Here is a 55,829-nt window from a genome sequence, read left to right as displayed (position 1 = left end):
CGGCGAGTTCGGCGGGCGTGCATGCGGTGCCGGGATTTGCCTGAACCCACGCCCAGCGACGGTCGAGCTCGGCCTTGAGTTCTTCGCTCATCGGCGGCATGAGGTCCTGGTCGATGCTGTCCCACAGATCCTCGACGAGTTGCAGCTTCTCGTGCACACCGAGTTGGGCGATTTCTTTCGGGAGTGCGCTCATGTCAGCCTCCTGAGGCAAGACGGGGTTTGTCCATCAGATACAGCAGCTGCGCCTTCACCTCTGCCCACTCGCCGGCGCGCAGGCTGTACATCACGGTGTCGCGGATGGTGCCGTCGCGGCGCAGGGCGTGGCCGCGGATCACACCGTCCTTCTTGGCGCCCAGGCGCTCGATGGCGCGCTGGCTGGCGAAGTTGAAGTTGTCGGTGCGCCAGCCCACCACGTGGCACTGCAGCGTCTCGAAGGCGTGACGCAGCAGCATCAGCTTGCAGGTGGTGTTGACATGCGTGCGCTGCACGCGCTGCGCGTACCAGGTATAGCCGATCTCCACCCGGCGGATGGCGGGCACGATGTCGTGGTAGCTGGTAGTGCCCAGCACCGTGCCGCTGGCCTCGTCGAGCACCGCGAAGGCCAGGCGGTTGCCGTCCTCGCGCATCTTCAGCGCCTGGGCGATGTAGGTGGCGGTGTTCTCCGGCTCCGGCACCGAGGTCACGCGGATGTTCCACAGCGCGCCGTCGGCGGCGGCGGCCGCCAGGCCGGCCTCGTGCTGCGAGGTGAGCGGCACCAGGCGCACGCCACGTTCGCTCAGTTCAACGGGTTCGACGAAGGCCATGGCAGCTCGGCGCGATCAGGAGGGTCGTGGACGTGCGGCGACGGTCAGCGGTTGTTGCGCTGCATGAAGACCAGCTTCTCGAACAGGGTCACGTCCTGCTCGTTCTTGAGCAGCGCGCCCACCAGCGGCGGCACGGCGACCTTCTCGTCCTTGCTCTGCAGGGCCTGCAGCGGGATGTCCTCGGCCACCAGGAGCTTGAGCCAGTCCAGCAGCTCCGAGGTCGACGGCTTCTTCTTGAGGCCGGGCAGGCCGCGCACGTCGTAGAAGGTCTTCATCGCCGCGGCCAGCAGTTCCTGCTTGAGGTCGGGGAAGTGCACTTCGACGATGCGGCGCATGGTCTCGGCGTCGGGGAACTTGATGTAGTGGAAGAAGCAGCGGCGCAGGAAGGCGTCGGGCAGTTCCTTCTCGTTGTTGGAGGTGATGAACACCACCGGCCGGTGCTTGGCCTTGATCAGCTGGCGCGTCTCGTAGCAGTAGAACTCCATCCGGTCCAGCTCGCGCAGCAGGTCGTTGGGGAATTCGATGTCGGCCTTGTCGATCTCGTCGATCAGCAGCGCCACCGGCTCGTCGGCCGTGAAGGCCTGCCACAGCACGCCCTTGACGATGTAGTTGTGGATGTCCTTGACGCGCTCGTCGCCCAGCTGCGAATCGCGCAGGCGGCTGACGGCGTCGTACTCGTACAGGCCCTGCTGCGCCTTGGTGGTGGACTTGATGTGCCACTGCAACAGCGGCAGGCCCAGTGCGCTGGCGACCTCTTCGGCCAGCATGGTCTTGCCGGTGCCCGGCTCGCCCTTGACCAGCAGCGGGCGCTTGAGGGTGATGGAGGCATTGACCGCCAGCATCAGGTCCTGCGTGGCGACGTAGTTGTCGGAACCCTTGAATTTCATGGATGGCTTGCAGTGGGGAAAAGCGGGAGAAAGGTGCGCCCGATGCACATGCGATCAGGGCTTTCCAGCGGGTCGGCGCAAGGGTCGGCTTCCTATAATCGCCCGCCGATCCCCCAAGTCCTCACGAGATTTTGCGCGCAAAATGAACAAGCTGTTGACCACGATGTTTGCCCTCGCTGTCGCTTGCGTGACCAGCGTGGCCTCCGCGCAGAAGGTGACGGGCAATGCCGACAACGGCGCGAAGAAGGTGGCCATGTGCGTGGGTTGCCACGGCATCGTGGGCTACCAGGCCAGCTTCCCCGAAGTGCACAAGGTGCCCAAGATCGCGGGCCAGAGCGCCGGCTACATCACGGCGGCGCTCACCGCCTACAAGGGTGGAGACCGCAAGCACCCCACCATGCGGGCCATCGCCGACACCCTCACCGAGCAGGACATCGCCGACCTTGCCGCCTACTACTCGGCCCTTGGCATGAACGACGGCGCCGCCCCGCCGGCCACCGCCAAGGCGCCCAGCGACAAGGTCCAGGCCCTGATCGCCCGCAACGCCGACAACAGCTGCACCAAGTGCCACGGCGCCAACTTCAACACCCCCAACGACGCCACGGTGCCCAAGCTGGCCGGCCAGTACGGCGACTACCTCTTCGTGGCGCTCAAGGCCTACAAGACCAGCCATCCGATGGTCGGCCGCTCCAATGCGGTGATGAGTACCCAGGTCAAGCCCTACAGCAACGCCGAGCTCAAGCAGCTGGCCCAGTACATCGCCTCGTTGCCGGGCGAGCTCAAGACGGTGCCGGAGTCCGAGCTGCACCGCACGGCCAGCAAGTAAGCGCTGTCGGCCCAAAGACGAAAAGGCCTGCGAGGCGACTGCCCGCAGGCCTTTGTTCATTCATGGGGCTCGCGGTTTGGCAGCCGCCCCGATCGCGGGGCCGCGCGCTTCAGGCCGTCTCCAGCGCCAGCAGCGCCGTCGCGGTGTTCGAGATCGGCAGGTGGTAGTTGCTGTGCACCTTGCGCACCGATGGCCCCGCCGCCGTCAGCGCCGCGCGCATGGCCAGCCACATGAGCAGTTCCACGCCCTGGGTGCCGGCCTTCTCGACGATCTCGTGCACCGAGAACTGCGTGGCCCATTCCGGGTTGGTGAGCAGGCTGTCCATGAACTGCAGGTCGAAGCGCTTGTTGATGTGGCCGGCGCGCGTGCCGTCCAGCTGGTGCGACAGCCCGCCCGAGGCGACGAAGAGCACGCGCTGGTCCTCGCCCCAGGCCGCCACGGCCTCGCCGACGGCCTTGCCCAGCGCATAGACGCGGCTGGCCTTGGGCAGCGGGAACTGCACCGTGTTGATGCACACCGGCACGATCGTCACCGGCCAGTCGCCCTGCGGCCACAGCAGCTTGAGCGGCAGCGTGCAGGCATGGTCCACCAGCATTTCCTGGCAGCTGACGATGTCGAACTCGAGATCGACCAGCGTGTTGATCAGCTGCCACGACAGCGCCGGCTCGCCGCCCACGGGTGGCTGTGCCGGAATGCCCCAGCCCTCGTCGGCCGAGGCGTACTGCGCCGCCGCGCCCACGGCGAAGGTCGGCATCTTGTCGAGGAAGAAGTTGAGCCCGTGGTCGTTGTAGAACATGACCACCACGTCGGGTCGGGCTGTCGCCAGCCAGTCGTGCACGGGCGGATAGCCGTCGAAGAAGGGCTTCCAGTAGGGCTCGGCCTGCAGGCCCTTGTGGATCGCGTTGCCGATGGCGGGAATGTGCGAGGTGCCGATGCCGCCGATGATCTTGGCCATGGGGTGTCTCCGGGTCCGGGTTACTGGAAGTTGGCCGCGACGAGCCTGGCCTTGAATTCGTCCTTGGACAGGCCGGTCTGCTGGGCCCCGATGTCCTGCATGTCCAGCTTGAAGATGCCCGCGAACTTGGCCAGGTAGTAGGCATTGCCGCCTGCAGCGATCAGCTGCAGCACGTTGCGCGCGCGGATGGCCGCGGCCTGCTCGGCATTGAGGCCGTAGCGGCGCATGTAGCCCTCCTCGTCGGCCAGGAAGGCCTGCCGGTTGGCTTCTTCGTTGAAGGAGAAGCACATCTTGTTGAGCGCATAGCCCTTGCGGGCCTGATCGCCGTCGAACAGGGTGGTGCCCTCGATGGGCGTTGCTGGCGCGGGGGTGGTCATGCGGTCTCCTCGTCGATCCCGTGGTGAAGGAAGGCCACCAGTATTCGCCCGCCGTTGCCAAAGATAAACCGATGGATCATCATGGATTGCATGAGCGATTTCGATTGGTCGGATCTGGATGCGCGGCTGCTGCGCCTGCTGGTGGCGGTGGTGGAGACGGGCTCCATCACCGGCGCGGCGCAGCGTCTGGGTGTCACGCAGTCGGCCGTGAGCCACCTGCTGGACAAGCTGCGCGCCATCACGGGCGACCCGCTGTTCGTGAAGTCGGGCCGCGGGATCGTGCCGACGGCCCATGCCCAGGCGCTGGCGCCGCAGGCGCGCGAGCTGCTGGCGCAGCTGCAGGCCTTTGCGCGGCATGCCCGCTTCGATCCGGCCGCCTGGCGCGGCGTGCTCACCATCGCCGCGAACGACTTCCAGCGCGAGGTGCTGCTGGTGCCCCTGGCCGCGCGTCTGCGGGCACAGGCGCCGGGACTGGTGCTGCGGGTGCTGCCCTCGGACGTGCCCACGGCCGAGATGCTGCGCAGCGGCCAGTGCCAGCTGGTGGTCAGCCCCCGCCCGCCCGAGGGCAGCGACATCGTGCAGAAGCGCCTGTTCGAGGACCGCTGGCGCGTCTTCTACGACCCGGCCGTGCGCGCGGCGCCGGCCACGCGCCGCGAATGGTTGGCCGCGGACCATGCCACCGTGGTCTATCCGCCGCAGCGCCGCATGGCGCTGGACGAGACGCTGGCGGCGCGAGGCATCGAGCGGCATTTCGTGGTCACGGTGCCGGGCTTCGCCGGCCTGCCGGCCTTCCTGCGTGGCACGCCGTTGCTGGCGACGGTGCCGGGGTTGTTAGGCGAAGGCCTGATGCGCGAGTTCGCCAGCGTGGCGGTTCCGGTCGCCTGTCCGCCGTTGCCGATGTACATGGTGTGGCATCTGCGGCACCAGCAGGATGCGGCGCACCGGTGGTTGCGCGAGGAGTTGGCGGCCGTGGTACCGGTGCGGAGCTGAGTGCTGCGTCGGGCGGTCAGGTGCCTAGGTCCGGGAGGCAGGCCGTGTGGTTCCTTGCTATGAGCCACGGCTGCGCCCCGGCCGCGAAGGTCGTACTGCTTGCCCAGCGCGTGCAGCTCGCATAGGCCGCACGGCTAGCAGGGCTAGCACGGGTAGCACGAGTCGAACGGGTCGAACGGGTCGAACGGGTCGAACGGGTCGAACAGGTCGAACAGGTCGAACAGGTCGCCGGGACGGTAACCCGGCAGAGGACGTCGGCATGCGCGCTCCCGGTGCACGCTCGCGCCGACCGGCTTGCCTCACCGGACGGGTGCTCGCTCTCCACCGACGTGCTTGCCGCACTGCACGGCGCCGCGAATGGCACCTCCGCACGCACACCGCCATCCTCCGCCTCGACATTGCGCCTGAACCGCCGGAATTCGGTACCGACGCCAACGGAGGGACAGCGCAATAACTGCCGAGGTGCCGATGCCGTTGCGATCATCGGATGCCGGTGATGTGACCCGTGACGCGCAAGAAGCGACGCACGTGTACCGCGACGCGAAGCGGCGCTAGGGGCGGTGCAATACGGGGCACGGCACAGAGGGAGTTGCCGGCGGACCTGCTGGGGGCGGCAGTTCACCAGCGGCGTCAGCCGCGTGACCCCGAGCGCAGAGGGGATGGGCTCGCGCGCGCAGCGTCGAGGCGGAGGATGGCGGTGTGCGTGCGGAGGTGCCATTCGCGGCGCCGTGCAGTGCGGCAAGCACGTCGGTGGAGAGCGAGCACCCGTGTAGTGGGGCAAGCCGGTCGGCGCGAGCGTGCACCGGGAGCGCGCATGCCGACGTCCTCTGCCGGGTTACCGTTCCGGCACTGATGCGACCGACGCGACCGATGCGACCGATGCGACCGATGCGACCGATGCGACCGATGCGACCGATGCGACCGATGCGACCGATGCGACCAATGCAACCGATCCAACCGGAACGACCCGCCTGACCAACCCCCTCAGTTCGTCTGCGCCAGCTGCTCCAGGATCGCCGGGTTCTCCAGCGTCGACGTGTCCTGCGTGATCGCCTCACCCTTCGCGATGCTGCGCAACAGCCGGCGCATGATCTTGCCGCTGCGCGTCTTCGGCAGGTTGTCGCCGAAGCGGATGTCCTTCGGCTTGGCGATGGGTCCGATCTCCTTGGCCACCCAGTTGCGCAGCTCGTTCGCAAGGGCCTTCGCCTCCTCGCCCGTCGGGCGCGGCCGCTTGAGCACCACGAAGGCACAGATCGCCTCGCCCGTGGTGTCGTCCGGACGGCCCACCACCGCCGCCTCGGCCACCAGGTCGGTCTTGGCCACCAGGGCCGACTCGATCTCCATCGTGCCCATGCGGTGGCCCGACACGTTCAGCACGTCGTCGATGCGGCCCGTGATCGTGAAGTAGCCCGTCTTCGCATCGCGGATCGCACCGTCGCCCGCCAGGTAGTAGCGGCCCTGGAATTCTTCCGGAAAGTAGCCCTTGCGGAAGCGCTCCGGATTGCCCCAGATCGTGCGGATCATCGATGGCCAGGGTCGCTTGACCACCAGGATGCCGCCCTGCCCCCAGGGCAGCTCGTTGCCCGTCTCGTCCACCACCGCCGCCGCGATGCCCGGGAAGGGCAGGGTGCAGGAGCCCGGCACCAGGTCCGTCGCGCCGGGCAGCGGCGTGATCATGTGCCCGCCCGTCTCCGTCTGCCAGAAGGTGTCGACGATGGGGCAGCGCCCGCCGCCCACATGCTGGTGGTACCAGGTCCAGGCGGCCGGGTTGATCGGCTCGCCCACCGAGCCCAGGATGCGCAGACTCGCCAGGTCGTAGCGGGCCGGGTGCACCGCCTCGTTGGCCTCGGCGGCCTTGATCAGCGAGCGGATGGCCGTCGGCGCCGTGTAGAAGATCGTCGCGCGGTGCGCCTCGATCATCTTCCAGAAGCGGCCGGCATCGGGGTACGTGGGCACCCCCTCGAACACGATCTGCGTCGCACCCAGCATCAGCGGCCCGTAGGCGATGTAGGTGTGGCCCGTCACCCAGCCGATGTCGGCCGTGCACCAGAAGATGTCGTCGGCCTTCATGTCGAAGGTCCAGTGGCAGGTCAGGGCCGCATGCAGCAGGTAGCCGCCGGTGGCGTGCTGCACGCCCTTGGGCGTGCCGGTGGAGCCCGAGGTGTAGAGCAGGAAGAGCGGATGCTCCGCCTCCACCCATTCGGGCTCGCAATGCTCGCTCTGGCCGTCGACCAGCTCGTTCAGCCACAGGTCGCGCGGCGCCTGGAAGGGCACGGCCGCACCGGTGCGCCGCGCCACCACCACATGCCGCACGCTGGCGCAACCGCCCTGGGCCAGCGCCTCGTCCACGATGGCCTTGAGCGGCAGCTGCTTGCCGCCGCGCACCTGCTGGTCGGCCGTGATGACCAGACAGGCGCCGGTGTCGGCGATGCGGTCGCGCAGGGCGTGGGCGGAGAAGCCGCCGAACACCACCGAGTGGATGGCGCCGATGCGCGCACAGGCCTGCATGGCGGCCACGCCGTCGATGGACATGGCCATGTAGATGACGACGCGGTCGCCCTTCTTCACGCCCAGGGCGCGCAGCGCGTTGGCGATGCGGTTGGCCCGCACCAGCAGCTGGCGGTAGCTGACATGCGTGACGGCACCGTCGTCGGCCTCGAAGATCAGCGCCGTCTTGGCGCCCAGGCCGCGTTCGATGTTGCGTTCCAGGCAGTTCCAGCTGGCGTTGAGCGTGCCGTCGTTGAACCACTCGAAGAAGGGTGCGCGGCTGTCGTCCAGCACGCGGGTGAAAGGCGTCTTCCAGCCCACGTACTCGCGGGCCAGGCGGCCCCAGTAGCCCTCGGGGTCGGCGTCCGCTTCGGCGACCAGGCGGTCGTAGGCGGCGCGGCCGGAGACATGGGCCTTCGCGGCCAGGGCGGTGGGCGGGGGATAAAGGGCGGCGGTGTCGCTCATGGTCGTCTCCGTCAAGGGAAAAAGGGTCATTCGATGGCGCGTGCGGAATGCACCCGCTCGCGCAGCACGAACTTCTGGGTCTTGCCGGTGGAGGTCTTGGGCAGCTCGCCGAAGACGATCCGCTTGGGCATCTTGAAGCGGGCCAGCAGCGGCCGGCAGAAGTCCAGCAGCGCGGCCTCGTCCACCGCCATGCCGGGCTTGAGCTCGACGAAGGCGCAGGGCACCTCGCCCCACTTGGCGTCGGGCATGGCCACCACGGCGGCAGTCAGCACGGCGGGGTGGTGGTGCAGCGCGTCCTCCACCTCGATGGACGAGATGTTCTCGCCGCCCGAGATGATCACGTCCTTGCTGCGGTCGGTGATCTTCACGTAGCCGTCGGGATGCAGCACGCCCAGGTCGCCGGTGTGGAACCAGCCGCCGGCAAAGGCCTCCTCGGTGGCGCGCGGGTTCTTGAGGTAGCCCTTCATCACCGCATTGCCGCGGAAGAAGATCTCGCCCACCGTCTCGCCGTCGGCCGGCACGGGCTGCAGCGTGGCGGGGTCCAGGACCGTCACCGCCTCCTGCAGCGGATAGGGCACGCCCTGGCGGCCGTTCATGCGGGCGCGCTCGACCGGCGGCAGCTGCGCCCACTCGGGCTTCTGCGCGCACACGGCGGAGGGGCCGTACACCTCGGTCAAGCCGTAGACATGGGTGATGGCGATGCCCGCGGCCTCGCAGCCCTCGATCACCGCGGCCGGCGGCGCGGCGCCGGCCACCAGGCCCTTCACGGGATGGGCGATGCCCTCGCGCAGCGCAGCGGGAGCGGCGATGAGCAGGCTGTAGACGATGGGCGCGCCGCACAGGTGCGTGATGCGGTGCTCGCGGATCAGCCCGTAGATCGCGGCTGGATCGACCCGCCGCAGGCACACGCTGGTGCAGGCCATCAGCGCGGTGGTCCACGGAAAGCACCAGCCGTTGCAGTGGAACATCGGCAGCGTCCACAGGTAGACCGCACCCTCGGGCAGGTTCCAGGCCAGGGCATTGCTCGCGGCATTGAGGTAGGCGCCGCGGTGGTGCGTGACCACGCCCTTGGGGTTGCCGGTGGTGCCGCTCGTGTAGTTGAGCGCGATGGCATTCCATTCGTCGGAGGGCGGCTGCCAGTCGAAGGCCGGATCGCCCGCAGCGAGGAAGTCCTCGTAGCCGATCTCGCCGAGCCGCGCGCCGGGCGGCGCCGTGTCGTCGTCCACTTCGATCACCAGCGGCCGGTGCGGGCCCAGCGCGCTCAGGGCCTGGGCCACCACGCCAGCGTACTCGCGGTCGGTGAGCAGCACCTTGGCCTCGCCATGCTGGAGCATGAAGGCGATGGCCTGCGCATCGAGCCGGGTGTTGAGCGTGTTGAGCACGGCGCCCGTCATCGGCACGCCGAAATGGGCCTCGTACATGGCGGGCACGTTGGGCAGCATGCAGGCGACCGTGTCGCCAGGACCCACGCCGCGCTGCGCGAGGGCACTGGCCAGGCGGCGGCAGCGTTCATAGGTCGTGGCCCAGCTCTGGCGGCGCCCGCCGTAGATGAGCGCGGTGCGCTGCGGGAACACATGCGCGGCCCGCGCCAGGAAGGACAGCGGCGTCAGCGCCACGAAATTGGCCGCATTGCGGTCCAGGCCCAGGTCGTAGGGATTGATGTGCGTCAAGCTTGTCTCCTGCGCAGTCGTGCCATCGTTCGACGGCGGTCATTTGTTGGCTTGGGGTCAGCCACATGCCGCAGACTCCGCCGCCGCAAGGATGAACCCCGAAGATTGCAGGAGACGCCGCCGAATATGACGAATGTTTGCAGCCCCGATGCGGCCGCCGCAGAGGGCGCCTCTGCGCCCCTGCAGCGCTACGTCACGCTGCAGACCGGCCTGGACATGCTGGACGACGGCATCTCCATCTTCGATGCCGAACTGCGCCTGGTGGCCTGGAACAAGGCCTACCTGCGGCTGCTGGACTTTCCGCCCGAGCTGGTGTGGCTGGGTGCCCCGTTCCGCGACTTCATGGAATTCAACGCCCGCCGCGGCGACTACGGTCCGGGCGATCCCGAGCAGCTGGTGGAGGCGCGCATGGCACTGGCGCGGCGCTTCGAGCCGCACGACGTCGAGCGTGTCCGGCCCGATGGTCGCGTGCTGCGCATCCGCGGACAGCCGGTGCCGGGCCTGGGTTTCGTCACCCTGTATTCCGACGTGACCGAGCGCCACCGCGCGGAGGCCACCATCCGGCGCCAGAACGCCGAGCTCGAAAGCCGCGTGGCCGCGCGCACCGCAGAGCTGCAGCGCAGCGAGCAGCGCGTGCGGCTGGTGATGGACTCCATCCCGGCGCTGGTGGCGTACTTCGACGCCGGCCGCGTCTACCGCTACCTCAACCGCGGCTATGCGGACTGGTTCGGCGTGGACACCGGGCGGCCCGAGGGCGTGAGCGCGCGCCGCTTCCTGGGCGAGGCGGTCTATGCGCATGTGCGCCCGCATGTCATGCGCGCGCTGGCCGGCGAGCCGCAGAGCTTCGCCTACGACCTGCGCACGCAGGACGGCCAGATCCGCACGGTACGCACCTCGCTCGCGCCCGAGCGCGCGGCCGATGGCCGCGTGGCGGGCTGCTTCGAGCTCACCTTCGACATCACCGAGCAGCGGCGCGCGCAGGAGCTGGTGGCGCGGGCGCAGAAGCTGGAGTCGCTCGGCCATCTCACCGGCGGCCTGGCGCACGACTTCAACAACATCCTCACGGTCGTGATCGGCAACCTCGACGCCTTGCTGCGCCGCGGCGCCGACGACGAGGCCACGCGCGAGTTCGCCCAGCCGGCACTGGACGCCGCCCGCCGCGGCGCCGAGTTGGTGCGGGCGCTGCTGAGCTTCGCGCGCCGGCAGCCGCTGCAGGCGGCCTCGGTGCACGTGGGCGCGCTCATCGAGACGGTGGCGCGCCTGGTGCGCCGCGCGCTGCCCGACACGCTGGCGCTGGAGGTGGACGCCGGCCCTTCGGCGCTGTGGACCTGGATCGACGCCACGCTGCTCGAACAGGCGCTGGTCAACCTGGTCCTGAACGCGCGCGACGCCACCGGGCCGCTGGGCCGCATCGTGCTGCGGGCACGCGCTGCCCGGCTCGACACCGCCCGGGCGGCGCCGCTGCAGATGTCGGCCGGCGACTGCGTCTGCATCGAGGTGCAGGACGATGGTTGCGGCATGGACGCCGACACGCTCGCCCGTGTGTTCGAGCCCTTCTTCACCACCAAGCCGCCGGGCAGCGGCACGGGCCTCGGCATGGCCGTGGTCTACGGCTTCATCCGCCAGTCGGGTGGCGCCATCGACCTGCGCAGCGCGCCGGGGCAGGGCACTACCGTCACGCTGTGGCTGCCCGCGGCCGAGGCACCCCCGCCCGCGGCCGACGAACTGCCCCCGGGCCAGACCGCAGCGCCGGCCTCTCAGGGCCTGGCGCTGCTGGCCGACGACGACGCGCAGGTGCGCCGCGTGATCCGACGCAGCCTGCTGGAGCTGGGCTACTCGGTGCTGGAGGCCGAGAGCGGCGCCGAGGCGCTTCAGCTGCTGGCCCACATGCCGGGTCTGGCGCTGGTGCTGTCTGACGTGCAGATGCACGGCCCGGTCGACGGCGTCGCCGTGGCCACCGCCGCCTGCGTCTTGCCAGCGTCGGATGGCGCGCCGGCCCCGGCCGTGGTGCTGATGAGCGGCCACGCGCCCGAGGCCATCGCCCGGCCGGCGGGCGTGCCCGTGATCACCAAGCCATTCACCGCCGAGCAGCTCGCGCGGGCCATCGAGGAAGGGAGACGACCCCCATGAACACGCCACGCCACGGCATGCCCCCTGCACCGGGTGCGCGCAGCCCCGGCGCCCACGACGAGGGCGGCCCGTCCGACCTCATCTACGTGATCGAAGACGAGCCCGAGGTGGCGCGCATCGTGCGCGCCACGCTGCAGGACTTCGGCTTCGCCTGCGAAGTCTTCGCGAGCGGGGCGGCGGCGCTGCGTCGGCTGCAGGTGGAAAAGCCCGACCTGTGCATCATCGACCTCGGCCTGCCCGACATGGACGGGCTGGACCTGATGCGACGCATCACGGCGGCCAGCAGCGCCGGCGTGCTGATCCTCACCGGCCGCGGCCACCCTGCCGACCGCGTGATGGGCCTGGAGCTGGGCGGCGACGACTACGTGACCAAGCCCTTCGAGGCGCGCGAGCTGGTGGCGCGGGTGCGCAGCATCCTGCGCCGCCGCGGCCAGGCGGGCGCTGCTGCGGCCACCCAGCGTCGCCGGGCGCGCTTCAACGGCTGGTGCATCGACTGGGCCTCGCATGTGCTCACCGCCCCCGACGGCACCGAGCACCTGCTGGGCACGGCCGAGGCGCAGGTGCTGCGCAGCTTCATCGAGCGGCCGCATCAGATCCTGACGCGCGAGCAGCTGCTGGGCACCCGCGACCTGCTGCCCACCGACCGCAGCATCGACGTGCGCATCTCGCGCCTGCGCAAGAAGATCGAGGCCGACACCGAGGCGCCGCAGGTCATCAAGACCGTCTACGGCGCGGGCTACCTGTTCGCGGCCAATGTGGAGTGGGATTGAGCGGGCTGCGCGGGGCAATGCGCATCAGCGAGCCCGGAACCGTTCGGGCTGAGCCTGTCGAAGCCAGGGCACGCACGCGTCGAAGCGAGTGACCCTTCGACAAGCTCAGGGCGAACGGATTCACGCGCCGTCAGCCTCGCGCAAGGCTCATTGCGCGACTTGGATTGCAATGTGACGAATGATTGCGCCGGGTCCGCGCGCCGGGACCGGCATCGAAGAATGCGGCACAGGCTCATTCCAGATGCCAGGAGACAACCCCATGAAAGACCCGGTCGCGGAGCGCATCCGCTCCCATCCCAAATACCTTGAGCTGCGGCGGCGCCGCAACCGCCTGGGCGGCTGGCTCACCGCGATCATGCTGCTCGTCTACTACGGCTATGTCGCGCTGATCGCCTTCGACAAGCCCTTCCTCGCGCGGCCCATCGGCCAGGGCGTGACCACGCTGGGCATTCCCATCGGCCTGGGCGTGATCGTCTTCACCATCGTCATCACGCTGGCCTACATCCGCCGCGCCAATGGCGAGTTCGACCGGCTCACGGCCGAGATCCTGAAGGAGGCCGGCCAATGACACGCCTCTCCTTCCGCACCACCGCGGCCCGCCTGGCGCCGGCCGCGCTGCTCCTGCTGGCCGGCCTGGCCCATGCCGCAGGCGGCGACGTCGGCCAGGTGGCCAAGCAGCCCACCAACTGGATCGCCATCGGCATGTTCATGGTGTTCGTGGCGGGCACGCTCTACATCACCAAGTGGGCGGCCAAGCGCACGCGCTCGGCGGCCGACTTCTACACCGCAGGCGGCGGCATCACCGGCTTCCAGAACGGGCTGGCCATCGCGGGCGACTACATGTCGGCGGCCTCCTTCCTGGGCATCTCGGCGGCCGTGATGGCCACCGGCTACGACGGGCTGATCTATTCCATCGGCTTTCTCGTGGGCTGGCCGGTGCTCACCTTCCTGATGGCCGAGCGGCTGCGCAACCTGGGCAAGTTCACCTTTGCCGACGTGGCCGGCTACCGCTTCCGGCCCGGCCCCATCCGCGCCTTCGCGGCCAGCGGCACGCTCGTGGTGGTGTCCTTCTACCTGATCGCCCAGATGGTGGGCGCGGGTCAGCTCATCAAGCTGCTGTTCGGCCTGGACTACTGGGTGGCGGTGGTGATCGTGGGCGCGCTGATGATGGTCTACGTGCTCTTCGGCGGCATGACGGCCACCACCTGGGTGCAGATCATCAAGGCCGTGATGCTGCTGGCCGGCGTGACCTTCATGGCGGTGATGGTGCTGGCGGCCTTCCACTTCAGCCCCGAGGCGCTGTTCGCCAAGTCGGTGGAGGTGCGCACGCAGATCGCCGCCAACGCCGGCAAGTCGCCGGACGAGGCGCGCAGCATCGGCCTGGCCATCATGGGCCCGGGCGGCTTCGTCAAGGACCCGATCTCGGCCATCAGCTTCGGCATGGCGCTGATGTTCGGCACGGCCGGGCTGCCGCACATCCTGATGCGCTTCTTCACGGTGCCCGATGCCAAGGAGGCGCGCAAGTCGGTGGGCTGGGCCACGGTGTGGATCGGCTACTTCTACCTGCTGATCTTCATCATCGGCTTCGGCGCCATCACGCTGGTGCTGACCAATCCCGAGTTCGCCAACGTGGCCACGGGCGTGATCCACGGCGGCGCGGGCGCGACCAACATGGCGGCCGTGCTGGTGGCCAAGGCGGTGGGCGGCAACGTGTTCTTCGGTTTCATCTCGGCGGTGGCCTTCGCGACCATCCTGGCCGTGGTGGCGGGGCTGACGCTGTCGGGCGCCTCCGCCGTGTCGCACGACCTCTATGCCACGCTGATCAAGCAGGGCCGCGCCGAGCCGCGCGACGAGCTGCGCGTCTCGCGCATCACCACGGTGGCGCTGGGCGTGATCGCGGTGCTGCTGGGCATCGCCTTCGAGAAGCAGAACATCGCCTTCATGGTGTCGCTGGCCTTCGCCATCGCGGCCTCCGCCAACTTCCCGGTGCTGTTCATGAGCGTGCTGTGGAAGGACTGCACCACGCGCGGCGCGGTGATCGGCGGCACGCTGGGCCTGGCCGCCTCGGTGGGGCTGACCATCGTCTCGCCGTCGGTGTGGGAAGCGACGCTGGGCTATCCCAAGGGCTCGGCGCTGTTCCCCTACACCTCGCCGGCCCTGTTCTCCATGGCCATCGGCTTCGCGGGCATCTGGCTGTTCAGCCTGCTCGACCGCAGCCGCCAGGCCGCCGCCGAACGCGCGGCCTTTCCGGCGCAGCAGGTGCGGTCGGAGACCGGACTCGGCGCGTCGGGCGCCTCCGGGCACTGAGCGCAGCATCCCGCGGGGGTGGGGCCTCCGTCGCTCCGCGCCGTGCCCGGGGCGGCGGCACCTGCCAGGGGCGCGCCGGCAAGGACAGCTGGCGGCAAGGCGCAGCGGGGCATGATCGGGCCATGCCGTCTTCCGTCCGACTCCTTTCGCAGCTCTCCCGCCGTCGCCTGCTGCAAGGCGCGGCGGGCGCGGCGCTTGCCGCCCCCTTCCTTCGCTTGCATGCCCAGGGCGGCGACAGCCGGCCGCTCTTCACGCTGGGCGTGGCCTCCGGCTGTCCTACGGCCGAGGGCGTGGTGCTGTGGACCCGCCTCGCCCCCGATCCGCTGGCGGGCGGCGGCATGGGCGAGGCGCCGGTGCCCGTCGAGTGGGAACTGGCCGAGGACGAAGGCTTCGCCCGCATCGTCGCCCGCGGACGGGCCATCGCGGTGGCCGACCTGGCGCACTCGGTGCACGTCGAGGTCGCGGGCCTGGCGCCCGGCCGCGACTACTGGTACCGCTTCACGGCGCAGGGCATGCGCAGCCCCGTCGGCCGTACCCGCACCGCGCGGGCGCTGCAGGACGTGCAGCCGCTGCGGCTGGCCTTCGGCTCCTGTCAGCAGTACGAGCAGGGCTTCTACAGCGCCTACCGCGACATGGCCACGCAGGACCTGGATGCGGTGCTGCACCTGGGCGACTACATCTACGAGTCCTCCTGGGGCCGCCACCACGTGCGCCGCCACGAGGCCGGCCTGCCGCAGGACCTGGCCGGCTACCGCAACCGCTATGCCCTCTACAAGGGCGATGCGGACCTGCAGGCGGCGCATGCGGCCTTCCCATGGTTCGTCACCTGGGACGACCACGAGGTGCAGAACGACTATGCCAACGACCGCTCGCCGCAGACGCCCGATCCGGCGCAGTTCATGGCCTTGCGCGCGGCCGCCTACCAGGCCTGGTACGAGCACATGCCGGTGCCGGCCTGGATGCGCCCGCAGGGCGCGCAGGCCCGCATCCATGGCCGCTGGCAGATGGGCGGCATGGCCGAGCTCTTCGTGCTCGACGGCCGCCAGTACCGCTCGGCCCATCCCTGCGTGCCGGTGACCGGCAACAAGGGCTTCGTCGACTGCGACGAGCGCAGCGCCGCCAGCCGAAGCTACCTGGGCGCCGAGCAGGAGGCCTGGCTCTACCAGGGCCTGGCGCGCGCCCAGGGCCGCTGGACGCTGATCGCGCAGCAGACGCTGATGGCCACGGCCCCGCGCAGCCGCGGAGAGGAACGCGGCTACTGGGTCGACGGCTGGGACGGCTACGCCGCCAACCGCGAGCGCCTGTACGGCGCGCTGACGGCGCGGCCCGAGCGCAATGCGCTGGTGCTCAGTGGCGACGTGCACTGCTTCTGGGCCGCCGACCTGCAGCGTGCGGACGACGCCGCGCCGCTGGCCACCGAATTCGTGGGCGGCTCCATCAGCTCGCAGGGTCCGTCGATGGCCACGGTGGCGGCGCTGCAGGCCAACAACCCGCAGCTGCGCTGGGGCCGCGGCGACGTGCGCGGCTATGCGCTGGCCATGCTGGCGCCAGCTGAGGCGCGCGTGGAGTTCCGTTCGGTGGACGACATCCGGCGCGCCGATTCCGGCGTGAGCCGGCTGGCGCGCTTCGTGGTCGAGCACGGCTCGCCGGGCGTGCACACGGTGGCGGGCTGATGCCGCTCGGGGCCACTGCCGCTCCACGGGCGTACGACGCGCCGCGCGTGACGGCATGGGGCGCCGTGCGGCCCCAGACGGTGCTCCGTGGCCGCCCGCAACCGCCGCACGGGAAGACCCCGCCTGCCGACCCGGATTCGCCCCTCTGTCGCCGCCGTGGCCGCCGACGCTGTTAGGGTCGGCGCTTCCCGGGTTTTCCCTCATCCTTGGCCGACCGCCGGTTGCGCTTGCCGATCGGCAATGCCGGCCGGCGTCCTGCGCCCCGTTCTGTCCCGCGCCTTGCCCATGACTTCCGCCGCTTTCCTCGCCGACGCCCAATCCGAACGCACGCTGCTGCGCGCCGTGCTCGCCCTGGGCCTGGGCGGCTTCTCCATCGGCACGGGCGAGTTCGTGATCATGGGCCTGCTGCCCGAGGTGGCGCGCGACATCGGCACCAGCATTCCGCAGGCCGGCCACGCGATCAGCGCCTATGCGCTGGGCGTGGTGGTGGGCGCGCCGGTGCTGGCGGCGCTGGCCGCGGGCTGGCGCCGCCGTGTGCTGCTGATGGCGCTGATGGCCTTCTATGCCATCGGCAACATCGCCAGCGCCCTCGCGCCGGACTACCTGTCGCTGCTGGGCCTGCGGCTGTTGACCGGCCTGCCACACGGCACCTACTTCGGCGTCGCGGCGCTGGTGGCGGCGGCCCTGGCACCGCCGGGACAGCGCGCCCGGGCCGTGGGCCTGGTGATGCTGGGCCTGACCGGCGCCACGCTGGTGGGCGTGCCCATCGCGGCCTGGCTGGGCCAGCATTTCGGCTGGCGTGCGGCCTTCGTCTTCGTCGGGCTCATCGCCGCCGCGGCGGTTCTGATGATCCGCCTGTGGGTGCCCGACATGGCGGCGGCGCAGGGTGCGAGCCCCATGCGCGAGCTGGGCGCGCTGCGCCGGCGCCAGGTGTGGTTCACCCTGGGCATCGCGGCCATCGGCTTCGGCGGCATGTTCTGCGTGTTCAGCTACGTCAAGCCCACGCTGACCGAGGTGGCCGGCCTGTCGGTGGGCCGTGTGCCGCTGGTGCTGGCGCTGTTCGGCGTCGGCATGGTGGCGGGCAACCTGGTCGGCGCGCGCCTGGCCGACCGGGCGCTGATGCCGACCATCGGCGGCATCCTGGCCTATGCGGCGGTGGTGCTGGCGGCCTTCTCGGTCACGGCCCACCATCCGGTGGCGGCGTCGATCAACATCCTGCTGGTCGGCACGCTGGTGGCCATCGGCCCGGCGCTGCAGATCCGGCTGATGGACGTGGCCGGCGACGCCCAGACCCTTGCCGCGGCCTTGAACCATTCGGCCTTCAACATGGCCAATGCCTTGGGTGCGTGGCTGGGCGGCGTGGCCATCGACGCAGGGCTTGGATGGACCTCGACGGGCTGGGTGGGCGCGCTGCTGGCGTTGGCCGGGCTGGCACTGTTCGCGGCGGCCGTGGCGGATGGGCGTCGCATGTCGCGGGGTGCACGGCTGGCTTGAGTTCGTTGTCCTGGCGGGCGTTTTCTTACGCTGGCGGTTTGGTCTGCCAGACCTGATTGGGTGACGACTGGCGGGGGCGCTAACCGGCGGAGGGCGCCGGCATGCGTGCTCCCCGTGCACGCTCGCGCTGACCGGCTTGGTGCACGACACGGGTGCTCGCTCTCCACCGACGTGCTTGCCGCACTGCACGGCGCCGCGAATGGCACCTCCGCACGCACACCGGCACCCTCCGCCTCAACGCTGCGCCCGAACGGCCGGGTTCGGCCGCCCGGGTTCTCACTCCGTTCGCCCTGAGCCTGCCGAAGGGCAGAGCGGCGCGCGGCGCAAATGCCCGGCGGTGCTTGAGCCGCCTCCGTGCAACCGCTAGGGGAGGGGCTTCGACAGGCTCAGCCCGAACGGGTTGGGTTTGACTGGCCGGCATTAGCTCCTGCGCCCGAAGGGTCCAGAGCACCCCAAGACCCAACAACGCCAAAGATCCAATGGTGTCAAAGGCCCGACGGCCCAAAGGCCCAACGGCGCCAAAGACCCAGGGGGTCCTAAAAACGGGAGGGCTCGCGCGCAGCGTCGAGGCGGAGGGTGCCGGTGTGCGTGCGGAGGTGCCATTCGCGGCGCCGTGCAGTGCGGAAGGCGCGTCGGTGGAGAGCGGTCACCCGTGTGGTGAGGCAAGCCGGTCGGCGCGAGCGTGCACAGGGAGCGCGCATGCCGGCGCCCTCTGCCGGGTTACCGCCCCGACGACCTGCGAACCCAGACATTCATAGCGCCCCGACGACCTGCGAACCCAGGCATTCATAGCGCCGCGACAACTTGCGAACCCAGTGCCTTCAGATTCGCCTCTCGCTGCTTCCGCGCCCAGTGCCTTCAGATCGTCCCTAGGACTGGCAACAGCACACCCGAACTGCCCCACCCATCCGAGCGGCTCAAGCCCCCCGCCGCGCCCCCTCCATCGGCGGCGCGATCTCCTCCAGCGTGCGCCGCTCCGCATCGACGCCCCAGCGCAGCGCCGCCAGCCCCGCCGCGATCACCAGCGCTGCACCGATGCCGTAGCCGATGGCCACCGCCCCGCGACTGCCCGTCTCGATCAACGCCCCGAAAAGCCAGGGCGCCACGAAGCCACCCGCACCCGTTCCCACCGCGTAGAACAGCGCAATCGCGATGGCCCGCATCTCCAGCGGAAACACCTCGCTCACCGTCAGGTAGGCCGAGCTGGCCGCCGCAGAGGCCAGGAAGAACACCGCCGACCAGGCCAGCGCCTGCGTCGGTGCATCCAGCCAGCCCGCCATGAAGGCCAGGCCCGTCAGCGCCAGGCCCACTCCCGCGCCCGCATAGGTGAGGGCGATCATCCGCCGCCGGCCCACGCTGTCGAACAGCGGCCCCAGCAGCAGCGGCCCCAGCACATTGCCCAGCGCGAAGGGAAAAATGTAGAGCGCCACCCGCGACGCATCCACGCCATGGAAGCGCGTCAGCACCAGCGCATAGGTGAAGAAAATCGCGTTGTAGAAAAAGGCCTGCGACAGCATCAGCCCCAGCGCCACCGCGCTGCGCTGGCGGTAGTGCACCAGCAGCACGCGCGCCACCTCGCGCAGGCTGGGGCTGGGCCGGTGGCCCACCGAGGGATGTGCGGTCGGTGGCGGCAGCGGTCCGTGCTCGCGCGCCACCTGGGCCTCGATGTCGGCCAGGATCCGCTCGGCCTCGGCCGCCTGCCCATGCGCGGCCAGCCAGCGCGGACTCTCGGGCACATGGCGGCGGATCAGTACGATGGCCAGCGCCAGCAACGCACCCAGCCCGAAGCCCACCCGCCAGCCCCACACCGGGCCGAACACCCGCGGGTCGAGCACCACCAGCGCCAGCCCCGCGCCCAGCGCGGCGCCAAGCCAGAAGCTGCCGTTGATCGCCAGGTTGACCCGGCCCCGCACCCGCGCCGGTACCAGCTCGTCGATGGCGGAGTTGATGGCCGCATATTCACCGCCGATGCCCAGGCCGGTGAAGAAGCGGCAGACCGCGAAGATCGCGAAGGTGGGCGAGAAGGCCGTGGCGAAGGTCGCGGCGGCGTACACGGCCAAGGTGAGCATGAACAGCTTCTTGCGGCCGAGCCGGTCGGTCATGCGGCCGAAGACCAGCGCACCGGTCACCGCCCCCGCCACGTAGAGCGAGCCGGCCAGGCCCACCTGCGCGGCCGTCAGACCCAGGGTGTCGCTGCGCTCCAGCACGCCGCCGATGGAGCCGACCATCGTCACCTCCAGCCCGTCCAGCACCCAGGCGATGCCCAGCGCGATCACCACGCGCCAATGCCAGCGCGACCAAGGCAGTCGGTCCAGTCGTGCGGGGATGTCGGCGCCTGCAGGCGCCGAGGGAGAGGCAGAAGTGGCAAGGGTCGTCATGGCGCTCCGATCTGCGGGCCACGCTAGCGCGGCCCGGGACGCGGAGGCGTCGGCCATGGCTGACAGGCGATGTGGCGAATGGACGTAGACGGACCCGGGCGCCCGGCCGCAGCGTCGTGGCGATGACCCAAGCCCAAGACCCCTCCCAGGACGTCGCCGCGCAAGGCGCGACGCCCACCTCGTCGCCGCAGCGCGAGACGTCCCGCCAGGACAAGGCCTCGCCCGGCACGCATTACAAGGACGAGCCGGAAGTCACCCAGGAAGAATCCGTGCCCCTCGACGGCAAGGACCCCGTGGGCGAGAAGATGATGGAAAAGCTGGGCGACGAACGTCGCCAGCAGCAGGAGGATCGCCAATGAAGCGCGGGCACGACGCACTACTGGCAATGGGCGACCCGGTGCCCGTCATCGATCCGCCGCCGCCCACCCCGGTGCCGCCGTTGACCGAACCCTTCCCGCCCGGCACGGAACCGGCGCCGCCCGTGCCGCCGTCGCCCTCGCCGGAGCCGCTGCCCGCACCGTTTCCTTCGTAGCCTGCGATACGGGTCGCAAGCCCCTACGCGCGGCTTGGCGTCGTGATCGCGCCGTGCCGTGCAGTGCCGGTACCGGGCCGGCTCAGGTGGACCAGATGCGTGGCGGCGCCCCGTCCAGCCGCCACAGTTCGCGGCGCCAGTCGGTCCAGATGCCCCGCAGCAGCTGCATCGCTGGCTCGACCACCGGCGCCAGCACCCGAACGACGATCACCGAGGGCTGCGGGCTGGTGGCGCCCCCGGTCTCGCCCAGGGCGTGGCTGTCGATGCGGGTGCGTGCGATCTCCAGCAGGGCCTCGCGCCGTTCGCGAGGGATGGGCGTGCCGCTCACATGGAAGAGCGAGGCGAGGCAGCGCCGACCGGCCAGGCCCAGCGCACCGTCGAGCAACGGGGCATCGCCCGCCTCGATGCGCCCTCGCTCCAGCCAGACACCGGGCACCTCCAGGTGCTGCTGCAGGCTGCCCGCCACGAAAGGCTGGCCTGCATGGGGCAGGCCGAGGGCCGTCACGTCCCAGCCGATGAGTTCGCCGCCCGGTGCCACATCCAGGCGCAGGCGGTTGTGGGCCTGGCAGCCGCTGTAGCACAGGGCTTCCAGCGGCAGCCATTCCAGCCGCGCGCCAGCCTGCACCTGCAGGTGCGTCTGCTGTACCGCGGCTTCGCCTTCGCTGCGGTAGAAGCGGGATGCGCCCGGCGTGGTGACCAGGCCGTGGCTGCCGGCAGCGGCCATCACGCGGATCTCGAGCGTGTCGCCACCCACAAGGCCGCCGGGTGGGTGCACCAGAACGTTGTGGCAGATGGCGTCGCCTTCGGGGTAGAGGCTCTGCAGGATGCGCAGCGGACCGTCGTGGCGGAAACGCGCCACGCTTCGGCCGTCGCGCGCGGCATAGTCGATGGAGAGTCGGGCGTGCCAGGGCATCGGGGGAGTCTAAGCAGGCGGAAGGCGCGGTTTCGGCGGCGCGGGCCGCGGAGACGGCCTGCCGCCGACGACTGCGTCGCGGCATCGCAGTGCGGCGGCCGGCAACGCGTCCGGAATGAAGCCGCTCAGGTTATGCGGCCTTCCACGCCCCGACGTGCGCCGCACCGGCCTCGTCGATCAAGGCGGGGCCGAGGCAGTCGATGGCATGCGGTGAGGCGCGGAACACGTCGCGGCAAGAGAGTTCGGCATCGCGCTGGTCCGAGCGCTCGCCGCGGAATTCGCGCAGCCGCTCGGCGTCGATGCCGAACACCACGCGGCCGATGCCCGACCAGAAGATGGCGCCCGCGCACATCACGCAGGGCTCGGCCGAGGAATAGAGGGTGGCCTTGGCCAGCACCTCGCGGCCCAGGCCCAGGCCGGCGAGCTTGCGGATGGCGTTGGTCTCGGCATGGCCGGTCACGTCGCCGGTCTCGCCGCTGTTGCAGTAATCCTCGGTCAGCACGCGGTTGTCCTCGGACACGATGACGGCACCGAAGGGCCGGTTGCCGCGGCGGCGGCCGGCATGCGACCAGCCGATGGCCTTGCGCAGATAGCGGCCGTCGCGTTCGTCGAGCGCGACTTCCGTGGGAAGCAGGGAGGCAGAAGACATCAGGGAAGGCGGCGAGCAGTTGCCGCGGAACGAAGGGGGAGAGGCAGAACGAATAGTCGCCGCAGACTGCAGGAGGCATGCCAGCCGCGCCGGAAGGGGCGCGATGGGCACGGGACAGCGATTTCAATGCGCCAGGCCCGACGACGGTGGACAGCCTGCGACGATGTCGGCAGGAAGGACAGGATGGATCGGCGCGGGCTCGGGCGATCAGGCGTCGAAGTCCAGCGAACGCTCCTGTCGGTGCAGCGGTGCCTCGGGCGGCAGCGTCGACTGGCGAAGGGTGCGCAGGCCCAGCTCGGTGATGCCGAAGACGACCGCCTCGCGGGCGGAGCCCGGCCCGAAAGGCCCCACGGCCGGCACACTGGCGGTGATCAGCTGGGCGGCCTTCAGCAGCAGCACGTGGTCCACCTCGGCCGTCTGCCGGACGGCCAGCGGAAAGCGTTCGTTCTCGATGCGAGCCAGGTATTCGAGCGACATCGCCACCTCCTGTGCGAGCCGTGATTCTGTGACTTAATTCACAAATAAGTGTGACGCTGGATCAAGGCCTTGTGTCGACTGTGAGTACTTGTTCGCGACAGCGGCACGGGCCGGCACGGCCGGCCCGGCGCGCCGCCGCATCAGGCCGCGGCGGCGATGCCGTAGGTGCGGCGGTACATCTCCACCAGGTGTTCGCCGGCGGTGCAGGGCGCGAAGCGCGGCGCCTCGCCAGCGGGCACGGTGCCAGGCACCGCCTCGATGCGGGCCAGGTAGTCGGGCTCGTAGAAGAAGGGGATGGAATAGCGCGGCGCGCTGCCCGAATGCAGGTTGCGCACGCGGTGCGGGTTGGAGTGGTACAGGCCGTTGGTCCAGCGCGGGATCATGTCGCCCAGGTTGACCACGAAGCAGCCGTCGATGGGCGTGGCGGGCAGCCAGTCGCCGCCGGGCATCTGCACCTCCAGGCCGCCGTGGCCGTCCTGCGCCAGGATGGTGACGGCGCCCCAGTCGGTGTGGGCCCCGGCGCCGAAGGTGCGCTCGTCGGCGCCTTCCGGATGAGCCGGATAGCGGATCATGCGCAGCGTGACCATGGGGCTGTCGCTGGTGGCGTCGAACCAGGTCTCGGGCAGGTCGAGCGAGAGGGCCATCAGCTGCATCAGCCGGCGCGACAGGGCCAGCATGGCCTGGATGTAGGCCTCGCACTGCGCGGGCGCCTCGGGCACTTCGGCGGGCCACTGGTTGTGGCCGTAGGTCTGGTAGCCGGCGAGCACATAGGGATGGTCGGCTGGGTAGGCCATGCCGCAGTAGAAGCTTTCCTTCAGGTCGGGCCGCGCCGCCGCGTCCAGCGTCTGCGCGCCCATCAGCTCGTAGCCGCGCATCGCGGGCGACTTGTGCATCTCCAGCGCCTCGCGCGTGGACATCGGCACGTCGAGCAGCCGTCGGGCCAGGTCGAACTGCGCCTGCACCTGCGCCGCCGGCACGCCATGATGGCGCACGTAGAAGAAGCCCGAGGCCACGGCGGCGGCGCGCATCTGCGCAGCCACCTCGGCGCTGCGCGGGCTGCCCAGCGCCAGGGCATCGTGCAGGTCGATGACGGGAATGGACATGGCGGCCCTTGCTGCGTTCAGGCCTTGAGCTTGCGCTCGGCGGCGGTGGGCAGGAACCGGTCGGTCCAGATGTCGGCGACGGTGGGCGAGCTCTTCAGTCCGAAGGCGGCGACGGTCTCGTCGATGGTGGCCTGCAGGCGCTCGGGCGTGGCGGCACCCCAGCCGTGGGCGATCGTGCCCGGCGTCTTCATGCTGCCGTCGACGATCAGCTGCAGCCGCTCGTGCTCGATGGCCTCGTTGGCCAGCGGTTCGCGGGCCTTGATGGCGGCGGCGCCGGCCTTCGTGTCCGCCATGGCCTCGATCCAGCCGCGGGTGGTGGCCTTGACGAAGGCCTTCATGGCCTCGGCGTTCTCCATGCTCTTCGCGTTGGCGACCAGGCCGTTGCCGTACGACTTCATGCCGTAGTCCGAGAAGCGGAACGCCGTGATCTGCTCCGGCCCCATGCCACGCAGCTTGAGGTTGAGCAGGCCGGTGAAGTAGAAGTAGCCGGCGCCATCGAAGTCGCCCTTGACGAAGCGGGTGTCGCCGATGTCGGGTGCCACGTTCTCCCACTTCACGCTGGCCGGATCGAAGCCCTGGGCCTTGGCGAAGACGGGGAACAGCTTGCGCGAGGCATTGAAGGGCTGGCCCAGCAGCGTCTTGCCGGCCAGGTCGGTGGGCTTCTTGATGGGGCCGTCCTTGCGCACCAGGATGGCGTTGGGGTTCAGGTCGTACTGGATGGCCACGGCCTTGAGGCCGGCCGTGGGGTTGTTGACGTCGAACTCGACCATGGTCGCCAGGTCGGCCGAGGCGCAGTCGTAGGCGCCGCTGCCCACCAGGCTGATGGCGGCGGCCGAGCCGTTGCCGGTGTCGATGGCCACGTCCAGCCCGGCGTCCTTGTAGTAGCCGCGCTGCTGCGCCAGCAGGAAGCCGGCGGCCGTGGCCTCGACCTTCCAGCCCAGGTTGAACTTGAACTTCTGCAGAGAGCCCTGGGCCCGCACGAAGGGGGTGGCGGCGAGCAGGGTGGCGGCGCCCGAGGCGGCCAGGAGGGAGCGGCGGTGCAGCATGGTGCGGTCTTCGAAAGGATGCGTTGGAACGCCTCGCGGGCCGTGGGCCGGGCGCGGGGATGCCAGAGCAATTTCCGGGCGGCTCCGGGCGGGGCCGCTGAACGCTTCTACTCCTGCAAGGGTTTCAGCACGATCCATGCCGCGCGCGTCGCAACGCCTGCGCGCCCGCGCGGCCTGGGCTCGTGCACCACCCGCGCTCGCGTGTGGTGCGGCCATGGCAGCGCGCGCACCGCCCTGGTTGGTCACGCCCCGGCTTGGCGCAAGAGACCCTTGGTCGATCTCGGAAAGCGCACAAAACGCTTGCCGCGTCCCGGGGTGCGCCGCCCATAATCGCGGCCCAGAGAGTAGAAGCGTTCAGCAACGCCCGCCTGCCGTCCCGGCAGGTGTCAGCGGCCCGGGAATTGCTCTTGACGTCCTGCCCACGTGCACCGTGGCGCGGCGCGATCAGGATGCAGCAGCAGCCCCGAAGCCCGCCCTCCATGGTCTCCGACGGACGGACATCTTTCCTTCCACCCACTCACGGAGAGCCCCACCATGACCGCCATCGCCACCACCGCCCCCGACTTCACCCTTGCCGAGCTTGAAAAGGAATCGCGCATGGGCGCGATGGGCTCCGAGACCACCACCCGCGAAGTCCGCCGCATCAGCCTGGCCGACTTCGACACCCGCCGCGCCGAGATCGCCGACCAGCTGTGGGATGCCGCGGTCGACGTCGGCTTCTTCCAGCTCGTAGACCACGGCATCGACCTGGCCGACATCCGCGCCGCCTTCGCCGAGGCCGAGCGCTTCTTCGCGCTGCCCGATGCGGTGAAGGCGCAGTACCCGCTGGCCAACAACGCCGGCTGGGAGAGCAAGGCGCAGGTGCGGCCCTCCACCGGCACCGCCGATCAGAAGGAGAGCTACCAGATCACGCTGCCGCTGATGGGCCCGCTCTTTCCCACCGAGGCGGAACTGCCCGGCTTCAAGGCCGCCATGCTGGCCTTCGAGCAGAAGAGCTGGGAGATCGGCATGAAGGTGCTGTCCTGCTTCGCGCTGAAGCTGGGCTTCGACACCGAGTTCTTCACCCGCGCGCACGACAAGTCCAGCGCCGAGTACCAGAGTACGCTGCGCCTGCTGCACTACTACGCGATCCCGCCCGAGGCGCAGGCCAACCTGGACCTGTGGCGCGCCGGTGCGCACACCGACTTCGACTGCCTCACGATCCTCTACCAGCGCCAGGGTCAGGGCGGCCTGCAGGTGTGCCCGGGCAAGGAATTCGAGAAGCAGGAATGGACGTCCATCCCGCCCGACGAGGACGTCATCACCTGCAACATCGGCGACATGCTCATGCGCTGGAGCGACGACCAGCTGCCCAGCAACTTCCACCGCGTGCGCAATCCGCTGCCCGGCGAATACATGGGTCCGCGCTACAGCATCGCCTTCTTCTGCCAGGCCAACCGCGACGCGCTCATCGAGTCGCCCTCGGGCAAGTACCCGTCCATCACCGCGGGCGACTACCTCAAGCAGCGGATTGCGGCGAATTTCGGCAAGAAGTACTGAGCCTCGCCACGCAGGAGGCGGACCCGACCGTGCTCAGACGAGCACGTAGTCGGGGTACTGCCGGCAGATTTCGTCCACCGCGCTGAGCGTGCCCGACAGGTGCGTGCGCAGCGCCTGCTGGGCGGCGGCCGGGTCGCCGGCCTCGATGGCGCGCACGATGGCGCGGTGGTCGCGCAGGATCGACTCGGTCTTGCCGGCCGTGGGCAGATGCAGCCGCCGCAGCCGGTCCACATGGCCCGAGGCCTTGTTGACCAGCGTCCACAGGCCGGGCACCTCGGCGGCCTCGTACATCAGGCGGTGGAAGTCGCGGTCGGCCTCCACGAAGTCGCCATAACGCTGGGCCTTGGCGAGCGCCGACTGCTGGGTCACCGTGGCCTTCAGCCGCGCCAGCAGCTCGGGCGGCGCGCTCGTGGCCAACTGGTGCACCAACTCCAGCTCCAGCGAGCGGCGCAGGAAGTGCGCCTGCCGCGCGGCCGCGATGTCGATGCGGCTGACCAGCGTGGCGTGCTGCGGAAACACATCCACCAGCCCTTCCTCGGCCAGGCGCAGCAGGGCCTCGCGCACCGGCGTCTGGCTCACGCCGAAATGGTCGGCCAGCTCCTGGCGCGCGAGCACCGAGCCGGGGGGAAGGTCGAGCGCGAGGATCGCGCCGCGCAGCGTTTCGAGCACCTGCGGCGCGGCCAGGCGCGTGCGGTCGAGTCGGGTCTTGGACAGGGGAGCCATCAGCGCCCGGATTCTGGCATTTGACGCACTAATATATTAGTGTTTCAATGCATCTCGACCGCCGGATCGACGAACACCGGCGGCATCGGAGACACGCCCCTTCATGACCCGCCGCACCCCCGAGAGCCTGCGCAGCGCGCGCTGGTTCGCCCCCGACGACTTCCGCTCCTTCGGCCACCGCTCGCGCGTGCTGCAGATGGGCTACGGCTACGAGGACTGGATGGGCAAGCCCGTCATCGCCATCGTCAACACCTGGAGCGATGCCAACCAGTGCCACAGCCACTTCAAGCAGCGGGTGGAGGACGTCAAGCGCGGCATCCTGCAGGCCGGCGGCTGGCCGCTGGAGCTGCCGGCCATTTCACTGTCGGAGAGCATGGTCAAGCCCACCTCCATGCTCTACCGCAACTTCCTGGCGATGGAGACCGAGGAGTTGCTGCGCAGCCATCCGGTGGACGGCGCGGTGCTCATGGGCGGCTGCGACAAAACCACGCCCGGCCTGGTGATGGGCGCCACCAGCATGGGCATTCCCTTCATCTACCTGCCCGCGGGCCCCATGCTGCGCGGCAACTGGAAGGGCCGCGTGCTGGGGTCGGGCTCCGACGCCTTCAAGTACTGGGACGAGCGCCGCGCCGGCCGACTGGACGAGACCGCCTGGCGAGAGATGGAGGCCGGCATTGCCCGCAGCCACGGCACCTGCATGACCATGGGCACGGCCGCCACCATGATGGGCATCGCCGAGGCCGTGGGCCTGACGCTGCCGGGCGCCAGCAGCATTCCTGCCGCCGATGCCAACCACATCCGCATGAGTGCCGACTGCGGCCGTCGCATCGTCGAGATGGTGTGGGAAGACCTCACGCCCGCGCGCCTGCTCAGCCGCGCCAGCTTCGAGAACGGCATCGCCTGCGCCATGGCGATGGGCTGTTCGACCAACGCCATCATCCATCTGATCGCGATGTCGCGGCGCGCCGGCCATCCGGTCAGCCTGGAGGACTTCGACGCCGCCAGCCGCCGCGTGCCGGTGATCGCCAACATCCGGCCCAGCGGCGATGCCTACCTGATGGAGGACTTCTATTACGCCGGCGGCCTGCGCGCCCTGCTGGAGGCGATCCGCGGCCACCTGCAGACCGAGGCGCTCACCGTCAACGGCCGCACGCTGGGCCAGAACATCGCCGGTGCCGAGGTGCACCACGCGGACGTGATCCGGCCGCTGGACAACCCCATCTATGCCGAAGGCGCGCTGGCCGTGCTGCGCGGCAACCTGGCGCCCGACGGCGTGGTCATCAAGCCCAGTGCCTGCGCGCCGCACCTGCTACGGCACACCGGCCGTGCGCTGGTGTTCGACGACTATCCCTCACTCAAGAAAGCCGTGGACGACCCCGGGCTCGACGTCACGGGCGAGGACATCCTGGTGCTGCGCAATGCTGGCCCGCGCGGCGCCGGCATGCCGGAGTGGGGCATGTTGCCCATCCCCACCAAGCTGCTGCGCCAGGGCGTCAGCGACATGCTGCGCCTGTCGGATGCGCGCATGAGCGGCACCAGCTACGGCGGCTGCCTGCTGCATTGCTCGCCCGAGGCGGCCGTCGGCGGCCCGCTGGCGCTGGTGCAGACGGGCGACCGCATCAGCGTGGACGTGCCCGCGCGCCGCATCCACCTGCATGTGGGCGACGAGGAACTCGCGCGCCGTCGCGCCGCCTGGGCCCCGCCGCCGGCGCGCTACGAGCGCGGCTACGGCTGGATGTTCGGCCGCCACATCAAGCAGGCCCACGAGGGCTGCGACTTCGACTTCCTCGAAACCGGCTTTGGCCAGCCCGTGCCGGAGCCCGACATCTTTTGACCCCGGCCGGGCGCGTCGGCAGGCCGCCCGTGCCCCTCGCACCGAATTCCCCTTCCGACAGGAGCCCCTCGTGAAAGACCAGACCCGCGCGCTGCTGATGAAGGTCAGCACCGCCACGCTGTGCACCGCGCTGTTCAAGCGCGGGCTGCGCCACCAGACGATCCAGGACGTGCGTCCGCTGAACCCCGGCCTGCCCAACATGGTGGGCGAGGCCTTCACGCTGCGCTACATGCCGGCACGTGAGGATCGCAATCGCATCGACGTCTTCCTCGACCGCAACCATCCGCAGCGCCAGGCCGTGGAGCAGTGCCCGCCCGGTGCCGTGCTGGTGATCGACAGCCGCAAGGATGCGCGGGCCGCCTCGGCCGGCGGCATCCTGGTCGCGCGGCTGATGAAGCGCGGCGTGGCCGGCGTGGTCACCGACGGCGGCTTTCGGGACAGTCCCGACATCGCTGGCTACGACATGCCGGCCTACCACGTCCGGCCCAGCGCCCCGACCAACCTGACGCTGCACGAGGCCATCGAGATCAACGGCCCCATCGGCTGTGGCGATGCCCCGGTGTTCCCGGGCGACGTGGTGGTGGGCGATGCGGAGGGCGTGGTCGTCATCCCGGCCCACCTCGCCGACGAGATCGCGGCCGAGGCCACCGAGATGACGGCCTTCGAGGACTTCGTGCAGGAGAAGGTGATGGAGGGTCGATCCATCCTCGGCCTGTACCCGCCCACGGAAGAACAGAGCCGCATCGACTTCGCCGCCTGGCGCGCCGAGCGCGCTCGCTGAGCCGCCCAGGCCGACCCCACATACAACAACGGAGACAAGCGCATGACCATCAACCGCCGCCAGGCCCTGCAGGCCGGCATTGCCCTGACCTTGCCCGGTGTGGCCCTGGCCCAGGCCGAATGGCCCACCGCCAAGCCCATCACCTACGTGGTGCCCTTCACGCCGGGCGGCTCCACCGACATCGTCGGCCGCACCCTGGCCCAGAAGCTGGGCGAGAGCCTCAAGCAGTCGGTGGTGGTGGACAACCGCCCCGGCCAGGCCGGCGGCATCGGTGCCGCCTACGTGGCCAAGGCCGCGCCCGACGGCTACACGCTTTTCGGCGGCACCATCAGCACGCATGCCATCAATGCCAGCCTGTACCGCAAGCTGCCCTACGACCCGGTGAAGGACTTCGAGCCGGTCTGCCTCACGGCCCGCCTGCCCAACGTGCTGATCGTGAACACGCAGCTGGGCGTCAACTCGGTGGCCGAGCTGGTGGCGTTGCTGAAGAAGGACCCGTCCAAGCGCAACTTCGCGTCTTCGGGCGCGGGCACGTCCACGCACCTGGCCGGCGAGATGTTCGCCGACGCCATCGGCGTCAAGCTCACCCACGTGCCCTACAAGGGAACACCGCCGGCCATGACCGACGTGGCGGCGGGCCTCGTGCCCTTCATGTTCGACCAGGTGACGGCGGCGCTGCCGCTCGTACAGAGCGGCAAGCTCAAGCTGCTGGCCGTGACCACGGGCAGGCGCATCGCACTGCAGCCGCAGCTGCCCACCATGATCGAGGCCGGCCTGCCCGGCTTCGAGATGTCGTCCTGGCAGGCCGTTTATGCCCCCAAGGGCACGCCCAGGCCCATCGTGCAGCGCCTCAATGCGGAGATCGTGAAGGCGCTGCGCCAGCCCGACGTCAAGGACAAGCTCGAAGGCCAGCTCGCGATGGAGATCGTGGCGAGTTCGCCGGAGGAGCTGCGCGACTTCATGGCGCAGGAGATTCCGCGCTGGGCCGAGCTGGTGAAGAAGTCCGGCGCCACCGCCGACTGAAAGGGCGCGCGCCATGCAACGCAGACACCTGCTCGGCGTCCTGGGCGCCGGTGCGGCCGCCTGGGCCCTGCCGGCCGCGGCGCAGACCGCCTTTCCCAGCCGCTCGCTGACCATCGTCGTGCCCGCCTCGCCGGGCGGTGCCATCGACCTCGCCGCTCGCCTCATCGGCCAGAAGCTCTCCGAGGCCTGGGGCCAGCCGGTGGTGGTGGACAACCGCGCCGGAGCCACCGGCATCATCGGGACCGACTTCGTGGCCAAGAGCCCGCCCGACGGCCACACGCTGGCACTGGTGGCCAGCAGCCATGCCATCAACCCGAGCATGGTGCGCAAGCTGCCCTTCGACACGCTGCGCAGCTTCGAGCCCGTGGTGCTGACCCATGTGGTACCGCTGGTGCTGGTGGTGGCGCCCAGCCTGCCGGTGCGCAGCGTGCAGGAGCTGATCGCCTATGCCAGGGCGCGGCCGGGCCAGCTGGCCTTCGCCTCCAGCGGCTCGGGCGGTGCGCCGCATTTCTCGGGCGAGCTGTTCAAGAGCATGGCGGGGCTGGACCTCACGCACATTCCCTACAAGGGCAGCACGCTGGCGCATCCGGACCTGATGAGTGGCCGTGTGGCATTGATGTTCGACACGCTGGCGGCGGTCAACGCGCAGGTGAAGGCCGGCAAGCTGCGCGCCCTGGCCGTGACCACGCCGCGGCGTGTGGCCATGCTGCCCGACGTGCCCACCATGGCCGAGGCGGGCCTGCCCGGCTACGAGACCAGCACCTGGGGCGGGCTGCTGGCGCCGGCCGGCACGCCGGCGGCGGCCATTGGCCGCCTCAATACCGAAGTCAACCGCATCCTGACGCTGCCCGAGGTGCGCCAGCATTTCCAGAACGCTGGCATGGAGCCGGGCGGCGGAACGCCGCTGCAGTTCGGCGCCTTCATAGCCAGCGAGATGGCCAAGTGGGCGCTGGTGGCCCGCCAGGCCGGCATCCAGCCCGAGTGAGCACCGGCACGGCCCTTTTCGAACATCGCCCACGCGCGACCGTCCGTGCAATGCCCGACAGAACCATGACCCTCGACACCCGACCCCGCATCCTCCAGAACGGCCCGCTGCTGCCGCAGCTCGAACAGGCGTTGGCCGCCACCTATCGCCTCACCCTTCTGCAGGCGCAGCCGGACCCCGCGGCCTTCCTGGCGGCGGAGGGCGCGCAGTTCGACGGCATCGCCTGCACGGCGCGCATCGGTGCGCCGCGCGCGCTGATCGATGCGCTGCCCTCGTTGCGCGTCATCTCCAACTTCGGCGTGGGCTTCGAGACCATCGGTGTCGAGCGCGCCCGGGAGCGAGGCATTGCCGTCGGCTATACGCCCGACGTGCTCAACGACTGCGTGGCCGACACCGCCTTCGGCCTGGTGATGGACGTGGCGCGCCGCTTCAGCGCGGCCGACCGCTTCACCCGCCGGGGCGACTGGCTGCGCGGGCAGTTCCCGCTCAGCCGCCGCGTGAGCGGCAAGCGACTGGGCATCGTCGGGCTGGGCCGCATCGGCCGCGTCATCGCCCGGCGCGCCGGCGGATTCGACATGGCGGTGCGCTACCACAACCGCCGGCCGGTGGACGACGTGCCCTACGGCTACGAGCCCACGCTCGAGGGCCTCGCGCGTTGGGCCGACTTCCTGGTGGTGGCCAGCGCCGGTGGGCCGGCCACGCGCGGGCTGATCTCGGCGGCGGTGCTCGACGCGCTGGGGCCGCAGGGCTTCCTGGTCAATGTGTCGCGCGGTACGGTGGTCGACCAGGCGGCGCTGGTGCAGGCGCTGCAGCAGGGCCGCATCGCGGGCGCCGGGCTGGACGTCTTCGAGCAGGAGCCACAGGTGCCCGAGGCCCTGTTCGCCATGGACAACGTGGTGCTGCTGCCCCATGTGGCCAGCAACACGCACGAGACCCGGCAGGCCATGGCGGACCTCGTGATGGACAACCTGGCCAGCTATTTCGCGACCGGCCGGGTCCGCGTGCCGGTGCCGGGCTCGGCCTGAGGCGCAAGCGCCCTTCGACGATTTCACAGACCAACGAGGAGCAGATCCCATGGAGACAAGACCCTTCCTTCGGCGCCGCGGTGCCCTTCTGGCACTGAGCGCGCTGGCCGGCCTGGCACCGCTGGGCACGCTGGCGCAGTCCGCCTATCCCGTGCGGCCGATCACGCTGATCGTGCCCTTCTCGCCGGGCGGCGGCACCGACATCGCGGCGCGCCTGCTGGCCACGCGCCTCAGTGCCAAGCTGGGCCAGTCGGTGGTGGTGGAGAACCGCGCCGGCGCTGGCGGCCTGGTGGGTGCCGACCTGGTCGCCAAGGCCAAGCCCGACGGTTACACGCTCTTCTTCGGCAACGTGGGCACGCAGTCCATCAATCCCTGGCTCTACAAGATGCCCTACGACCCGGACAAGGCCTTCGCGCCGGTGTCGCTGTTCGCCGAGCTGCCCTTCGCGTTCGTGGTCAACACCGCGCTGCCGGCGCGCACGCCCAAGGAGCTGGTCGCACTGGCCAAGGCCTCGCCTGGCAAGTACACCTTCGCCAGCTCAGGCAACGGCGGATCGCCGCACCTCACCGGCGAGATCTTCCAGCAGGCCACGGGCATCGAGCTGCGCCATGTGCCCTACAAGGGCGGCGGGCCTGCCATGGCCGACCTGATCGCCGGCCATGTGGACATGCTCTTCGCCTCGGTGCTGGAGACCTCTGGCTACGTCAAGGCCGGCAAGCTGCGCGCGCTCGCCGTGACCAGCGCGCAGCGCTCGCCCGCCATGCCAGACGTGCCGACGCTGGCCGAACTGGGCGTGCCGAATGCCGAGTCCGGCTCGTGGACGGCCGTGATGGCGCCGGCCGGCACGCCGCCGGCCATCGTCGAGCGGCTCTCCACGGCCGTGCAGGAGGTGGCCCGCATGCCCGAGGTGAAGGAGGCGCTGGTCGCGCAAGGCGCCACGCCGCGCGGCAGCACCGCGGCCGAGCTGCAGCAGGTGATCGATGCCGACAAGGCCCGCTACGGCCAGGTGATCAAGACGCGGGGCGTGCGCATCGATTGAGGCCGATGCCGGGCGTGCGGCCGGGCTGCTGTGGGGCGCGACAAGTCAGGGCCGCCGGGCGCTCACCGGCTGCTTGGCCCAGTACACGCCGGCAAGTCGATCCAGCCGCACCGTGCCGCCGGTCGACGGCGCATGTACGAAACGCCCGCCGCCCACATAGATGCCCGCATGCGTGGGCCGGCCACGGCCGAAGAGCACGAGGTCGCCGGTGCGCAGGGCATCGACCCGCACCGGCTCGCCGAACTCGTCCAGCTGCGCCACGGTGCGCGGCGGAACGAGGCCGGCGCGGGTGCGGTAGACATAGCCGATCAGCCCGCTGCAATCGAAGCCGCCGTCGGGCGTGTTGCCGCCGTAGCGGTAGGGTGTGCCGACAAGACCCAGGGCGTGGATGGCGATGTCGCTGGCCTGATCGGGCGTGAGCGCGGGATAGTTGAAGCGGTCGGGCCGCGATGGCGCGCTGCGGCAGCCTGCCAGCAGCAGGCCCTGCACAAGCATCGCCGAGAGGAAGAGTCGCTTGCCGGGCGTCACGGCCGCGATTCTGGCGCAGGCCGCGGCGCGCCCGCTGGCCGCCGACCCTGCTGCCATCAACGCCATTGCAGCAGCAGCACCCAGGGTGCGGTGCTCATGTGACGGTCGGTGCAAGCGCTGCAGCCGGGCTGATAGCTCGCATCCAGAAGTCGGGTGCGCGGCGCGAAGGCCAGGCGCCGCCCGGTGACGCTGTCGAGCACATTGCCGCCGACGGTGTCGAAGCCGCCGTCGTCCACCTGCACGACCACGTCGCAATGCATGGGCAGGCCGCTGCCGGTGGCGCGGCGGCGCTCCAGCGCTTCGCCCAGCTCGTCCAGCGTCACGAGGTCGCGGCTGGCGGCGCGGGCATGGCAGACCAGATCGCCCACGCGGGGCGCGGTGGTGCGCAGGTCGCAGGCCCGCATCGCGCCCGCGGACGGGGCGCCGGAACCTTCCTGCATGCGCGTGTGCCAGGCATCGGCCGCATAGTCGGCATGGGCCTCGGAGAAGACGAATTCGCCCGGCTGCAGGCCGGCCTCGCGCGCGACCCAGCTGATGAAGGCGGCGGACCAGGGCGTGTCGATCACGGCGACGCGGGCCAGTGCGACGCGGATGGCGCGGCGCTCGTCGCTCTGCAGCCCGACCCCCGTGCCGGCGCCCAGGCCCTGGAGCAGGTCGGCAGACGCCATCTGCAGTGCCTGTTCCAGCAGTTCGCGTTGCGCGGGGCGCAGCGCGCCGAAGCGCACGGCCGAGGGCCAGCGGGCGTGCTCGGCCTCGTCGACGGCGGACCAGTAGCGCATCACGCGCTGCCAGGGCGCGGGCCGGGCGAAGGCGCCGCGCTCCTCGGCTTCCGCGGCGCCGCTGCGGACCAGTCGACCTTCGACATCCAGCTGCGCGCCGCCCCAGGCGGCGTGCTCGGCCTGCGCAATGCGGGCCATGGCGAGGGCGCGCGGCGGGGAAGGCTGGCCGCTCGTGGCCGCGCAGCGTTCAGGTGGAGACGATGCCGCTGCCGTGTCGCTGGCGGCGGCGCAGGGCAGGCTGGCGATCAGCACAAGGCCGGCGGCGAGACAGGGCTGCGCCCAGGTGCGCAAGCGGGATCGCGGCGCGGCGAGAGCCGATGGAGACATGGCGCGCGAGCATACGCTGCGCGGGATGCGGGATGCGGGATGCGGGATGCGGGATGCGGGATGCGGGATGCGTGCTGCGGCAGTGCGCGCGGCGCAGGCGATGTCGCACCGGCGTTGCGCGAAGCCGGGCTTGGCCCTCCTGTATCGTCCATCCGAGACGTCGACCAGCGCTTGAACGGCGCATGGACTTCGAACACAGTCGCGCAGCCGTCGTCCCGTGGATTTCGGCCACGGCCCATCGCGGTTGAGTCGGACCCTTTCTTTTCCTTCCTTCCAAATCCAGGAGCACCGAATGACCGTCACCGTTCGCCGCAACGGCAGCAGCGGCACTGCCCACACGCTGCAGATCCGCGGCCATGCCATCACCGTCGACGCCTCGGTCGCAGGCGGCGGCGCCGACGCCGGACCCGAGCCGCACGACCTCTACGACGCCGCGCTGGCCGCCTGCAAGGCGCTCACGATGCTGCTGTACGCACAGCGGCGCGGCATTCCGGTCGAGGACATCCAGGTCGACGTCGACCGCGACGCCAGCCAGGAGCGGCAGGGCACCTACCGGCTGTCGGCCCGGCTCCAGGTGGGCGGCGCGCTCAGCGATGCCCAGCGCGACGAGTTGCTGCGCGTGGCCGGCAAATGCCCGGTGCACAAGCTCATGACAGAGGTGAAGACCGAGATCGAGACAGGCTGGGCGGACGGCCCGGCTGCCTAGGGCCGGCTGACCTTAGGCAAAGGGCCGTTTCCCTTCGGGCTGCGCCGCGCCTGCTCCAGTCCCTTCGCGAAGCGGCGCGGCCCCCGTTCATCGCGCCGACAACCCTAGCCCGGCATGCGCTCGAAGGCCGTGAGCGACGGATCCACGCGGTCCCAGGTCAGGCCGCGCACGCGGTAGGTCACCGCCTGCGGCGCAAAGCGCGCGGGTTCGTCCAGGCTGCCGGCGGGCACGGCGACCAGATCGGGCATGGCGGTGAAGCGCAGGGCCACCGATGTGCCGCACAGCGGGCAGAAGGTGTGGATCTTGGTGTTTCCGCTGTCGCCCACTGTCTCCCAGTGCCGCAGTTCGCCGGTCAAGGCCAGCTCGGCGCTCGACGCGAAGGTCAGCCAGGAGCCATGGCCTGTACCGCTGCGGCGCTGGCAATCCCGGCACTGGCAGTGGTTCTGGAATACAGGCGCATGCGGCGTGCTGTAACGCACCGCGCCGCATGCACATCCGCCGGTGTAGGGCAGGTTCATAGCGCTGCCTGCTCAGGCCTGCGTGGGCTTGGCGAAGACGTCGATGCCTTCGCCAGTCTCCAGCAGAGACTTGAGGCTGGACAGCACGATCGGCCAGCCCTTCTGGATGCCGTTGGCCATGCCGCTGCCGGCCTCCAGCTCGTCATGGGTCACGGTCAGCCGCACCATGCCCTCGTACTCGACGATGTCGAAGCTCACGCGGCTGCGGCTCGTCGGATCGTTGGCCTGCGAGGCGTTGGACCAGCTGATGACCAGTCGCGTTGGCGGCGAGATTTCGAGCACCTCGCCCACCAGCTCGACGGTGCGTGCATCGTTGGCGCGCACGTGCTGCCAGGGCGACCCGGGACGCCAGTCCGAGACGTTCTCGTGGCCCCAGTAGCGCCGCGCGATGTCGGGCTGGGTAATGGCGGCGAACACCTTCTCGGGCGTCGCACGGATATAGGTCACGTAGACGAAACAGGTCTTGCTCATCCTCACTCTCCTTCAAGTTGCTTCTTCAGGTCATGCAGCAGTCCGAGACGATGGCACTCGAATTTCCGTACCCAGCGTTCGTAGACCTCGTGCAGCGGCACCGGGTTGATGAAGTGCAGCTTCTCGCGTCCGCGCCACACGGTCGTCACCAGTTGGGCAGCCTCTAGGAGGCCAAGGTGCTGCGTGGTCGACTGGCGCGCCATGTCCAGGTGCTGGCAAAGCTCGCCCAGCGTCTGCCCGTTGTCCTCGTAGAGCAGGTCCAGCAGCTTCCTGCGCGTCGGGTCGGCCAGGGCCTTGAAAACTTTGTCTTCATCCATTCGTTCTTGGGCGTGCGAGCTAATTATGCAGGCAAATGCCTGCATGTCAATCCGATCGACGCGATGCGCTGACTGCACGCCGGGCAGGGCGGCGGTCAGCCGCGGCCGGCCGCGTCAACTGCGATGAGCCCATCCAATGGCCGCTCGTCGAGCGTTGGAAGGTCTTGGATCGAATGGTGTGGCGGAGTCTTCCCCTTGGCGGGTGAACGCGGCGCAATTGTGTCCGGCGGCACCTGCGGGCAGAATATGACCGGTCGTCTTAAATCGACTCCGCCTCGTATCCGTGGCCTTTTCCGGGGCCACTCCCCCTGAACTGGAGCCTCCATGAACAACAAGGAACTGGTCCTCGCCGCCATGACGCGGCTGTTCGGCCAACGCGATCTCAGTGCCCTCGACGCCTATTGGGACTCGGGCTATGTGCAGCACAACCCGCGCATGCCCAACGGCCTGGCCTTCTTCCAGCAGGTCATCCCCAGCCTGCCGGCGGACTTCCGCTACGAGCCCGGCCTGGTGCTGGACGACGGCGAGTTCGTGTCCATCCACGGCCGCTACGTCAACTGGAGCGGCAAGACCATGATCGGCGTGGACATCTTTCGCGTGAAGGACGGCCGACTCGTCGAGCACTGGGACGTGATCCAGGAAGAGGTGCCCGCTGCGCAGACGCTGACCGGCAACGCGATGTTCCCGATCGCCTGACGAGCGGCGTCCGGCGCTCGGCGCCGGGTACCGGAACGCCTCGGTCCGGCACATGGCGCCGGGCCGTGACTGCTCCTACAGCAGCTTTTCGCTGATCAGCCGCGAGAAGAAGAAGATCTTCAGGCGGGTGGCCAGGTCCACGCCCGGTTCGTCGTCGTAGACCTGGGCCTGGCCGTCGTGGGTCTCGACCCACTGCACATGTTGATCGTCAGTCGACAGCCGCAACTGGTAGCTGCCGAGGCGCCGGAGCGTATCGATCAGCCGGATCACGTCCTCGGCCAGCGCGGGCGAATCCACCAGCAGGCCGACCTCGGTGTTCAGGCGGGATGAGCGGAAGTCCATGTTCATCGAGCCCACGAAGGTGATGCGGCGATCGATGACGAAGCCCTTGACGTGCATGCGCCCGGCGCTGGAGCCGCCCGGCCGGTGCGCGGCGGCTTCCCGGTCGAGCACCTTGGGGCTGATCTCCACCACCTGCACGCCTTCGCGCAGCAGCATGGGGCGATAGCGCGCGAAGGCCGCGCTGACGAAGGACTCGTCGGTGGCCGCGAGCGAGTTGGTCACCAGCGTGATGGCCACGCTCTTGCGCCGGCCCTCGCGGATCGCGGCCATGCCGCGCTCGCCCGGCACGAAGTAGGGCGAGACCAGCAGCAGCTCGCGCTGTGTGCGCAGGATGGCTGTCAGCGTTTGCTGGGTCACGGTGTGCGGGTCGTCGCCGTCCTCGGCCCGACCGGCGGCTTTCTCGGGGTCGTCGACCAGGACCTGCACGGTGCCGCGCAGCATCTTCATGGGGGGATGCATCAGGGCGGCGGAAACGGGGCCATAGCCGAGCAGGTCCTGCGCGGTAGCAGGCAGCGGCGGCAGCGTGTCGTGCGACCGGGCGGTCGCGGCGTCGAAGCGCGCCTGCCGCACGGCTGGCGGCTCGTCGGAGGGCAGCAGGCGGGCCAGGGCATGGACGCGCGGACTGTTCCAGTAGGCGTCGAAGCCTGCCGCCAACTCGGGCACCGCGGCGCCGGTCAGCAGCAGGTCGAAATCCGCGAAGTTGCCACTGGCGTGCTGCAGGAAATACTCGTCCGCCATGTTGCGCCCACCCACCACGGCCAGCACGCCGTCCGCCACCAGCAGCTTGTTGTGCATGCGCCGGTTGAGGCGCGAGATGTCGAGCAGCGACAGCCCCCATCGTGTCGCGTCGAGCCGCCGCCCCGCGGGAAAGGGATTGAACAGCCGCACTTCCACATTCGGTGTGGCTTCGAAGTCCGCGAGCAGTTCCTGCGTGTCGGCGGTGTAGAGGTCGTCGACCAGCACACGCACACGCACACCGCGCAGCGCCGCCTTGCGCAGGGCGCGCAGGAAGTGACGCCCGACGCCGTCGGACTGAAGGAGGTAGTACTGCACGTCGATGCTGCGCTGGGCCCGGGCGATCAAGGCCAGGCGCGCATCGAGGGCATAGGTGCTCAGTGCCAGCGGACGGAAGGCCGACTCCTGCGGCCCCAGTCCGGGTTGCGCCGCGGCGCGCGAAAGAAAGTCCTCCGGCGACGCAGGCATCGCCGCGACGGGTGGGTTGTGCGACGGCGCCAGCGCCACGCAGCCCTGCAGGAAGGCCAGCAGCGCCACGCTCGCCAACGCCGACCACCCGCGCACGCCAGCGAACATGTTCATCGGTGATCTCCTTGAAGCGAGGGCCTGCCTGCGCGACGCGGCGCTCGGGCCTCGTCACTCCTGCTCCACCGATGCGAGGGATTGGAGCTAAGACGACTGGTCATATTATGTCCAGCCAGACCGGCTGGCACAATGCGGAGCCCGTTCAACCTCCCGCGCAAGGACGATCAGCCATGGGAAGACCCAGTGTCCGGCACAAGCTCGTGGATGCCGCCCTCAATGTGTTCGAGGTGCATGGCTTCAACGGGGCGAGCGTGCAGGACCTGACCGATGCGGCCGGGGTGCCCAAGGGCTCGTTCTACAACCACTTCGACAGCAAAGAGAAACTGGCGCTCGAAGCGCTGCAGGTCTACATCGCCCGCAACGGCATCGAGGTGCTGCACGACGAGAAGCTGGCGCCGCTGGCGCGGCTAAGGCGCCACTTCCGTGCCAACTGGAAGACGATGAAGGACCGTGGCTATCGCAGCGGCTGCTTCCTGGGGTCGCTGAGCTCCGAGATCGCCGACAGCCACGAGACTTCGCGGGCCGAGTTCGGCCGGCTCTTCCATCTGTGGAGCACGGCCATCGCCAGCGTCATCGCCGAGGCCCAGACGCAGGGCGCGATCGCCACCACGGCCGATGCGAAGGTCCTTGCCCGCTTCGTCCTCCATGCGTGGCAGGGCACGCTGATCCGGGCCAAGGTCGTGCGGGGCGACCAGCCCTACGACGATTTCGTGGCCATGGTCTTCGGCACGCTGCTGGCGCCGCCGCCGGCGGCCGCGGCGCCGGCCCAGGCGAGCAAGTCGGCGCTGCGGCGCAAATAGGCGGCGCGACACGCAGGCGCCGCGGTCAGGCGCCGAATACCGAGCAGGTCGGGCCCCGCCCGGCATCCGCCCGCGCAGCGCTCAGCCGCCTTGCGTGCCCCGGTGTGCCCAAGCGGTGGTGTGCTTCTCCAGCGCGCTGAAAAGCTCGTACATCACCATCGCCATCGCGCCCACCACCATCAGGCCAGCGAAGGCCAGGCCCATCTGCATGGCCGAGCCGGCCGAGATGAGCAGGTAGCCGATGCCTTCGTTGGCGGCGGTCATCTCCGACACCGTGGTGCCCACGAAGGCCAGCGTGATCGCGACCTTGAGCGAGGCGTAGAAGTAGGGCATGGAGCGCGGCAGGCCGATCTTCATCAGCACGTCCCAGCGCTTGGCGCCCAGCACGCGCAACACGTCCTCCAACTCCGGCTCCAGCGTGGCGAGCCCGGTGGCGATGTTGACCATGATCGGGAAGAAGCTGATGAGGAAGGCCGTGAGGATGGCCGGCCCGACGCCGATGCCGAACCACACCACCAGGATCGGCACGAAGGCCGCCTTGGGCAGCGCGTTGAAGGCCGTCATCAGCGGGTACATGGCGGCATAGGCCAGGCGCGAGCTGCCGATCACGAAGCCCAGCAGCACGCCCACCACGATCGCCAGGCCGAAGCCGGCCATCGTCACCCAGAAGGTGCGCCAGGCATGGCCGGCGATGATGGTCTTGAACTCCCAGAACTGGGTCCAGATGCGCCAGGGGCTGGGGAAGATGAATTCCGAGACGGAAAAGGCCGAGCAGACGAACTGCCACAGCAGGATCACGGCCACCAGCAGCAGCCAGGGCGACCAGCGTTCGAGCAACTTGTTGTTCATATGGACGGTTCCCTGAGCGTTCTTACTGCGGCAGTGGCGTGGCGGGTGCGCCCGCGACGCCCTGGCGGATGGCGCCGATGTGGCCGCGCAGCTCGTGCACGATGTCGCTGAATTCCTTGGTGTAGGTGACTTCGAGTTCGCGCGGACGCGGCAGCTCGATCTCGCGCTTGACCACGAAGCGGCCGGGCGACTTGCTCATCACGTACACCGTGTCGGCCAGGAAGACCGACTCGCGCAGGTCGTGCGTCACCAGGATCACGTTGAAGCGCTGCTCGGTCCACAGGTCGCGCAGGATGCACCACAGCTCCTCGCGGGTGAAGGCATCGAGCGCGCCGAAGGGCTCGTCCAGCAACAGCATCTTGGGCTCGTGGATCAGCGCGCGGCAGATGCTGGCGCGCTGCTGCATGCCGCCCGACAGCTGCCAGGGGAACTTGTCCTCGTAGCCGGCCAGGCCCACCTTCTGCAGCAGGCGGCGGGCGCGCTCTTCGTACTCTTTCTTCTTCGACTTGAAGGTGGAGCGGTAGGGCTCCACGATCTCCAGCGGCAGCAGCACGTTGTCGACCGTGGTGCGCCAGGGCAGCAGCGACGGCGCCTGGAAGGCCATGCCCGAGATCTTGAGCGGCCCGGTCACCGGCTGGCCGTCGATGCGGATCTTGCCCATCGACGGCATCTTCAGGCCGGTGGTGAGCTTCATGAAGGTGGACTTGCCGCAGCCCGAGGGCCCGACGATGGCGATGAACTCGCCCTTCTTCACCTTGAGGTCGATGGCCTCGACGGCGAAGTGGTTCTCGCGCAGCAACTGCTCGTTGTAGGCGAGCCAGACGTCCTGGAAGTCGACGAAGGGCGTGGTGTTTTGCGTGTCCATGGGCGGTGCACAAGAAACCGGCCTGCGCCGGCCTCGACGGGCCGGCCACAGGCCGAGGAAGGAAAGGCGCGGGCGCCGCTTACTTCTTCAGGATGGCCAGCTCCGCGGCCGGCGGCAGCACGCTGCCGTTCCACACGGCCTCGGGCTTGACGCGGGTCTTGGTGCCGTAGGCGTCGGACACCTGCGAGGCCATCAGCGCCAGGCGCGCCGGCACCACGTTGCCGAAGCCTTCGGCGCGGGCGTCGGGGCTGTTGATGACGGTGTCGATGGCCAGCTGCAGGCGGCGCGTCTCCAGCTTGGTGTCGATGATGCCGTCGCGGGCCTTGACCGACTCGATGGCCACGGCCGGGTTGGCGATGACTTCCTTGGCGCCCTTGGTGAAGGCCGACAGGAAGGCCTTGACCACCTGCGGCTTCTCGGCCAGCAGCTTGGGCGAGACGATGATGGCGTTGCCGTAGAGCTTCACGCCGTAGTCGGGGTAGGGCAGCACGACCACGTCGCTGGCCTTGGCGCCGCGCGCTTCCAGGTTGAGCAGCGAGGTGAAGGTGAAGCCGGTGATGGCGTCGATGTCGCCGCGCATCAGCATGGTCTCGCGCAGCGTCGGGTCCATCGCCGTCCAGGTGACGTTGGTGATGTTGTTGGCCTTGGCGAAGATGGGGAAGGCGCGGCGGCCGGCGTCGAACACTGGGGCGCCCAGCTTCTTGCCCGACAGGTCGGCCGGCTTGGTGATGCCGCTCTTCTTGAGCGCCATGGCCGAAGCCGGCGTGTTGTTGTAGACCATCATGACCGCGACCGGCTTGTTGGGGCTGTCGGGGTTGTTGGCGTGGAACTCCATCAGCGCCGCCAGGTCGGCGAAGCCCATGTCGTAGGCGCCCGAGGCCACGCGGGTGACGGTGCCGCCCGAGCCGTTGCCGGCGTCGATGGTCACGTCGATACCGGCCTGCTTGAAGTAGCCCTTGGCGGCCGGATGCAGGAACAGGGCGGCGGGCCCCTCGAAGCGCCAGTCCAGCTGGAACTTGATCGGCGTGGTGGCCTGGGCATGGGCCGCGCCCAGGCCGAAGGCGAAGGCCGAGGCGGCCAGGAAGGACTGCAGGACTTGTCGCTTGTTCATGAAGACTCTCGCTGAGGGATGTGGCAGGAAAAAGCAATAACGGTGCCTGCACCGTTGGGGTGCGATCCTCAGCCTTGCGCCAAAGCGGTGCACTCGGGTCATCCCGGAGCGGACAGCAAAACGCCCCACGGCGTGCACGCACGTGGGGCGTCGATGCGCCAAGTTGGCGCGTCTTCGGCGGCGGGAACTCAGCGCGTGGTGTTGGCGTTGGCCACGGCCAGTGCCGTCATGTTGAGCACGCGGCGCACCGTGGCGTTGGCCGTTAGCACATGGGCCGGCTTGGCCGAGCCCAGCAGGATCGGGCCCACCGTCACGCCGTTGGCGCCGGTCATCTTCAGCACGTTGAAGAGGATGTTGGCCGAATCCAGGTTGGGGCAGATCAGCAGGTTGGCCTCGCCAGTCAGCGAGGAGCCGGGCAGCGACTCGCGCCGCACCGATTCCGACAGCGCTGCGTCGCCGTGCATCTCGCCGTCGCATTCGATGTCGGGCGCCATCTGCGCGAACAGGTCGCGGGCCACGCGCATCTTGCGGGCCGAGGCGCGCTCGGAGGTGCCGAAGTTGGAATGCGACAGGAAGGCCACCTTGGGCGGCAGGCCGAAGCGGCGCACCTCTTCGGCGGCCATCAGCGCGATCTGCGCCAGCTGCTCGGCCGTCGGGTCCTCGTGCACGTTGGTGTCGGCGATGAACAGCGTGTACTTGTCCAGCATCAGCGCGTTCAGCGTGGCGAAGTCCGGCACGCCGCGCTGGGTGCCCAGCAGCTGGCCCAGGATCTTCAGGTGGCTGTCGAAGCGCCCGACCAGGCCGCACAGCATGGCGTCGGCGTCGCCCAGGTGCACCATCAGCGCGGCGATGGTGGTGTTGGAGCGCCGGACCATCGCCTTGGAGCCTTCCGGGTTGATGCCGCGGCGGCCCATCAGCTGGTGGTAGGCCTCCCAGTACTGGCGGAAGCGCGGGTCGTTCTCGGGGTCCACCACCTCGGCATCGATGCCGGGACGCAGGTTGAGGCCGGCCTTCTTGATGCGCATGGCGATGATGTCCGGGCGGCCGATCAGGATCGGGCGGGCGATGCCCTCGTCCACGGCCATTTGGGCGGCGCGCAGGGCGCGCTCGTCCTCGCCCTCCGCGTAGGCCACGCGCTTCTTCTCGGCCACCTTGGCGGCGGCGAAGACGGGGCGCATCACCATCCCGGTCTGGTAGACGAAGCGCGACAGCTGCTGGCGGTAGGCATCCAGGTCCTCGATCGGACGCGTGGCGACGCCCGACGCGGCGGCGGCCTTGGCCACGGCCGGCGCGATGCGCAGGATCAGGCGCGAGTCGAACGGCTTCGGGATCAGGTAGTCGGGGCCGAAGGACAGCTCCTCGCCCGCATAGGCGGTCGCCACTTCCTCGCTGATGTCGGCCTTGGTCAGGTCGGCGATCTCGCGCACGCAGGCGAGCTTCATCTCTTCCGTGATCTTGGTGGCGCCGCAGTCCAGCGCGCCGCGGAAGATGTAGGGGAAGCACAGGACGTTGTTGACCTGGTTCGGGTAGTCGCTGCGGCCGGTGGCGATGATGCAGTCGGGGCGCACGGCCTTGGCCAGCTCGGGGCGGATCTCGGGCTCGGGGTTGGCCAGGGCCAGGATGATGGGCTTGTCCGCCATCGTCTTGACCATGTCGGCCGTCAGCACGCCGGGCGCCGAGCAGCCCAGGAACACATCGGCCTGCTGCACCACGTCGGCCAGGGTGCGGGCGCCCGTATCGGGCTGGGCATAGCGGGCCTTCGACTCGTCGAAGCCGCCGGCGCGACCGGCGTAGATCAGGCCCTTGGAGTCGCAGGCGAAGATGTTGGCCGTCTTGGCGCCCAGGCCCACCATCACGTCCAGGCAGGCGATGGCCGCGGCGCCGGCGCCCGAGACGGCGATCTTCACGTCGCCGATCTTCTTGCCCACCAGCTCCAGGCCGTTGAGCAGGGCGGCGGCCGAGATGATGGCCGTGCCGTGCTGGTCGTCGTGGAAGACCGGGATGTTCATGCGCTCGCGCAGCTTCTTCTCGATGTAGAAGCACTCGGGCGCCTTGATGTCCTCGAGGTTGATGCCGCCCAGCGTGGGCTCCAGCGCCGCGATGATGTCCACCAGCTTGTCGGGATCGCGCTCGGCCAGCTCGATGTCGAACACGTCGATGCCGGCGAACTTCTTGAACAGGCAGCCCTTGCCTTCCATCACCGGCTTGCCGGCCAGCGGGCCGATGTCGCCCAGGCCCAGCACGGCGGTGCCGTTGGTGACCACGCCGACCAGGTTGCCGCGCGCGGTGTATTCGGCCGCCTTGGAGGGGTCGGCCTGGATGTCCAGGCAGGGATAGGCCACACCCGGCGAATAGGCCAGCGACAGGTCGCGCTGGTTGACCAGCGGCTTGGTGGGCGTGACCGAAATCTTGCCGCGCACACCGGCGCGGTGGTATTCACGGGCAGCGTCGCGCAGGGCTTCTTCTGCGGGGGACAGCGGCTTGGACATGCAATCTCCTTGGGGACGGGAAACGTTCGGAATCGTTGGAAGGGGGGCCGAGGCTAACGCACGGGCCGTGCCCGTGCCGAGGGCTGGGGGTGTCTGGCTTCGGATGCCTTATGCCGATCCGGCATGGAGCGATGCATGGCGAACGGGCGGGCAGTGGGCCTCTCGGCCGTGTCGGACCGGGCTGGCGTGGGCGAAGCGTTGGCTGGGGTGGTTTGTCCCGCGGGCCTCGGTCGGAGTCGCGAGCCGTGGCCGCGGCTTCCTACACTGCCGCTGCCGTATGGGCGCAGACATCTCGGCTGCACAGGGCGGCAGCACCACAAAAGGGAGTTATCAACAATGATCCGTTCCATCCGAGCGGGCCGCCGGCGTGCGGTCCTGGCGCTGGGCGCCACCGTGCTGGCCTTGGGCGGCTGCGCCACGCGGCTGCAGCCCCCCATCACCGGTTATCTCTGCTGCAATCTGCCGGTGCAAAGCGACATCATCTATGCGAGCAATGTGCTGGGCGGCCCGGTGGCGCGGCTGGGCCGGCCGGTGCGCATCGAGCAGACCAAACGCAATGCCTATTTCTGGGGCTATGTCGGCAACACGTACATGGGATTCACGGACGACGTGACCCCCGGTTCGCGCAGCGCGACCGGCGCGCGCGAGTGGTTGAGCCGCATCGTGGTGCCGCAGGACCCCGCGACCCGGCTGGCCTCCTGGTCCGACGATGTGCAGCGCGCGGTCCGCAGCAGCCGCGTGCTGGTGGGGATGACGCGCGAGCAGGTGGCGATGGCGCTGGGCTACCCCTCGGCAGAGCTCACGCCGGAGCCGGCCACGGCCTTGTCCTGGGCGTACTACACGATGCAGGAGGAGCAGCCGTTGACGCTCCAGTTCAACCCGCAGGGCCGGCTGGACCGCGTCGAGGGAAGCGAGGACGCCAAGGCGCTGGTCGACCCAGGCCGCTGATGGCGGGGGGTCAGCCGGCGGCCTCGGGTGCGACGGGATGCCTGGCCATGGCCTCCAGCGCGCGCACGAGTGCGGAATGGTCCGCCTGGCCGTGGCCCAGGGCGGCACAGGCGTTCATCAGCTGCGCCGCGCCGGCCGTCTGCGGCAGGGCCACGCCCAGGCTGCGGGCGCTCTGCATGGCCAGGTTCAGGTCCTTCTGGTGAAGGGCGATGCGAAAGCCGGGCGCGAAGCCGCGGGTGATCATGCGCTCGCCATGCACCTCCAGGATGCGGCTGGCCGCACGACTGCCCAAGGAATCGCGCCTGAGCTGACCCTGATCGTTCAGCCCTGGCGCTTGACTAGGTCCCAAGCCAGCCCAAACTTCAGCAGGTACTTGCGCAACCGGTCGGCGTCGTTGATGACGGTGCGCTGCGCGCGCGACCGATCAAAGAGCCGGCGCCCTGCTTCCGACAGCGTTGAGGATGCTTGGCAGATGTGCACGACCGCTTCCAACTGCAGGCGGTCAAACAGATCGAGCGATCCCTCGATCTCTTGCGACAGCAGCGAGCTCAGTTCAACCGCGGCCTCGGCCTGGTCATCCTGCACGGGCTTCCAGAGCCACTGCAGCCGCTGAATCTCCGCATCGACCAGAGCCGTCGAGATACGTCCGCCATCCGCCAACGTCGCCATCCGCGTTACGCTGGCCATCAGGTCGCGGAAGTTGCCGTTCCAGAGTGCCTCTGCAGACCGCGCGAACTGCAGGTACCTGGCCCTTGCCTCCACGTTGAAACGCACCGCACGACCGGACTCCGTCGCGAACCGTGCCAGCAAGTGGTCGATGTTGGGCTCGATGTCCTCGGGCCGCTGCGCCAGGCCTGGCAGCGTGTATGCCCACAGGTTGATCCGCGCGAACAGGTCTTCGCGAAAGCGACCCTGGGCGACATCGACGCGCAGATCACGGTTGGTGCCGGCGATCAGCTGGAAGTCGCTGCTGACCTCGCGGTCGCTGCCCATCGGGAAGAAGCGCTTCTCCTCCACCGCCTTGAGCAGCATGGCCTGCTCGTCGAGCCCCAACTCGCCGATCTCGTCGAGGAACAGCACGCCCTGGTGGGCGGTGCGCAGCAGGCCGGCCCGGTCCGCCGCCGCGCCAGTGAAAGCACCCTTCTTGTGGCCAAACAGCGTCGAAGCCGCGCTGTCGCCGCGCAGCGTCGCGCAGTTGACCTCCACGAAATCACCGTGCACTTGGTGCCGCGACTTCTTGAGCTCGAACATGCGGCGCGCCAGATGCGATTTGCCGGCGCCCGTGGGGCCGGTCAGCAGTATGGGCGCTTGCGACCGGATTGCCACGCGCTCGATCTCTTCGATCAGGGCGTTGAAGCGCTGGTTGCGCGTGGGGATGCCGCTTTTCAGGAAGTCCAGCGCCTCGGCGTGCGCCTGGTTGAAGCGCTGGGCCAGAACGTCGTAGCGGGACAGATCCAGGTCGATGAGTGTGTAGCTACCCGGGTTGCCCGCCTGCTGCTTCTGGGGCGGCGCCGACTGCAGCAGCACGCCGGGGATGAAGCGGGACTCGACCATCAGGAACATGCAGATCTGCGCCACGTGGGTGCCTGTCGTGATGTGCGCCCAGTACTGCTCGTGCGCCGGGTCGAAGCGGTAGGCGCGCGCCCAGTCGTAGAGCGCCGCGTACATCTCGCCGAAGTCCCACGGGTCGGCCACGTCCATCGGCACCAGGTTGACCTGGGTGTCTGGCGAGGCGTTGGCGATGTCGCGCACCAGTTGCTGCGCGAGTGCCGTGTGCTTGGCCGAGTGCAGCAGCTCCAGGCGGTCGATCAGCGTGTCGTCGTGCTGGACGAGTGAAATGGTCGGGCGCCATTTCTCCCAGCGGCCGGCGCCCTGGCCAGAGTCGAGTTGGGAGCCGAGGAAGCCGATGACGACGGTTTTCTTGGACATAGCGAATCGGATAGCGAGCTAGCCACCAGTCTAGCCTTGGACGGAACTCGCAAAGCGGCAGCCTCGGCCAGAACGGCATATTGAGCCGTTTTTTTCTTGCAAATCAATTGCTTGCCTTCGTCGGCCTCCGCCGCCACCAGACTTGGCACACCCGTTGCAAAGAAGAAGGCACAAACGAAACGTTGAATGCAAAAGAGGAGAACGCCATGGTCAACACCCAACTCTTCCACACGATCAAAGGCGCCCTGCTGCCCGCAGCCACGGTGTGCAACGCTGAGCAGGCCCCGGCCTATGCCTTCGGCCCTCGCCACCAGTTGGCGCAACTGGCCGCTACCGGCTGCCTGAGCCGCACGTTCTACGCAGACGCAGAGCAGCAGCTCGACCAGGTGCTGGCGCTGACCAAGACCCTAGAGCCCGCTTTCATCGCCAAGACTGCGATCTACGGTCGCCAGTCCGGCTACATGAAGGACGTGCCGGCACTGCTCGCTGCCAGCCTGGCCGTGCGTGATGTCGCGCTGCTGAGCACCGTGTTCTCTCGCGTCGTCGACAACGGCAAGATGCTGCGCAACTTCGTGCAGATCCTGCGTAGCGGCGCAGTGGGTCGCAAGTCGCTGGGTTCCCGCCCAAAGAAGCTGGTGCAGCATTGGCTGCTGACGGCGACCGAGAGGCAACTGCTGAACGCGGCGGTGGGGAACACGCCGTCGCTGGCCGACGTGGTCAAGATGGTTCACCCCAAGCCTTCCGAGGCCGGGCGTGCGGCGTGGTTTGCCTGGCTGATCGGCCGGCCTTTTGATGAAGCGGCGCTGCCGCCCATCACCCAGGCGTTCGAACGCTTCAAGCGCGCTGCTCAGGGTGAGGCTGCCGAGGTGCCTGACGTGCCCTTCCAGATGCTGACCGCGCTGGCGCTGACCTCCGCCCAATGGGCGCAGATTGCTCGCCAGGGCTCGTGGCAGATGGTGCGACAGAACCTGAACACCTTCGCACGGCATGGCGTGTTCGACCTCCCCGGCATGACCGAGGTGGTGGCCGCCAAGCTGAGTGATGCCCAGGCCGTGGCCAAGGCACGGGTGATGCCGTACCAACTGTTGTCTGCCTTCAAGGCAGCTGGCGACACGGTGCCGGTGCAGGTGCGTGACGCGCTGCAAGATGCGATGGAGCTGTCGCTGGCGAATGTGCCGGCGTTGGCCGGTCGTGTCGTGGTGTGCCCTGACGTGTCGGGTTCGATGAGCTCGGCTGTGACGGGTCATCGCGGTTCAGCGACGTCCAGCGTGCGCTGCATCGACGTGGCTGCCCTGGTGGCCGCTGCGGTGCTTCGCAAGAACCCGCAGGCCCGTGTGCTGCCGTTCGAGCAGGATGTGGTGAAGTTGCAGCTGAACGCTCGCGACTCGGTGATGACCAATGCCCAGGCGTTGGCCAAGATCGGTGGCGGCGGGACGAACTGCAGCGCGCCGCTGGCGGTGCTGAACCGCGAGCGTGCGGCGGTCGACGTGGTGATCCTGGTCTCGGACAACGAGTCCTGGGTCGACGGCAACCGGCGCGGTGCGACGCAGACCTTGCGCGAGTGGGACCTGTTGAAGCAGCGCAATCCGAAGGCGCGCCTGGTGTGCATCGACATCCAGCCCACCGCGACCACGCAGGCGGCGGAGCGGCACGACATCCTGAATGTCGGCGGCTTCTCGGATGTGGTGTTCAGGATGGTGGCGAACTTCACCACCGGAACGATGGACGCCGAGCACTGGGTCGGTGAGATTGACAAGGTGTCGCTGGCCGCGCAGTAAGGCTGCGACACCACCTTTGGAAGGTGTCCCGGGCGAATGCCTGCAGGAGTACAGCACCCTTTGGCCGCGCGGGCCTGCAAGCCCGCAACGGAGAACCCGTAGGCCGCTCTTGCAACTCTCGTCGCCCGGGGCACCAACCTTTCAACCCAACACGTGTCGTCGCGTGGCGAATGCAGGTGGGACTACATCCCAAGCGTGTCTCACCGCCTGTTAGTCGCCACGCGGGGGATCCGGTTTTGCGCGAATGCTGGCAGGACTACATGTGGAACGCCGGGGGTTCGAATCCCCAACCGGGAAACCGGCATGGCAGTGTCTTGCCCCTCTTGTCGCGCTTTTTTGAGATGCCTTGCTGCGAATGCAGGTGGAACTACAGATTACTAATCTCGTGGTCGCGGGTTCGAGTCCCGCCGGTCCCAGATCAAGGGGACCGTAGCTCAGCGGTAGAGCACGACGTTTCACCACTCCTTGTCGTGGCAGGGCATCACCCGTTTGGCGGTGAATGCAGATGGAATTACAGGTAGACGCACGCGGCGAAAGCTGCGTGCCTCGAGAGCGATCTTGAGGCGCCCGGGTTCAAATCCCGGTCCAGCAATGGATGGCGGAGAGAAAGATTTCATCGTTCCTCGTCACCGCTCCCTTCCATGGGAAGAACAAAAGTGAACGAACTGAACTACAACCTCGAAGAAGTCGCTGGTGGCGTGCCGGTGAAGATATGGACCAAGGGCGTCCCAGTCGAGCCCGAAGCCAAGCAGCAACTCGCCAACGCGGCCAAGCTGCCCATCGTCTTCAAGCACATCGCGGCCATGCCGGACGTGCACCTGGGCATCGGCGCGACCGTCGGCTCGGTGATTCCGACGATCAAGGCCATCATCCCGGCCGCCGTGGGCGTGGACATCGGCTGCGGCATGATGGCCGCGAAGACCACCCTGCGTGCGGAAGACCTGCCGGACAGCCTGGCCGCCCTGCGTTCGGCGATCGAGAAGGCGGTCCCGCACGGCTCGGCGCCCAAGCACCGTGGCCGTGACCCCGGCAGCTGGGAGAACCCGCCCGAAACGGTGGATCAGATCTGGGCCACGCTGGTGGACGAGTTCGATGCGCTGTGCGAACTGCACCCGCGCCTGAAGAACACGAACAACCGCAAGCACCTGGGAACGCTGGGGACCGGCAACCATTTCATCGAGGTCTGCCTCGACGAGGTTGGCTTCGTCTGGTTCATGCTGCACTCGGGTTCGCGTGGCGTGGGAAATGCCATCGGTACGCACTTCATCGAGCTGGCCAAGAAGGACGCGGAGCGCAACCTGCGCAATCTTCCGGACAAGGACCTGGCCTACTTCGAGGAAGGCGCCCAGTACTTTGGCGACTACGTGCGCGGCGTGTCCTGGGCCCAGAAGTTCGCGATGAAGAACCGTGAGGTCATGATGGCCAACCTGATCGCGACCGTGCGCTCGGTCATCACCAAGCCGTTCGAGGCGCATGTGGAAGCGGTGAACTGTCACCACAACTACGTGCAGCAGGAACGCCACTTCGGTGAGGATGTGTTCGTGACCCGCAAGGGTGCCGTGAGCGCCAAGCGCGGCGAGATGGGCATCATCCCGGGCAGCATGGGTGCGCGCAGCTACATCGTCCGCGGCCTGGGCAACCCGGAAAGCTTCGAAAGCTGCAGCCACGGCGCCGGTCGCATGATGAGCCGCACCAAGGCCAAGAAGATGTTCACCATCGAGGATCAAGTCAAGGCCACCGAGGGCGTGGAGTGCCGCAAGGACGCCGATGTCATCGACGAGATCCCGATGGCCTACAAGGACATCGACGCCGTGATGGCCGCGCAGAGCGACCTGGTGGAAGTGGTGCACACGCTGAAGCAGGTGGTGTGCGTGAAGGGATGAGCGGGCGAGGGCTTCGTGCTCTCACCCGCTCAACCGAAGGCATTGAGGAGGGAGAGCATGAAAGAAGAGTCCGTGTTGAGCGCCCACCCCGTCTCGGACGAGATGCGCGCCACTGTGCTTCAGAACCTGGCGGCCCTGGAAAAGCAGCACGACGTGAAGGTGCTGTTTGCCTGCGAATCCGGCAGCCGCGGCTGGGGCTTCGCGTCGCCTGACAGCGACTACGACGTGCGGTTCATCTATGTGAAACGCCAGCCTTGGTACCTGACCGTGGAACCGGGCCGCGATGTCATCGAGCAGCCAATCAGCGGCGAGCTGGACATCAACGGCTGGGACCTGCGCAAGACGCTGCAGCTGCTGAAGGAGTCCAACCCGACGCTGCTGGAGTGGCTGCGTTCGCCCATCGTCTATCAGCAGGATGCCGAGTGGGTCGCACGCCTGCGCACGCTCGCCGAGGATGGTTTTTCTCCGGTTCGGGGCTATCACCACTACGTGTCGATGGCCAAGAAGAACCTGCGGGAGCACCTGTACGGCGAGGTCGTTTGCTACAAGAAATACCTCTACGTGCTGCGTCCCTTGCTGGCGGCAAGGTGGATCCGCGAAGGGCGCGGTGTTCCGCCGATGCGCTTTGCCGAACTCGCCATGCAGACGCTGACCGACCGTGCAGTGCTCGCCGAAGTGAACGCGCTGCTGGAGGTCAAGATGCGCGCCGGCGAATCGGCGACCAGCCCGCGCTGGGTCGGCATCCACAACTTCATCGAGGCGGAGCTGGCCGAAGCGATGAGCTTTGCGCCGGACAAATGGCCGAAGGCGGATGCCAGGCTGCTGGACCAGTACCTGCATGACGCCGTCCTGCACTTCGGCGCCGAGACCTAGAACAACAAGAGAAGAAGAACATGATCGAAATCGATGGCTCCGTCGGCGAGGGCGGAGGACAAATCCTGCGGACGTCGCTGGCCCTGTCCATGTGCACGGGCCAGCCCTTCGCGCTGACCAAGATTCGCGCCGGCCGCGCCAAGCCAGGCCTGATGCGCCAGCACCTGGCCTGCGTGAACGCAGCGGCCGACGTGTGCGGGGCGCAAGTCCAAGGCGCCGAGCTGAACTCGCAATCCCTGATCTTCACGCCGGGCTCGGTGCGTGCGGGCGACTACGTATTCAATGTCGGCACGGCCGGCAGCTGCACGCTCGTGCTGCAGACCGTCTGGCCCGCGCTGATGCTGGCGGATGCACCCAGCCACTTGAAGCTGGGTGGCGGCACACACAACCCGATGGCGCCGCCCTTCCACTTCCTGGAGCGAGCCTATGCGCCGCTGCTGGCCAAGCTCGGCGCGAAAGCCGACCTTGCGCTTCGCCGGCTGGGCTTCTACCCCGCCGGTGGTGGCGAGATCGACGCCACGATCTGGCCGGCGGGGGACAGCCTGCAGCCCTTCGACTTGAACGACCGTGGGGCGAAGGTGGAGAGCTATGCCGAATGCTTTGCGCCGGCGCTGCCGCGCTCGGTCGCCCGTCGCGAGCTGGAGCAACTGGGCACCGGCCTGGGCTGGAGCGACGCCCAGTTGCGCGAAGCCGCATGCCGGCAGAACGAGGGTCCGGGCAATGCGCTGCTAGCGACCCTCGTTTACGATCACGTCAGCGAGGTGTTCACGGCCTTCGGCGAGAAGGGCGTGAGCGCGGAGCAGGTAGCCCGCGAGGTTGTGCGTGAAGTCCGCGCGTACCAGGTCTGCCATGCAGCATTGGGGCCTCACCTCGCTGATCAGTGGGCGCTGCCGTTGGCCCTGGGCCTGTGGTGCCGCGGAGGAGTGGCGTCGTACACCTGCACGGAGCTGACGCCTCACGCAACCACGAACTTCGAGGTCATCGAGAGGTTCTTGCCGGTGAGGTTCTCTTCCGCGGCTGCAAGGGGCTGCATCACTGTCGCGGCAAAGGCAAGCGATCCCCCGACGGGGCAATTCCTGTAGCAGGCTGACCAGCGCCTGAGATGATGTTTTCGAGCGGCTATGGCGTTCCTTCCTTCTAAAACCTCTGAACCTAGGGTCCCCGCTCTGCGCTCATCGCCTGCCTCTGAGCAGGCGATCTTGTTTTCGGGGAGGAGGCGATGAAAGAGATCTACCTGCGCCGCCGTTCGCTGCTGCATGTGCGGCCCGGAACGGACGGTGGCACGCCACAGCAGATAGCGACGATGCTTAAGGAGCTTGAGCCGCCGGGCTACGTGCTGGCTGATGAAGTGGTCTCGCGCCTGTCCACGATGACAGCTGAGGATGCGGCGCGATTTCTGCTCGACGCGACACAGAAGACGCGCAAACTTGTTGGCGCGCATCGCCCGCATGTTCCGCTGCATCCCGGTTTCACGGCGCAGGTGGTGACGCTTACCGAGGCGCAACCGTGCCTTAATGCAGTGAGTCACTACGTAGTTATCCGCCCCCATTGTGGGGAGGCTCAACGCTTTGAGGGGATTGAGCATGAGCAAGTCGAAACGAGTTTTCGCCTGAAGTGCGCGACCGGGCGGTGAGGTTGGTGCAGGAGCGGCACGGGGAGTGCGCGCCGCTGTAAGCGGCCATCGAGTTCATCGCGCCCAACATTAGCTGCGTGCCGCGGACGTTAACGAATGAGTCAAGCGCGCCAAGTCGATGGCGCTGTGTCCGCAGCAAGCGCGACAAGATGCTGATGCCGCAAATTCGGCGTGTTTCGCAAGCCAACATGAAGGTCCACGGTACCGACAAGGTATGGTGGCAACTGGCGTGCGAAGGCGTCGCCGTGGCCCGCTGCACAGTGGGCGATTGATACGAAGCATGGGGCTCTGCACGGCCTAATGCTTGGCAAGGTCGTGCGCACCACGCTCGGCGATGTCAAGGTGTCATGCCCGCTGGACCGGGTCAATCGGCAGTTCCGTGCCCAAGGCCCACCCAGTTATCAGTCAGCGCCTTCATGTACGTCGCCACTTGGCACGGCTGGCTGTATGGGGCCTTCGTCATCAATCGAGCCGCAGCGGCTGGAGCCTGAACGTGGATCGTTGGCGTGCCGACGATTCAGTCGTGGCCAGGCGCCACGGGATGCCCGGCCATCGCCTCCAGCGCGAGGACCAGCGCGGAATGGTCCGCCTGGCCGTGGCCCAGGGCGACGCAGGCGTTCATCAGCTGCGCCGCGCCGGCCGTCTGCGGCAGGGCCACGCCCAGGCTGCGGGCGCTCTGCATGGCCAGGTTCAGGTCCTTCTGGTGAAGGGCGATGCGAAAGCCGGGCGCGAAGCCGCGGGTGATCATGCGCTCGCCATGCACCTCCAGGATGCGGCTGGCCGCGA

The 55,829-nt window shown here is 68.9% G+C and carries 51 protein-coding genes and 2 pseudogenes (1 of these 53 only partly in view); 26 read left to right on the top strand and 27 right to left on the bottom strand.

Annotated features, from left to right (window positions below; translation table 11 throughout):
* The 3 genes in view from DFR41_RS10450 to DFR41_RS10440 are tightly spaced (at most 44 nt apart) and all read right to left on the bottom strand, a layout consistent with a single transcriptional unit that may run on beyond the window.
* Nucleotides 1–193, bottom strand: the 5' portion of a protein-coding gene (locus DFR41_RS10450) for an addiction module protein (RefSeq protein ID WP_017759647.1). It extends 23 nt beyond the left edge of the window; only the first 193 of its 216 coding nucleotides appear in the window; the start codon lies at nt 191–193; its stop codon lies off the left edge, out of view.
* A gap of 1 nt (nt 194) precedes the next feature.
* Complete coding sequence (locus DFR41_RS10445; RefSeq protein WP_114802635.1) at nt 195–803, bottom strand: GNAT family N-acetyltransferase; 609 nt, start codon at nt 801–803, stop codon at nt 195–197.
* A 44-nt stretch (nt 804–847) separates the two neighbouring features.
* Nucleotides 848–1,690: an AAA family ATPase gene (locus DFR41_RS10440; protein WP_017759645.1), complete on the bottom strand. Its 843-nt coding sequence runs from the start codon at nt 1,688–1,690 to the stop codon at nt 848–850.
* Between the two features lie 142 nt (nt 1,691–1,832).
* Here DFR41_RS10440 and DFR41_RS10435 point away from each other — a divergent pair, with 142 nt between their 5' ends.
* Nucleotides 1,833–2,516, top strand: a complete 684-nt coding sequence (locus DFR41_RS10435; RefSeq protein WP_017759644.1) for a c-type cytochrome — start codon at nt 1,833–1,835, stop codon at nt 2,514–2,516.
* Between the two features lie 109 nt (nt 2,517–2,625).
* Here the strand turns inward: DFR41_RS10435 and DFR41_RS10430 are convergent, their stop codons facing one another.
* Together DFR41_RS10430 and DFR41_RS10425 are read right to left on the bottom strand one after the other, a co-directional pair.
* On the bottom strand, nt 2,626–3,471 hold the full coding sequence (locus DFR41_RS10430; protein WP_114802634.1) for a class III extradiol dioxygenase family protein: 846 nt from the start codon (nt 3,469–3,471) through the stop codon (nt 2,626–2,628).
* A 20-nt stretch (nt 3,472–3,491) separates the two neighbouring features.
* On the bottom strand, nt 3,492–3,848 hold the full coding sequence (locus DFR41_RS10425; protein WP_017759642.1) for a protocatechuate 4,5-dioxygenase subunit alpha: 357 nt from the start codon (nt 3,846–3,848) through the stop codon (nt 3,492–3,494).
* Nucleotides 3,849–3,929: 81 nt separating this feature from the next.
* Here DFR41_RS10425 and DFR41_RS10420 point away from each other — a divergent pair, with 81 nt between their 5' ends.
* Nucleotides 3,930–4,838 carry a LysR family transcriptional regulator gene (locus DFR41_RS10420; RefSeq protein WP_114802633.1) on the top strand — a complete coding sequence of 303 codons (909 nt, stop codon included), beginning with the start codon at nt 3,930–3,932 and terminating at the stop codon, nt 4,836–4,838.
* Between the two features lie 984 nt (nt 4,839–5,822).
* Here the strand turns inward: DFR41_RS10420 and acs are convergent.
* A complete protein-coding gene (gene acs, locus DFR41_RS10410; protein WP_017758004.1) occupies nt 5,823–7,790 on the bottom strand; it encodes an acetate--CoA ligase in 1,968 nt (655 codons plus the stop codon).
* Between the two features lie 26 nt (nt 7,791–7,816).
* A complete protein-coding gene (locus tag DFR41_RS10405; protein WP_114802631.1) occupies nt 7,817–9,460 on the bottom strand; it encodes an acyl-CoA synthetase in 1,644 nt (547 codons plus the stop codon).
* A gap of 126 nt (nt 9,461–9,586) precedes the next feature.
* Between DFR41_RS10405 and DFR41_RS10400 the strand changes: the two genes are divergently transcribed.
* The 6 genes from DFR41_RS10400 (at nt 9,587) to DFR41_RS10375 (ending at nt 17,834) form a co-directional block, all read left to right on the top strand.
* Nucleotides 9,587–11,590 (top strand): hybrid sensor histidine kinase/response regulator, encoded by a 2,004-nt coding sequence (locus DFR41_RS10400; protein WP_114802630.1) that lies wholly within the window; start codon nt 9,587–9,589, stop codon nt 11,588–11,590.
* A complete protein-coding gene (locus DFR41_RS10395; RefSeq protein ID WP_244917712.1) occupies nt 11,587–12,360 on the top strand; it encodes a response regulator transcription factor in 774 nt (257 codons plus the stop codon). Before DFR41_RS10400 ends, DFR41_RS10395 begins: the two co-directional genes overlap by 4 nt.
* 259 nt (nt 12,361–12,619) lie before the next feature.
* Nucleotides 12,620–12,928, top strand: a complete 309-nt coding sequence (locus DFR41_RS10390) for a DUF485 domain-containing protein (protein WP_017760087.1) — start codon at nt 12,620–12,622, stop codon at nt 12,926–12,928.
* The gene (locus DFR41_RS10385; protein ID WP_114802629.1) at nt 12,925–14,667 is read left to right on the top strand and encodes a cation acetate symporter; all 1,743 of its coding nucleotides are present in this window, start codon (nt 12,925–12,927) and stop codon (nt 14,665–14,667) included. Before DFR41_RS10390 ends, DFR41_RS10385 begins: the two co-directional genes overlap by 4 nt.
* 122 nt (nt 14,668–14,789) lie before the next feature.
* Nucleotides 14,790–16,340, top strand: coding sequence for an alkaline phosphatase D family protein (locus DFR41_RS10380; protein ID WP_114802628.1), 1,551 nt, complete (start codon nt 14,790–14,792; stop codon nt 16,338–16,340).
* Nucleotides 16,341–16,625: 285 nt separating this feature from the next.
* The gene (locus DFR41_RS10375; RefSeq protein ID WP_114802859.1) at nt 16,626–17,834 is read left to right on the top strand and encodes an MFS transporter; all 1,209 of its coding nucleotides are present in this window, start codon (nt 16,626–16,628) and stop codon (nt 17,832–17,834) included.
* Nucleotides 17,835–18,751: 917 nt separating this feature from the next.
* On the opposite strand, the gene DFR41_RS10370 is transcribed toward DFR41_RS10375, so the two are convergent.
* Nucleotides 18,752–20,212 carry an MFS transporter gene (locus DFR41_RS10370; RefSeq protein WP_043115218.1) on the bottom strand — a complete coding sequence of 487 codons (1,461 nt, stop codon included), beginning with the start codon at nt 20,210–20,212 and terminating at the stop codon, nt 18,752–18,754.
* 122 nt (nt 20,213–20,334) lie between these two features.
* Between DFR41_RS10370 and DFR41_RS10365 the strand changes: the two genes are divergently transcribed.
* Complete coding sequence (locus tag DFR41_RS10365; RefSeq protein ID WP_017758568.1) at nt 20,335–20,571, top strand: hypothetical protein; 237 nt, start codon at nt 20,335–20,337, stop codon at nt 20,569–20,571.
* A 255-nt stretch (nt 20,572–20,826) separates the two neighbouring features.
* On the opposite strand, the gene DFR41_RS10360 is transcribed toward DFR41_RS10365, so the two are convergent.
* The 5 genes from DFR41_RS10360 to DFR41_RS10340 form a co-directional block, all read right to left on the bottom strand.
* A complete protein-coding gene (locus DFR41_RS10360) occupies nt 20,827–21,657 on the bottom strand; it encodes an urease accessory protein UreD (protein WP_017758570.1) in 831 nt (276 codons plus the stop codon).
* A gap of 130 nt (nt 21,658–21,787) precedes the next feature.
* Nucleotides 21,788–22,306, bottom strand: a complete 519-nt coding sequence (locus tag DFR41_RS10355) for a nucleoside deaminase (RefSeq protein ID WP_017758571.1) — start codon at nt 22,304–22,306, stop codon at nt 21,788–21,790.
* Between the two features lie 207 nt (nt 22,307–22,513).
* Nucleotides 22,514–22,783, bottom strand: a complete 270-nt coding sequence (locus DFR41_RS10350; RefSeq protein ID WP_017758572.1) for a hypothetical protein — start codon at nt 22,781–22,783, stop codon at nt 22,514–22,516.
* Nucleotides 22,784–22,923: 140 nt separating this feature from the next.
* Nucleotides 22,924–23,886 (bottom strand): isopenicillin N synthase family dioxygenase, encoded by a 963-nt coding sequence (locus DFR41_RS10345; protein ID WP_114802627.1) that lies wholly within the window; start codon nt 23,884–23,886, stop codon nt 22,924–22,926.
* Between the two features lie 17 nt (nt 23,887–23,903).
* Nucleotides 23,904–24,932, bottom strand: coding sequence for an ABC transporter substrate-binding protein (locus DFR41_RS10340; RefSeq protein ID WP_244917711.1), 1,029 nt, complete (start codon nt 24,930–24,932; stop codon nt 23,904–23,906).
* Nucleotides 24,933–25,466: 534 nt separating this feature from the next.
* Between DFR41_RS10340 and DFR41_RS10335 the strand changes: the two genes are divergently transcribed.
* Entirely contained in the window at nt 25,467–26,471 is a 1,005-nt protein-coding gene (locus DFR41_RS10335; protein WP_114802625.1) for an isopenicillin N synthase family dioxygenase, read from the top strand.
* 33 nt (nt 26,472–26,504) lie between these two features.
* Here the strand turns inward: DFR41_RS10335 and DFR41_RS10330 are convergent, their stop codons facing one another.
* Nucleotides 26,505–27,194, bottom strand: a complete 690-nt coding sequence (locus DFR41_RS10330; RefSeq protein ID WP_114802624.1) for a GntR family transcriptional regulator — start codon at nt 27,192–27,194, stop codon at nt 26,505–26,507.
* 103 nt (nt 27,195–27,297) lie between these two features.
* On the opposite strand from DFR41_RS10330, the gene araD reads away from it, so the two are divergent.
* The 6 genes from araD (at nt 27,298) to DFR41_RS10300 (ending at nt 33,881) form a co-directional block, all read left to right on the top strand.
* Complete coding sequence (araD, locus tag DFR41_RS10325) at nt 27,298–29,028, top strand: L-arabinonate dehydratase (RefSeq protein WP_114802623.1); 1,731 nt, start codon at nt 27,298–27,300, stop codon at nt 29,026–29,028.
* Between the two features lie 70 nt (nt 29,029–29,098).
* The gene (locus DFR41_RS10320) at nt 29,099–29,809 is read left to right on the top strand and encodes a ribonuclease activity regulator RraA (RefSeq protein WP_114802622.1); all 711 of its coding nucleotides are present in this window, start codon (nt 29,099–29,101) and stop codon (nt 29,807–29,809) included.
* 42 nt (nt 29,810–29,851) lie between these two features.
* On the top strand, nt 29,852–30,832 hold the full coding sequence (locus tag DFR41_RS10315) for a Bug family tripartite tricarboxylate transporter substrate binding protein (RefSeq protein WP_114802621.1): 981 nt from the start codon (nt 29,852–29,854) through the stop codon (nt 30,830–30,832).
* Between the two features lie 13 nt (nt 30,833–30,845).
* Entirely contained in the window at nt 30,846–31,817 is a 972-nt protein-coding gene (locus DFR41_RS10310) for a tripartite tricarboxylate transporter substrate binding protein (RefSeq protein ID WP_114802620.1), read from the top strand.
* 65 nt (nt 31,818–31,882) lie between these two features.
* Nucleotides 31,883–32,842: a 2-hydroxyacid dehydrogenase gene (locus DFR41_RS10305; protein WP_114802619.1), complete on the top strand. Its 960-nt coding sequence runs from the start codon at nt 31,883–31,885 to the stop codon at nt 32,840–32,842.
* Between the two features lie 49 nt (nt 32,843–32,891).
* Nucleotides 32,892–33,881 (top strand): Bug family tripartite tricarboxylate transporter substrate binding protein, encoded by a 990-nt coding sequence (locus DFR41_RS10300; RefSeq protein ID WP_114802618.1) that lies wholly within the window; start codon nt 32,892–32,894, stop codon nt 33,879–33,881.
* 45 nt (nt 33,882–33,926) lie between these two features.
* On the opposite strand, the gene DFR41_RS10295 is transcribed toward DFR41_RS10300, so the two are convergent.
* Nucleotides 33,927–34,376 (bottom strand): C40 family peptidase, encoded by a 450-nt coding sequence (locus DFR41_RS10295; RefSeq protein WP_114802858.1) that lies wholly within the window; start codon nt 34,374–34,376, stop codon nt 33,927–33,929.
* 89 nt (nt 34,377–34,465) lie between these two features.
* Nucleotides 34,466–35,326 carry a DUF2272 domain-containing protein gene (locus DFR41_RS10290; protein WP_114802617.1) on the bottom strand — a complete coding sequence of 287 codons (861 nt, stop codon included), beginning with the start codon at nt 35,324–35,326 and terminating at the stop codon, nt 34,466–34,468.
* A gap of 481 nt (nt 35,327–35,807) precedes the next feature.
* On the opposite strand from DFR41_RS10290, the gene DFR41_RS10280 reads away from it, so the two are divergent.
* Nucleotides 35,808–36,221 carry an OsmC family protein gene (locus DFR41_RS10280; protein WP_114802615.1) on the top strand — a complete coding sequence of 138 codons (414 nt, stop codon included), beginning with the start codon at nt 35,808–35,810 and terminating at the stop codon, nt 36,219–36,221.
* A gap of 104 nt (nt 36,222–36,325) precedes the next feature.
* On the opposite strand, the gene DFR41_RS10275 is transcribed toward DFR41_RS10280, so the two are convergent.
* The 3 genes from DFR41_RS10275 to DFR41_RS10265 are packed head-to-tail and all read right to left on the bottom strand — an operon-like array spanning nt 36,326 to nt 37,527.
* Nucleotides 36,326–36,739, bottom strand: coding sequence for a GFA family protein (locus DFR41_RS10275; protein WP_017757898.1), 414 nt, complete (start codon nt 36,737–36,739; stop codon nt 36,326–36,328).
* A gap of 12 nt (nt 36,740–36,751) precedes the next feature.
* On the bottom strand, nt 36,752–37,210 hold the full coding sequence (locus tag DFR41_RS10270; RefSeq protein WP_114802614.1) for an SRPBCC family protein: 459 nt from the start codon (nt 37,208–37,210) through the stop codon (nt 36,752–36,754).
* Nucleotides 37,211–37,212: 2 nt separating this feature from the next.
* The gene (locus DFR41_RS10265) at nt 37,213–37,527 is read right to left on the bottom strand and encodes an ArsR/SmtB family transcription factor (protein WP_017757900.1); all 315 of its coding nucleotides are present in this window, start codon (nt 37,525–37,527) and stop codon (nt 37,213–37,215) included.
* Nucleotides 37,528–37,851: 324 nt separating this feature from the next.
* Between DFR41_RS10265 and DFR41_RS10260 the strand changes: the two genes are divergently transcribed.
* Complete coding sequence (locus tag DFR41_RS10260; RefSeq protein ID WP_017757901.1) at nt 37,852–38,223, top strand: nuclear transport factor 2 family protein; 372 nt, start codon at nt 37,852–37,854, stop codon at nt 38,221–38,223.
* A gap of 75 nt (nt 38,224–38,298) precedes the next feature.
* On the opposite strand, the gene DFR41_RS10255 is transcribed toward DFR41_RS10260, so the two are convergent.
* Complete coding sequence (locus DFR41_RS10255) at nt 38,299–39,882, bottom strand: phospholipase D-like domain-containing protein (RefSeq protein WP_114802613.1); 1,584 nt, start codon at nt 39,880–39,882, stop codon at nt 38,299–38,301.
* Nucleotides 39,883–40,055: 173 nt separating this feature from the next.
* On the opposite strand from DFR41_RS10255, the gene DFR41_RS10250 reads away from it, so the two are divergent.
* Entirely contained in the window at nt 40,056–40,685 is a 630-nt protein-coding gene (locus DFR41_RS10250; protein ID WP_170159340.1) for a TetR/AcrR family transcriptional regulator, read from the top strand.
* Between the two features lie 81 nt (nt 40,686–40,766).
* On the opposite strand, the gene DFR41_RS10245 is transcribed toward DFR41_RS10250, so the two are convergent.
* The 4 genes from DFR41_RS10245 to DFR41_RS10230 form a co-directional block, all read right to left on the bottom strand.
* Nucleotides 40,767–41,534 carry an ABC transporter permease gene (locus DFR41_RS10245; RefSeq protein WP_017757904.1) on the bottom strand — a complete coding sequence of 256 codons (768 nt, stop codon included), beginning with the start codon at nt 41,532–41,534 and terminating at the stop codon, nt 40,767–40,769.
* Between the two features lie 22 nt (nt 41,535–41,556).
* Nucleotides 41,557–42,399 carry an ABC transporter ATP-binding protein gene (locus tag DFR41_RS10240; protein ID WP_114802611.1) on the bottom strand — a complete coding sequence of 281 codons (843 nt, stop codon included), beginning with the start codon at nt 42,397–42,399 and terminating at the stop codon, nt 41,557–41,559.
* A gap of 79 nt (nt 42,400–42,478) precedes the next feature.
* The gene (locus DFR41_RS10235) at nt 42,479–43,510 is read right to left on the bottom strand and encodes an ABC transporter substrate-binding protein (RefSeq protein ID WP_114802610.1); all 1,032 of its coding nucleotides are present in this window, start codon (nt 43,508–43,510) and stop codon (nt 42,479–42,481) included.
* A gap of 188 nt (nt 43,511–43,698) precedes the next feature.
* A complete protein-coding gene (locus DFR41_RS10230) occupies nt 43,699–45,999 on the bottom strand; it encodes an NADP-dependent malic enzyme (protein ID WP_017757907.1) in 2,301 nt (766 codons plus the stop codon).
* 336 nt (nt 46,000–46,335) lie between these two features.
* Here DFR41_RS10230 and bamE point away from each other — a divergent pair, with 336 nt between their 5' ends.
* Complete coding sequence (bamE, locus tag DFR41_RS10225) at nt 46,336–46,947, top strand: outer membrane protein assembly factor BamE domain-containing protein (RefSeq protein ID WP_170159339.1); 612 nt, start codon at nt 46,336–46,338, stop codon at nt 46,945–46,947.
* 10 nt (nt 46,948–46,957) lie between these two features.
* On the opposite strand, the pseudogene DFR41_RS10220 reads toward bamE, so the two are convergent.
* Nucleotides 46,958–47,230 (bottom strand): annotated as a pseudogene (locus tag DFR41_RS10220) (NAD-binding protein); the annotation flags it as partial.
* A 38-nt stretch (nt 47,231–47,268) separates the two neighbouring features.
* A complete protein-coding gene (gene rtcR, locus DFR41_RS10215) occupies nt 47,269–48,876 on the bottom strand; it encodes an RNA repair transcriptional activator RtcR (protein WP_114802608.1) in 1,608 nt (535 codons plus the stop codon).
* 206 nt (nt 48,877–49,082) lie between these two features.
* Between rtcR and DFR41_RS10210 the strand changes: the two genes are divergently transcribed.
* The 6 genes and pseudogenes from DFR41_RS10210 to DFR41_RS27955 all read left to right on the top strand — a co-directional run.
* Nucleotides 49,083–50,654, top strand: coding sequence for a TROVE domain-containing protein (locus DFR41_RS10210; protein ID WP_114802607.1), 1,572 nt, complete (start codon nt 49,083–49,085; stop codon nt 50,652–50,654).
* 656 nt (nt 50,655–51,310) lie between these two features.
* On the top strand, nt 51,311–52,537 hold the full coding sequence (locus DFR41_RS10205) for an RtcB family protein (protein WP_244917710.1): 1,227 nt from the start codon (nt 51,311–51,313) through the stop codon (nt 52,535–52,537).
* Nucleotides 52,538–52,594: 57 nt separating this feature from the next.
* Nucleotides 52,595–53,410 (top strand): nucleotidyltransferase domain-containing protein, encoded by an 816-nt coding sequence (locus DFR41_RS10200; RefSeq protein ID WP_114802605.1) that lies wholly within the window; start codon nt 52,595–52,597, stop codon nt 53,408–53,410.
* A 20-nt stretch (nt 53,411–53,430) separates the two neighbouring features.
* On the top strand, nt 53,431–54,492 hold the full coding sequence (gene rtcA / locus DFR41_RS10195; RefSeq protein WP_114802604.1) for an RNA 3'-terminal phosphate cyclase: 1,062 nt from the start codon (nt 53,431–53,433) through the stop codon (nt 54,490–54,492).
* 137 nt (nt 54,493–54,629) lie between these two features.
* Nucleotides 54,630–55,043, top strand: a complete 414-nt coding sequence (locus DFR41_RS10190) for a hypothetical protein (RefSeq protein ID WP_114802603.1) — start codon at nt 54,630–54,632, stop codon at nt 55,041–55,043.
* Nucleotides 55,025–55,510, top strand: a pseudogene (locus DFR41_RS27955) (IS3 family transposase); the annotation flags it as partial. The gene DFR41_RS10190 and the pseudogene DFR41_RS27955, both read left to right, overlap by 19 nt.
* Nucleotides 55,511–55,560: 50 nt before the next feature.
* Here the strand turns inward: DFR41_RS27955 and DFR41_RS10185 are convergent.
* The coding region (locus tag DFR41_RS10185) for an NAD-binding protein (RefSeq protein WP_170159338.1) at nt 55,561–55,829 on the bottom strand (269 nt) is incomplete at its 5' end.

It is taken from the genome of Pseudacidovorax intermedius, from assembly GCF_003350475.1.
GTDB classification, from domain to species: domain Bacteria; phylum Pseudomonadota; class Gammaproteobacteria; order Burkholderiales; family Burkholderiaceae_C; genus Xenophilus; species Xenophilus intermedius.
This window is presented reverse-complemented; position numbering and strand designations above follow the sequence as displayed.

Bases quoted from the DNA above. Each gene is read 5' to 3' on its own strand.
- DFR41_RS10445 (WP_114802635.1), bottom strand. From the start codon at position 803: ATGGCCTTCGTCGAACCCGTTGAACTGAGCGAACGTGGCGTGCGCCTG.
- DFR41_RS10440 (WP_017759645.1), bottom strand. From the start codon at position 1,690: ATGAAATTCAAGGGTTCCGACAACTACGTCGCCACGCAGGACCTGATG.
- DFR41_RS10435 (WP_017759644.1), top strand. From the start codon at position 1,833: ATGAACAAGCTGTTGACCACGATGTTTGCCCTCGCTGTCGCTTGCGTG.
- DFR41_RS10430 (WP_114802634.1), bottom strand. From the start codon at position 3,471: ATGGCCAAGATCATCGGCGGCATCGGCACCTCGCACATTCCCGCCATC.
- DFR41_RS10425 (WP_017759642.1), bottom strand. From the start codon at position 3,848: ATGACCACCCCCGCGCCAGCAACGCCCATCGAGGGCACCACCCTGTTC.
- DFR41_RS10420 (WP_114802633.1), top strand. From the start codon at position 3,930: ATGGATTGCATGAGCGATTTCGATTGGTCGGATCTGGATGCGCGGCTG.
- acs (WP_017758004.1), bottom strand. From the start codon at position 7,790: ATGAGCGACACCGCCGCCCTTTATCCCCCGCCCACCGCCCTGGCCGCG.
- DFR41_RS10400 (WP_114802630.1), top strand. From the start codon at position 9,587: ATGACGAATGTTTGCAGCCCCGATGCGGCCGCCGCAGAGGGCGCCTCT.
- DFR41_RS10395 (WP_244917712.1), top strand. From the start codon at position 11,587: ATGAACACGCCACGCCACGGCATGCCCCCTGCACCGGGTGCGCGCAGC.
- DFR41_RS10390 (WP_017760087.1), top strand. From the start codon at position 12,620: ATGAAAGACCCGGTCGCGGAGCGCATCCGCTCCCATCCCAAATACCTT.
- DFR41_RS10385 (WP_114802629.1), top strand. From the start codon at position 12,925: ATGACACGCCTCTCCTTCCGCACCACCGCGGCCCGCCTGGCGCCGGCC.
- DFR41_RS10380 (WP_114802628.1), top strand. From the start codon at position 14,790: ATGCCGTCTTCCGTCCGACTCCTTTCGCAGCTCTCCCGCCGTCGCCTG.
- DFR41_RS10375 (WP_114802859.1), top strand. From the start codon at position 16,626: ATGACTTCCGCCGCTTTCCTCGCCGACGCCCAATCCGAACGCACGCTG.
- DFR41_RS10370 (WP_043115218.1), bottom strand. From the start codon at position 20,212: ATGACGACCCTTGCCACTTCTGCCTCTCCCTCGGCGCCTGCAGGCGCC.
- DFR41_RS10365 (WP_017758568.1), top strand. From the start codon at position 20,335: ATGACCCAAGCCCAAGACCCCTCCCAGGACGTCGCCGCGCAAGGCGCG.
- DFR41_RS10360 (WP_017758570.1), bottom strand. From the start codon at position 21,657: ATGCCCTGGCACGCCCGACTCTCCATCGACTATGCCGCGCGCGACGGC.
- DFR41_RS10355 (WP_017758571.1), bottom strand. From the start codon at position 22,306: ATGTCTTCTGCCTCCCTGCTTCCCACGGAAGTCGCGCTCGACGAACGC.
- DFR41_RS10350 (WP_017758572.1), bottom strand. From the start codon at position 22,783: ATGTCGCTCGAATACCTGGCTCGCATCGAGAACGAACGCTTTCCGCTG.
- DFR41_RS10345 (WP_114802627.1), bottom strand. From the start codon at position 23,886: ATGTCCATTCCCGTCATCGACCTGCACGATGCCCTGGCGCTGGGCAGC.
- DFR41_RS10340 (WP_244917711.1), bottom strand. From the start codon at position 24,932: ATGCTGCACCGCCGCTCCCTCCTGGCCGCCTCGGGCGCCGCCACCCTG.
- DFR41_RS10335 (WP_114802625.1), top strand. From the start codon at position 25,467: ATGACCGCCATCGCCACCACCGCCCCCGACTTCACCCTTGCCGAGCTT.
- DFR41_RS10330 (WP_114802624.1), bottom strand. From the start codon at position 27,194: ATGGCTCCCCTGTCCAAGACCCGACTCGACCGCACGCGCCTGGCCGCG.
- araD (WP_114802623.1), top strand. From the start codon at position 27,298: ATGACCCGCCGCACCCCCGAGAGCCTGCGCAGCGCGCGCTGGTTCGCC.
- DFR41_RS10315 (WP_114802621.1), top strand. From the start codon at position 29,852: ATGACCATCAACCGCCGCCAGGCCCTGCAGGCCGGCATTGCCCTGACC.
- DFR41_RS10310 (WP_114802620.1), top strand. From the start codon at position 30,846: ATGCAACGCAGACACCTGCTCGGCGTCCTGGGCGCCGGTGCGGCCGCC.
- DFR41_RS10305 (WP_114802619.1), top strand. From the start codon at position 31,883: ATGACCCTCGACACCCGACCCCGCATCCTCCAGAACGGCCCGCTGCTG.
- DFR41_RS10300 (WP_114802618.1), top strand. From the start codon at position 32,892: ATGGAGACAAGACCCTTCCTTCGGCGCCGCGGTGCCCTTCTGGCACTG.
- DFR41_RS10295 (WP_114802858.1), bottom strand. From the start codon at position 34,376: ATGCTTGTGCAGGGCCTGCTGCTGGCAGGCTGCCGCAGCGCGCCATCG.
- DFR41_RS10290 (WP_114802617.1), bottom strand. From the start codon at position 35,326: ATGGCCCGCATTGCGCAGGCCGAGCACGCCGCCTGGGGCGGCGCGCAG.
- DFR41_RS10280 (WP_114802615.1), top strand. From the start codon at position 35,808: ATGACCGTCACCGTTCGCCGCAACGGCAGCAGCGGCACTGCCCACACG.
- DFR41_RS10275 (WP_017757898.1), bottom strand. From the start codon at position 36,739: ATGAACCTGCCCTACACCGGCGGATGTGCATGCGGCGCGGTGCGTTAC.
- DFR41_RS10270 (WP_114802614.1), bottom strand. From the start codon at position 37,210: ATGAGCAAGACCTGTTTCGTCTACGTGACCTATATCCGTGCGACGCCC.
- DFR41_RS10265 (WP_017757900.1), bottom strand. From the start codon at position 37,527: ATGGATGAAGACAAAGTTTTCAAGGCCCTGGCCGACCCGACGCGCAGG.
- DFR41_RS10260 (WP_017757901.1), top strand. From the start codon at position 37,852: ATGAACAACAAGGAACTGGTCCTCGCCGCCATGACGCGGCTGTTCGGC.
- DFR41_RS10255 (WP_114802613.1), bottom strand. From the start codon at position 39,882: ATGAACATGTTCGCTGGCGTGCGCGGGTGGTCGGCGTTGGCGAGCGTG.
- DFR41_RS10250 (WP_170159340.1), top strand. From the start codon at position 40,056: ATGGGAAGACCCAGTGTCCGGCACAAGCTCGTGGATGCCGCCCTCAAT.
- DFR41_RS10245 (WP_017757904.1), bottom strand. From the start codon at position 41,534: ATGAACAACAAGTTGCTCGAACGCTGGTCGCCCTGGCTGCTGCTGGTG.
- DFR41_RS10240 (WP_114802611.1), bottom strand. From the start codon at position 42,399: ATGGACACGCAAAACACCACGCCCTTCGTCGACTTCCAGGACGTCTGG.
- DFR41_RS10235 (WP_114802610.1), bottom strand. From the start codon at position 43,510: ATGAACAAGCGACAAGTCCTGCAGTCCTTCCTGGCCGCCTCGGCCTTC.
- DFR41_RS10230 (WP_017757907.1), bottom strand. From the start codon at position 45,999: ATGTCCAAGCCGCTGTCCCCCGCAGAAGAAGCCCTGCGCGACGCTGCC.
- bamE (WP_170159339.1), top strand. From the start codon at position 46,336: ATGATCCGTTCCATCCGAGCGGGCCGCCGGCGTGCGGTCCTGGCGCTG.
- rtcR (WP_114802608.1), bottom strand. From the start codon at position 48,876: ATGTCCAAGAAAACCGTCGTCATCGGCTTCCTCGGCTCCCAACTCGAC.
- DFR41_RS10210 (WP_114802607.1), top strand. From the start codon at position 49,083: ATGGTCAACACCCAACTCTTCCACACGATCAAAGGCGCCCTGCTGCCC.
- DFR41_RS10200 (WP_114802605.1), top strand. From the start codon at position 52,595: ATGAAAGAAGAGTCCGTGTTGAGCGCCCACCCCGTCTCGGACGAGATG.
- rtcA (WP_114802604.1), top strand. From the start codon at position 53,431: ATGATCGAAATCGATGGCTCCGTCGGCGAGGGCGGAGGACAAATCCTG.
- DFR41_RS10190 (WP_114802603.1), top strand. From the start codon at position 54,630: ATGAAAGAGATCTACCTGCGCCGCCGTTCGCTGCTGCATGTGCGGCCC.